At 28.2% G+C, this 57671-nt stretch carries 70 protein-coding genes and 1 tRNA gene (2 of these 71 cut by a window edge); 6 read left to right on the top strand and 65 right to left on the bottom strand.

Translation table 11 applies throughout. The features are described from left to right. The 36 genes from rpsD to ACYQ44_RS00480 form a co-directional block, all read right to left on the bottom strand. Window positions 1-239: the 5' end (the start) of a 30S ribosomal protein S4 gene (gene rpsD / locus ACYQ44_RS00655; RefSeq protein WP_459994547.1), read on the bottom strand. It extends 391 nt beyond the left edge of the window; the window shows 239 of its 630 coding nt (coding positions 1-239); its start codon is at window positions 237-239; its stop codon lies beyond the left edge, outside the window. Window positions 240-260: 21 nt separating this feature from the next. After that, window positions 261-644: a 30S ribosomal protein S11 gene (gene rpsK, locus ACYQ44_RS00650; protein ID WP_459994546.1), complete on the bottom strand. Its 384-nt coding sequence runs from the start codon at window positions 642-644 to the stop codon at window positions 261-263. A gap of 22 nt (window positions 645-666) precedes the next feature. Beyond that, complete coding sequence (rpsM, locus tag ACYQ44_RS00645) at window positions 667-1035, bottom strand: 30S ribosomal protein S13 (protein ID WP_459994545.1); 369 nt, start codon at window positions 1033-1035, stop codon at window positions 667-669. A gap of 21 nt (window positions 1036-1056) precedes the next feature. Beyond that, on the bottom strand, window positions 1057-1173 hold the full coding sequence (gene rpmJ / locus ACYQ44_RS00640; RefSeq protein ID WP_047265664.1) for a 50S ribosomal protein L36: 117 nt from the start codon (window positions 1171-1173) through the stop codon (window positions 1057-1059). Window positions 1174-1177: 4 nt separating this feature from the next. Continuing rightward, on the bottom strand, window positions 1178-1429 hold the full coding sequence (infA, locus tag ACYQ44_RS00635; protein ID WP_459994544.1) for a translation initiation factor IF-1: 252 nt from the start codon (window positions 1427-1429) through the stop codon (window positions 1178-1180). Window positions 1430-1446: 17 nt separating this feature from the next. Further along, window positions 1447-2199, bottom strand: a complete 753-nt coding sequence (gene map / locus ACYQ44_RS00630) for a type I methionyl aminopeptidase (RefSeq protein ID WP_459994543.1) — start codon at window positions 2197-2199, stop codon at window positions 1447-1449. Then, window positions 2196-2855 carry an adenylate kinase gene (locus ACYQ44_RS00625; protein ID WP_459994542.1) on the bottom strand — a complete coding sequence of 220 codons (660 nt, stop codon included), beginning with the start codon at window positions 2853-2855 and terminating at the stop codon, window positions 2196-2198. Before ACYQ44_RS00625 ends, map begins: the two co-directional genes overlap by 4 nt. A gap of 2 nt (window positions 2856-2857) precedes the next feature. Next, window positions 2858-4135, bottom strand: a complete 1278-nt coding sequence (gene secY, locus ACYQ44_RS00620; RefSeq protein WP_459994541.1) for a preprotein translocase subunit SecY — start codon at window positions 4133-4135, stop codon at window positions 2858-2860. Then, window positions 4135-4590, bottom strand: a complete 456-nt coding sequence (gene rplO / locus ACYQ44_RS00615; RefSeq protein ID WP_459994540.1) for a 50S ribosomal protein L15 — start codon at window positions 4588-4590, stop codon at window positions 4135-4137. The genes secY and rplO overlap by 1 nt, the downstream gene beginning before the upstream one ends. Window positions 4591-4603: 13 nt before the next feature. Next, complete coding sequence (rpmD, locus tag ACYQ44_RS00610; protein WP_459994539.1) at window positions 4604-4789, bottom strand: 50S ribosomal protein L30; 186 nt, start codon at window positions 4787-4789, stop codon at window positions 4604-4606. Window positions 4790-4791: 2 nt separating this feature from the next. Next, window positions 4792-5304: a 30S ribosomal protein S5 gene (rpsE, locus tag ACYQ44_RS00605; RefSeq protein WP_459994555.1), complete on the bottom strand. Its 513-nt coding sequence runs from the start codon at window positions 5302-5304 to the stop codon at window positions 4792-4794. 38 nt (window positions 5305-5342) lie between these two features. Continuing rightward, on the bottom strand, window positions 5343-5705 hold the full coding sequence (gene rplR / locus ACYQ44_RS00600; protein ID WP_459994538.1) for a 50S ribosomal protein L18: 363 nt from the start codon (window positions 5703-5705) through the stop codon (window positions 5343-5345). A gap of 14 nt (window positions 5706-5719) precedes the next feature. Continuing rightward, window positions 5720-6274, bottom strand: a complete 555-nt coding sequence (rplF, locus tag ACYQ44_RS00595) for a 50S ribosomal protein L6 (RefSeq protein ID WP_459994537.1) — start codon at window positions 6272-6274, stop codon at window positions 5720-5722. Window positions 6275-6288: 14 nt separating this feature from the next. Further along, on the bottom strand, window positions 6289-6693 hold the full coding sequence (gene rpsH / locus ACYQ44_RS00590; protein WP_459994536.1) for a 30S ribosomal protein S8: 405 nt from the start codon (window positions 6691-6693) through the stop codon (window positions 6289-6291). Window positions 6694-6706: 13 nt separating this feature from the next. Next, window positions 6707-6892 carry a type Z 30S ribosomal protein S14 gene (locus ACYQ44_RS00585; RefSeq protein ID WP_129409944.1) on the bottom strand — a complete coding sequence of 62 codons (186 nt, stop codon included), beginning with the start codon at window positions 6890-6892 and terminating at the stop codon, window positions 6707-6709. 14 nt (window positions 6893-6906) lie between these two features. Then, the gene (gene rplE, locus ACYQ44_RS00580) at window positions 6907-7461 is read right to left on the bottom strand and encodes a 50S ribosomal protein L5 (protein WP_459994535.1); all 555 of its coding nucleotides are present in this window, start codon (window positions 7459-7461) and stop codon (window positions 6907-6909) included. Window positions 7462-7478: 17 nt separating this feature from the next. After that, window positions 7479-7796 (bottom strand): 50S ribosomal protein L24, encoded by a 318-nt coding sequence (gene rplX / locus ACYQ44_RS00575; RefSeq protein WP_459994534.1) that lies wholly within the window; start codon window positions 7794-7796, stop codon window positions 7479-7481. Window positions 7797-7805: 9 nt separating this feature from the next. Beyond that, window positions 7806-8174: a 50S ribosomal protein L14 gene (gene rplN, locus ACYQ44_RS00570; protein ID WP_459994533.1), complete on the bottom strand. Its 369-nt coding sequence runs from the start codon at window positions 8172-8174 to the stop codon at window positions 7806-7808. Continuing rightward, entirely contained in the window at window positions 8174-8476 is a 303-nt protein-coding gene (gene rpsQ, locus ACYQ44_RS00565) for a 30S ribosomal protein S17 (RefSeq protein ID WP_459994532.1), read from the bottom strand. Before rpsQ ends, rplN begins: the two co-directional genes overlap by 1 nt. Before the next feature lie 6 nt (window positions 8477-8482). Then, window positions 8483-8689: a 50S ribosomal protein L29 gene (gene rpmC / locus ACYQ44_RS00560; RefSeq protein WP_459994531.1), complete on the bottom strand. Its 207-nt coding sequence runs from the start codon at window positions 8687-8689 to the stop codon at window positions 8483-8485. Beyond that, a complete protein-coding gene (gene rplP, locus ACYQ44_RS00555) occupies window positions 8686-9114 on the bottom strand; it encodes a 50S ribosomal protein L16 (RefSeq protein WP_459994530.1) in 429 nt (142 codons plus the stop codon). The genes rpmC and rplP overlap by 4 nt, the downstream gene beginning before the upstream one ends. A 23-nt stretch (window positions 9115-9137) precedes the next feature. Further along, on the bottom strand, window positions 9138-9770 hold the full coding sequence (gene rpsC / locus ACYQ44_RS00550; RefSeq protein WP_459994529.1) for a 30S ribosomal protein S3: 633 nt from the start codon (window positions 9768-9770) through the stop codon (window positions 9138-9140). A gap of 12 nt (window positions 9771-9782) precedes the next feature. After that, on the bottom strand, window positions 9783-10235 hold the full coding sequence (gene rplV, locus ACYQ44_RS00545; RefSeq protein ID WP_459994528.1) for a 50S ribosomal protein L22: 453 nt from the start codon (window positions 10233-10235) through the stop codon (window positions 9783-9785). Window positions 10236-10249: 14 nt separating this feature from the next. After that, window positions 10250-10534 (bottom strand): 30S ribosomal protein S19, encoded by a 285-nt coding sequence (gene rpsS, locus ACYQ44_RS00540; RefSeq protein WP_129409937.1) that lies wholly within the window; start codon window positions 10532-10534, stop codon window positions 10250-10252. A gap of 17 nt (window positions 10535-10551) precedes the next feature. Beyond that, complete coding sequence (rplB, locus tag ACYQ44_RS00535; RefSeq protein ID WP_459994527.1) at window positions 10552-11376, bottom strand: 50S ribosomal protein L2; 825 nt, start codon at window positions 11374-11376, stop codon at window positions 10552-10554. A 16-nt stretch (window positions 11377-11392) separates the two neighbouring features. Next, window positions 11393-11692, bottom strand: coding sequence for a 50S ribosomal protein L23 (gene rplW, locus ACYQ44_RS00530; RefSeq protein WP_459994526.1), 300 nt, complete (start codon window positions 11690-11692; stop codon window positions 11393-11395). Continuing rightward, a complete protein-coding gene (gene rplD / locus ACYQ44_RS00525; RefSeq protein WP_459994525.1) occupies window positions 11692-12369 on the bottom strand; it encodes a 50S ribosomal protein L4 in 678 nt (225 codons plus the stop codon). The genes rplW and rplD overlap by 1 nt, the downstream gene beginning before the upstream one ends. 34 nt (window positions 12370-12403) lie before the next feature. Next, window positions 12404-13027: a 50S ribosomal protein L3 gene (rplC, locus tag ACYQ44_RS00520; RefSeq protein ID WP_459994524.1), complete on the bottom strand. Its 624-nt coding sequence runs from the start codon at window positions 13025-13027 to the stop codon at window positions 12404-12406. A gap of 29 nt (window positions 13028-13056) precedes the next feature. Beyond that, window positions 13057-13365, bottom strand: a complete 309-nt coding sequence (gene rpsJ, locus ACYQ44_RS00515; protein ID WP_459994523.1) for a 30S ribosomal protein S10 — start codon at window positions 13363-13365, stop codon at window positions 13057-13059. Window positions 13366-13453: 88 nt separating this feature from the next. Continuing rightward, the gene (gene tuf / locus ACYQ44_RS00510; protein WP_459994522.1) at window positions 13454-14653 is read right to left on the bottom strand and encodes an elongation factor Tu; all 1200 of its coding nucleotides are present in this window, start codon (window positions 14651-14653) and stop codon (window positions 13454-13456) included. 29 nt (window positions 14654-14682) lie between these two features. After that, on the bottom strand, window positions 14683-16761 hold the full coding sequence (fusA, locus tag ACYQ44_RS00505; protein ID WP_459994521.1) for an elongation factor G: 2079 nt from the start codon (window positions 16759-16761) through the stop codon (window positions 14683-14685). A 19-nt stretch (window positions 16762-16780) separates the two neighbouring features. Beyond that, the gene (gene rpsG, locus ACYQ44_RS00500) at window positions 16781-17248 is read right to left on the bottom strand and encodes a 30S ribosomal protein S7 (RefSeq protein ID WP_459994520.1); all 468 of its coding nucleotides are present in this window, start codon (window positions 17246-17248) and stop codon (window positions 16781-16783) included. A 12-nt stretch (window positions 17249-17260) separates the two neighbouring features. After that, window positions 17261-17635: a 30S ribosomal protein S12 gene (gene rpsL / locus ACYQ44_RS00495; RefSeq protein WP_072864158.1), complete on the bottom strand. Its 375-nt coding sequence runs from the start codon at window positions 17633-17635 to the stop codon at window positions 17261-17263. A 303-nt stretch (window positions 17636-17938) separates the two neighbouring features. Beyond that, window positions 17939-19117 carry a vWA domain-containing protein gene (locus tag ACYQ44_RS00490; RefSeq protein ID WP_459994519.1) on the bottom strand — a complete coding sequence of 393 codons (1179 nt, stop codon included), beginning with the start codon at window positions 19115-19117 and terminating at the stop codon, window positions 17939-17941. Next, entirely contained in the window at window positions 19105-19677 is a 573-nt protein-coding gene (locus ACYQ44_RS00485; RefSeq protein WP_459994518.1) for a hypothetical protein, read from the bottom strand. The genes ACYQ44_RS00490 and ACYQ44_RS00485 overlap by 13 nt, the downstream gene beginning before the upstream one ends. Then, the gene (locus ACYQ44_RS00480) at window positions 19661-21010 is read right to left on the bottom strand and encodes an MFS transporter (protein WP_459994517.1); all 1350 of its coding nucleotides are present in this window, start codon (window positions 21008-21010) and stop codon (window positions 19661-19663) included. The genes ACYQ44_RS00485 and ACYQ44_RS00480 overlap by 17 nt, the downstream gene beginning before the upstream one ends. A gap of 316 nt (window positions 21011-21326) precedes the next feature. Between ACYQ44_RS00480 and pulA the strand changes: the two genes are divergently transcribed. Next, window positions 21327-23918 (top strand): type I pullulanase, encoded by a 2592-nt coding sequence (pulA, locus tag ACYQ44_RS00475; protein ID WP_459994516.1) that lies wholly within the window; start codon window positions 21327-21329, stop codon window positions 23916-23918. A 144-nt stretch (window positions 23919-24062) separates the two neighbouring features. On the opposite strand, the gene ACYQ44_RS00470 is transcribed toward pulA, so the two are convergent. Continuing rightward, window positions 24063-24137 (bottom strand) — tRNA-Gln (locus ACYQ44_RS00470). Between the two features lie 105 nt (window positions 24138-24242). Between ACYQ44_RS00470 and ACYQ44_RS00465 the strand changes: the two genes are divergently transcribed. From ACYQ44_RS00465 to ACYQ44_RS00445, 5 genes are all read left to right on the top strand, one after another. Beyond that, complete coding sequence (locus ACYQ44_RS00465) at window positions 24243-25898, top strand: uridine kinase family protein (protein ID WP_459994515.1); 1656 nt, start codon at window positions 24243-24245, stop codon at window positions 25896-25898. Between the two features lie 62 nt (window positions 25899-25960). Beyond that, window positions 25961-27181, top strand: a complete 1221-nt coding sequence (locus tag ACYQ44_RS00460) for a S41 family peptidase (RefSeq protein WP_459994514.1) — start codon at window positions 25961-25963, stop codon at window positions 27179-27181. Beyond that, window positions 27182-27877: a hypothetical protein gene (locus ACYQ44_RS00455; protein ID WP_459994513.1), complete on the top strand. Its 696-nt coding sequence runs from the start codon at window positions 27182-27184 to the stop codon at window positions 27875-27877. 429 nt (window positions 27878-28306) lie between these two features. Further along, window positions 28307-30679 carry an efflux RND transporter permease subunit gene (locus ACYQ44_RS00450; protein WP_459994512.1) on the top strand — a complete coding sequence of 791 codons (2373 nt, stop codon included), beginning with the start codon at window positions 28307-28309 and terminating at the stop codon, window positions 30677-30679. Window positions 30680-30891: 212 nt separating this feature from the next. Then, window positions 30892-32607 carry a ligand-binding sensor domain-containing protein gene (locus tag ACYQ44_RS00445; RefSeq protein ID WP_459994511.1) on the top strand — a complete coding sequence of 572 codons (1716 nt, stop codon included), beginning with the start codon at window positions 30892-30894 and terminating at the stop codon, window positions 32605-32607. 13 nt (window positions 32608-32620) lie between these two features. Here ACYQ44_RS00445 and ACYQ44_RS00440 read toward each other — a convergent pair whose 3' ends face one another. The 28 genes from ACYQ44_RS00440 to ftsH all read right to left on the bottom strand — a co-directional run. Further along, entirely contained in the window at window positions 32621-32968 is a 348-nt protein-coding gene (locus ACYQ44_RS00440) for a (Fe-S)-binding protein (RefSeq protein WP_459994510.1), read from the bottom strand. Window positions 32969-32981: 13 nt separating this feature from the next. Continuing rightward, the gene (gene rsxA / locus ACYQ44_RS00435; protein WP_459994509.1) at window positions 32982-33557 is read right to left on the bottom strand and encodes an electron transport complex subunit RsxA; all 576 of its coding nucleotides are present in this window, start codon (window positions 33555-33557) and stop codon (window positions 32982-32984) included. Further along, window positions 33554-34171, bottom strand: coding sequence for an electron transport complex subunit RsxE (gene rsxE / locus ACYQ44_RS00430; RefSeq protein ID WP_459994508.1), 618 nt, complete (start codon window positions 34169-34171; stop codon window positions 33554-33556). Before rsxE ends, rsxA begins: the two co-directional genes overlap by 4 nt. After that, window positions 34171-34875, bottom strand: coding sequence for an RnfABCDGE type electron transport complex subunit G (locus tag ACYQ44_RS00425; RefSeq protein WP_459994507.1), 705 nt, complete (start codon window positions 34873-34875; stop codon window positions 34171-34173). The genes rsxE and ACYQ44_RS00425 overlap by 1 nt, the downstream gene beginning before the upstream one ends. Beyond that, a complete protein-coding gene (locus ACYQ44_RS00420) occupies window positions 34872-35855 on the bottom strand; it encodes an RnfABCDGE type electron transport complex subunit D (protein ID WP_459994506.1) in 984 nt (327 codons plus the stop codon). The genes ACYQ44_RS00425 and ACYQ44_RS00420 overlap by 4 nt, the downstream gene beginning before the upstream one ends. Further along, a complete protein-coding gene (gene rsxC / locus ACYQ44_RS00415) occupies window positions 35852-37180 on the bottom strand; it encodes an electron transport complex subunit RsxC (RefSeq protein ID WP_459994505.1) in 1329 nt (442 codons plus the stop codon). The genes ACYQ44_RS00420 and rsxC overlap by 4 nt, the downstream gene beginning before the upstream one ends. 13 nt (window positions 37181-37193) lie before the next feature. After that, window positions 37194-38078: a LipS2 family lipoyl synthase gene (lipS2, locus tag ACYQ44_RS00410; RefSeq protein WP_459994504.1), complete on the bottom strand. Its 885-nt coding sequence runs from the start codon at window positions 38076-38078 to the stop codon at window positions 37194-37196. Window position 38079: 1 nt separating this feature from the next. Further along, entirely contained in the window at window positions 38080-38343 is a 264-nt protein-coding gene (locus ACYQ44_RS00405; RefSeq protein WP_459994503.1) for a hypothetical protein, read from the bottom strand. Then, window positions 38343-39371: a DUF4899 domain-containing protein gene (locus tag ACYQ44_RS00400; RefSeq protein ID WP_459994502.1), complete on the bottom strand. Its 1029-nt coding sequence runs from the start codon at window positions 39369-39371 to the stop codon at window positions 38343-38345. Before ACYQ44_RS00400 ends, ACYQ44_RS00405 begins: the two co-directional genes overlap by 1 nt. A gap of 16 nt (window positions 39372-39387) precedes the next feature. After that, window positions 39388-40632, bottom strand: coding sequence for a glucose-1-phosphate adenylyltransferase (locus ACYQ44_RS00395; RefSeq protein ID WP_459994501.1), 1245 nt, complete (start codon window positions 40630-40632; stop codon window positions 39388-39390). A gap of 11 nt (window positions 40633-40643) precedes the next feature. Next, a complete protein-coding gene (gene glgD / locus ACYQ44_RS00390) occupies window positions 40644-41756 on the bottom strand; it encodes a glucose-1-phosphate adenylyltransferase subunit GlgD (RefSeq protein ID WP_459994500.1) in 1113 nt (370 codons plus the stop codon). A 5-nt stretch (window positions 41757-41761) separates the two neighbouring features. After that, window positions 41762-42412: a hypothetical protein gene (locus tag ACYQ44_RS00385; protein WP_459994499.1), complete on the bottom strand. Its 651-nt coding sequence runs from the start codon at window positions 42410-42412 to the stop codon at window positions 41762-41764. Window positions 42413-42416: 4 nt separating this feature from the next. After that, window positions 42417-43583: a class I SAM-dependent rRNA methyltransferase gene (locus tag ACYQ44_RS00380; protein WP_459994498.1), complete on the bottom strand. Its 1167-nt coding sequence runs from the start codon at window positions 43581-43583 to the stop codon at window positions 42417-42419. Continuing rightward, window positions 43580-44023: a nucleoside-diphosphate kinase gene (gene ndk / locus ACYQ44_RS00375; protein WP_459994497.1), complete on the bottom strand. Its 444-nt coding sequence runs from the start codon at window positions 44021-44023 to the stop codon at window positions 43580-43582. The genes ACYQ44_RS00380 and ndk overlap by 4 nt, the downstream gene beginning before the upstream one ends. Beyond that, window positions 44023-44649: an ABC transporter ATP-binding protein gene (locus ACYQ44_RS00370; protein WP_459994496.1), complete on the bottom strand. Its 627-nt coding sequence runs from the start codon at window positions 44647-44649 to the stop codon at window positions 44023-44025. Before ACYQ44_RS00370 ends, ndk begins: the two co-directional genes overlap by 1 nt. Continuing rightward, the gene (locus ACYQ44_RS00365; protein ID WP_459994495.1) at window positions 44642-45715 is read right to left on the bottom strand and encodes an ABC transporter permease; all 1074 of its coding nucleotides are present in this window, start codon (window positions 45713-45715) and stop codon (window positions 44642-44644) included. The genes ACYQ44_RS00370 and ACYQ44_RS00365 overlap by 8 nt, the downstream gene beginning before the upstream one ends. Next, on the bottom strand, window positions 45712-46896 hold the full coding sequence (locus ACYQ44_RS00360; protein WP_459994494.1) for an LCP family protein: 1185 nt from the start codon (window positions 46894-46896) through the stop codon (window positions 45712-45714). The genes ACYQ44_RS00365 and ACYQ44_RS00360 overlap by 4 nt, the downstream gene beginning before the upstream one ends. 4 nt (window positions 46897-46900) lie before the next feature. Continuing rightward, window positions 46901-47623, bottom strand: a complete 723-nt coding sequence (locus ACYQ44_RS00355) for a hypothetical protein (protein ID WP_459994493.1) — start codon at window positions 47621-47623, stop codon at window positions 46901-46903. Between the two features lies 1 nt (window position 47624). Then, complete coding sequence (gene yqeK, locus ACYQ44_RS00350; protein ID WP_459994492.1) at window positions 47625-48206, bottom strand: bis(5'-nucleosyl)-tetraphosphatase (symmetrical) YqeK; 582 nt, start codon at window positions 48204-48206, stop codon at window positions 47625-47627. Between the two features lie 11 nt (window positions 48207-48217). Next, entirely contained in the window at window positions 48218-48499 is a 282-nt protein-coding gene (locus tag ACYQ44_RS00345) for a DUF503 family protein (RefSeq protein ID WP_459994491.1), read from the bottom strand. A 4-nt stretch (window positions 48500-48503) separates the two neighbouring features. After that, a complete protein-coding gene (locus ACYQ44_RS00340) occupies window positions 48504-49031 on the bottom strand; it encodes a cob(I)yrinic acid a,c-diamide adenosyltransferase (protein ID WP_459994490.1) in 528 nt (175 codons plus the stop codon). 96 nt (window positions 49032-49127) lie between these two features. Beyond that, entirely contained in the window at window positions 49128-51212 is a 2085-nt protein-coding gene (fusA, locus tag ACYQ44_RS00335; protein WP_459994489.1) for an elongation factor G, read from the bottom strand. A gap of 26 nt (window positions 51213-51238) precedes the next feature. Continuing rightward, window positions 51239-53074: a phosphodiester glycosidase family protein gene (locus ACYQ44_RS00330; RefSeq protein WP_459994488.1), complete on the bottom strand. Its 1836-nt coding sequence runs from the start codon at window positions 53072-53074 to the stop codon at window positions 51239-51241. Next, window positions 53067-54392 carry a thymidine phosphorylase gene (locus ACYQ44_RS00325; protein ID WP_459994554.1) on the bottom strand — a complete coding sequence of 442 codons (1326 nt, stop codon included), beginning with the start codon at window positions 54390-54392 and terminating at the stop codon, window positions 53067-53069. Before ACYQ44_RS00325 ends, ACYQ44_RS00330 begins: the two co-directional genes overlap by 8 nt. Further along, window positions 54367-55653, bottom strand: a complete 1287-nt coding sequence (locus tag ACYQ44_RS00320) for a sensor histidine kinase (RefSeq protein ID WP_459994487.1) — start codon at window positions 55651-55653, stop codon at window positions 54367-54369. Before ACYQ44_RS00320 ends, ACYQ44_RS00325 begins: the two co-directional genes overlap by 26 nt. 60 nt (window positions 55654-55713) lie before the next feature. Further along, the gene (locus ACYQ44_RS00315; protein WP_459994486.1) at window positions 55714-56445 is read right to left on the bottom strand and encodes a winged helix-turn-helix domain-containing protein; all 732 of its coding nucleotides are present in this window, start codon (window positions 56443-56445) and stop codon (window positions 55714-55716) included. 29 nt (window positions 56446-56474) lie between these two features. Continuing rightward, on the bottom strand, window positions 56475-56900 hold the full coding sequence (locus ACYQ44_RS00310; RefSeq protein WP_459994485.1) for a thioesterase family protein: 426 nt from the start codon (window positions 56898-56900) through the stop codon (window positions 56475-56477). After that, window positions 56872-57671, bottom strand: partial view of an ATP-dependent zinc metalloprotease FtsH gene (ftsH, locus tag ACYQ44_RS00305; RefSeq protein WP_459994484.1) — the end only. 1087 nt of this gene lie beyond the right edge of the window; only the last 800 of its 1887 coding nucleotides appear in the window; the start codon falls outside the window, past its right edge; the stop codon is at window positions 56872-56874. Before ftsH ends, ACYQ44_RS00310 begins: the two co-directional genes overlap by 29 nt.

Here is a 57671-nt window from a genome sequence, read left to right as displayed (position 1 = left end):
TCTTCAAAGTATCTTCTAAATTGTCTTTCTAATACACCATAGATTCTTTTTAATGCTTGCTTTGCCCTTAATTGTAAACCATATTGTGTTGGTTTTTTTGATTGTTGTCCATGTTGTCCTGGAGCATATGGTCTTCTTGCTAAAGCACATTTATCTGTATAACATCTTTCACCTTTTAAGTATAATTTAAATCCTTCTCTTCTACAAAGTTTACAAAGAGATCCTATATATCTTGCCATTACATTCCCTCCTCTTAGGCCTTACATTCCTTTTCTTTTCTTTGGTCTACAACCATTATGAGGTATTGGAGTTTTATCTTTTATATTTTCAATAACCAAACCTGCAGCTTGTAATGTTCTTATAGCTGATTCTCTACCAGCACCCGGTCCTTTTACATAAACATCTAATTTTTTTACACCATACTTTAAAGCTTCCTTAGCCACTTTATCAGCTGCTAACTGAGAAGCATATGGAGTACCTTTTTTTGTTCCTGAAAAACCAGCTGTTCCTCCACTTGCCCAAAATAATGCATTTCCTGATGGATCTGTTAATGTAATAATTGTATTGTTGAATGTTGATTGAATGTGTACAACTGCTTTTTCAAGAGATATTTTCTTCTTTTTTTGACTTGTTCTTCTAGCCATCGCTAAACCTCCTTATTATTACTTACTTTTTCTTACCGATTTTTGATGGTCTTGGACCTTTTCTTGTTCTTGCATTTGAATGGGTTTTTTGACCTCTAACTGGTAATCCGTTTTTATGTCTATAACCTCTGTACGAACCAATTTCAATTAATCTTGCAATACTTTTTTGAACTTCTTGTCTTAATTCACCTTCAACTAAGTAATGCTCATTAATGTAATGAGTTATCTTACTTATTTCATCATCTGATAATTCTTTTGCCCTTTTATCAGGGTCAATACCTGTGGCATTTAATATTTCCATTGCTCTATGTTTCCCTATACCGTAAATGTATGTAAGAGCAATGAATAACTTCTTGTTATTTGGTACTTCAACACCCAAAATACGTGGCATTCAAAATTCCCTCCTTTAAAATTATCCTTGTCTTTGGTTGTGCTTAGGATTTTTAGAACAAACTACCCATACTCTACCTTTTCTTCTAATAACTCTACAATGTTCACATCTCTTTTTTACTGAGGCTCTTACTTTCATTTGCTCATTCCTCCTCGTTACTTGGATTTCTTTTAATTCTTTCTCTACGTACTATTCTGCCTCTATTTAAATCATAGATTGAAACTTCTACTATTACTCTATCTCCAGGAACTAATCTTATAAAATTTTTTCTCATTTTACCTGAAATATGAGCTAATACCATATGTCCATTATCTAATTCTACTCTAAAAGTAGCATTAGGTAATGATTCTACGATATGACCTTCCATTACAATAACATCATCTTTCTTTGCCACGATAATCACCTCTCGGGCTAATCTAATATTGTTAATACTTCTGGACCATTTTCAGTAATTACTAAAGTATTTTCGTAATGAGCAGTAATCGATTTGTCTGCAGAAATTGCGGTCCAACCATCTTCTAAAACTTTAACCTTCCAATCACCCATAGAAACCATAGGTTCAATTGCAAATGTCATACCTTTTCTTATAATGGGACCTTTACCTTTTGGTCCATAATTTGGTATTTGTGGATCTTCATGCAATTTTCTTCCAACGCCATGTCCAACATATTCTTTTATTATTGAAAAACCAAAAGATTCTACATATGTTTGTATTGCATTACTAATATCACCTATTCTATTTCCAGGAACTGCCTGTTCAATACCTATCCAAAAAGATTTTTCAGTAACTTCAACTAATTTTTTTACCTTTTCATCAACTTTTCCAATCATAAATGTTCTAGCGGCATCAGCTATATATCCATCCAAAGTTAATCCCATATCTATAGATACAATATCTCCATTTTTAAATATTTTTTCTTTTAATGGAAATCCATGAACAATCTCTTCATTAACAGAAATACATGTTGCATAAGGAAATCCCGCATACCCTTTAAATGTGGGAATAAAACCTTTTTCTTTCATATAGGTATTTACAAATTTTTCAACTTCATATGCATTTGAACCTTCAACAACCAAATCCTTAATTTTCTCAAAGAGCATAGCGAGCTGCTTCCCAGCTCGCCTCATCTTATCAACTTCGGATTGCGTTTTTACTAAAATCATACTATCCCTTCCAATATATTAAACACTTCTTTTGTAACTATTTCTACCGTTCCACTACCGTCTACTGTAAAGAAATGATTATATTTTTTATAAAATTCTATTACAGGATATGTTTTTTCCATATATACTTTATATCTATCTCTTACTACTTCCTCTTTATCATCATCACGTTGAATTAAATCCACATCACAAATATCACATTTATTTTCTACTTTAGGTTTTAATGTAATTATATTATATATTTTTCCACATTTTGGACATATTCTTCGTGAAGTAATCCTTTTTACAACGGTTTCTTCATCTACTTCAAGGTAAATTATTCCAGTAATAAGGTTATTCATTTCTTCTAATATTTTTTCTAATGCTTCAGCTTGAGGAAGTGTTCTAGGGTACCCATCTAATATAAAGCCTTTTGCTACATCATTTTTACTTAATCGTTCTTTTATAACATCTAACATGATTTCATCTGAAACTAATTGACCATTATCCAAAATAGATTTAACTTTTTTACCTAATTCGCTACCGGAAGCTACTGCTTCTCTTAACATATCTCCAGTTGATATATGAGGTATATCATATTTTTTTGATACCTCTTTTGCTATTGTACCTTTACCTGCTCCTGGAGGTCCAAAAAATAATAAATTAAGTTTTGACATAATTATCTCCTCCCGCGGAGTTTCCCTTTCTTCATGAAACCCTCATACTGTCTCGTAATCATATGAGCTTCTATTTGTTGCATTATATCCAATGAAACACCAACTGCTATAAGTGCTGATGTACCGCCAATCCAAATATTTACCCCTGATGCACTTCTAATAATATAAGGCAACAATGAAATTATTACTAAGAATAGTGCACCAATAAAGGTAACTCTCATCATCGTTTTTGTTATATAATCTGATGTTGGTTTACCAGGTCTTATACCAGGAATAAATCCACCATATTTTTTAATGTTTTCTGATATATCATTTGGATCTATAACTACTGAATTATAAAAATATGCAAAGAAGAATATTAATAATGCATAAATTATTAAGTAAAGAGGTGTACCATAACCAAACCATCTACTTACCCATTGTGCTCCTGTTGCTGTAGCTAACATTGAAGGTAATGTCATTATAGCTGATGCGAAAATTATTGGTAAAACACCTCCACCATTTACCTTTATTGGAATATATGTGGAAGATCCACCATAAATTTTGTTTCCTATAACTCTTTTTGCATATTGTACATTAATTCTTCTTTCTGATGTTTGCAAATAAACTGTACCAACTACTACTGCTATAGCAATTACAATTAATATTATCCATTCGAAAACGCTTAATCTACCTACTAAACCACTTGCTATATATTGTGGGAATCTTGAAACTATACCTGCAAAAATCAATACAGAAATACCGTTTCCAATACCCTTTTCTGTAATCATTTCACCTAACCATAATAAGAACATTGTACCAGCAACTATGGAAGATGTTGATATTAATACAAAAATAAAATAATTTAAATTAGGAGATCTGTAATTTGCAACTCCTAATGATAAGAAAAATCCTTGAAGTAGAGCTAGACCTAATGTAACCTGTCTTGTCAATCTACCAAATTTTTTTCTACCCTCTTCCCCTTCTCTTAACATTTCTTTCAAACTTGGTATTACTGATGATAATAATTGTAAAATGATTGATGCATTAATATAAGGTGTAACACTTAGAACAAATATAGAAAATTGTTTTAATGATCCACCTGTAAAAACATCAAAAAAACTAATTAAACCTTGAGAGGTACCACCTAAACCGGCTATAAAACCTTCCCATCTTGCTAAATCTATTCCTGGAATTGGAATATATATGCCTACTCTAAAAGCGATTAAAGCTAATAATGTAAATATAATACGATCCCGGAGTTCCGGGATCTTCCACATATTTTTAAATGCTTCTCTCATTATTGAATCACCTCGACACTTCCGCCGGCTGATTCGATTTTTTCTTGTGCTTTTTTACTGAATGCATGTGCTTTTACTTTTAATGGTTTTGTTAATTCGCCATTACCTAATATCTTTACACCGTCTTTTACTTTTTTAATAATTCTTTTTTCTAATAATTTTTCCGGTGTAATTTCTTCATTTGCTTCAAATTTGTTTTCTAATACAGATATATTTACTTCTGCATAATCTTTTTTAAATGGAGCATTTGTGAATCCATATTTTGGAATTCTTCTGAATAATGGTGTTTGACCACCTTCAAAACTTGGTCTTACTTTACCTTTACCTCTAGATTTTTGACCTTTATGACCTTTTCCACCTGTCTTTCCTAACCCTGAGCTCCAACCTCTTCCGGTTCTTTTGGCAACTTTTCTTGATCCTTCGGCGGGTTTTAAGTCTGATATTTTAAGAGACATATTTGCTACCCCCTCATTCTTCAATTTCTTCAACTTTTACAAGGTGTTGTACCTTTGTAATCATACCTCTTATTTCAGGTCTATCTTCTTTTATAACTTCTTGATTTGGCTTTCTTAACCCTAAGGCATCTAAGGTGGCGAGTTGTCTGTAATTTTTTCCCGCTCTTCCTCTTACAAGTTTTATTCTTAATTTAGCCATTATTATCCCTCCTTATGGGCACCTTGGAATACCTTTGAAACACTCAAGTCTCTGAGTTCTGCATATTCTTTTGGTGACTTTAATTCTTTTAATCCATTCAAAGTTGCTTTAGCTAAATTGATTGCAGTTGTTGAACCTAAAGCTTTTGAAAGGATATTACGTACTCCTGCTAATTCAACCACAGCACGAACTGAAGCAGAAGCAATAATACCAGTACCTGGTCCTGCTGGTTTTAAAAGAACTTTTGAAGCATCTTGTCTTCCTAATACTTCATGAGGAATAGTTCCATTTTTTACAGGAACTTCTATCATATTTTTCTTTGCATTTTGAATAGCTTTTCTAATTGCTTGAGGAACTTCTCTAGCATTTCCACTTCCTACTCCAACTTTTCCGTTTCTATTTCCTACAACAGCTACAACTCTAAAGGATATATTTTTTCCACCTGTTGTAACTTTTGTAACTCTTCTAATTTCTATTATTCTTTCTTCAAATTCTTCAGCAGCTGCTGAAGCCATTAAATTTTTATCTAAGGCCATTTTACGTCTACACCTCCTTAAAAGTCAAGACCTGCTTCACGGGCAGCATCAGCTAAAGCTTTAATTTTTCCATGATATTTGAAGCCGCCTCTATCAAATGATACTTTTGAAATTCCTTTTTCTAATGCTCTTTTTGCAATTAACCTTCCTACTTCTTTAGCAGCTTCAATATTCCATGTTTTTTCTAATTTTAATTCTTTATCAACTGTGGAAGCAGCTGCCAATGTATGACCTTTTGTATCATCTATAATTTGAACGTATATGTGTTTATTACTCTTGAAAACAGCCATTCTTGGTCTTTCAGGAGTTCCGAAAACTTTTCTTCTAACCCTTAAATGTCTTTTTCTTCTTAATTTTTTCTTTTGAATGGGTTTAATCATCTGGTCAGCCTCCCTTAAACTTTCTTACCTTGTTTTCTGATAATTACCTCACCAACATATTTAATACCTTTTCCTGAGTATACATTTGGTTTTCTAAATCTTTTGATTTTTGCAGCAACTTCACCAACTAAATATTTATCAATTCCTTTTACTATTACCTTATTTGGTGCTGGTACTTCTATTGTTATTCCTTCAGGTGGAAGGTATTCAATTGGGTGAGAATAACCTAATTGTAATACTAACTTTGAACCTTGCATTGCTGCTCTATAACCAATACCTAATATTTCTAATTCTTTTGAAAATCCCTCTGTTACACCTTTAATCATATTTTTTACTAATGAAGCATAAGTTCCTTGAAACATATTTATTCTTTTTGCATCACTTTTTCTTTTCATTGCATCTTCGTTACCTTCTACTTTTATTTTATTATCTTCAATTACAAATTTTACATAAGGTAAATATTCTTGGGTTAATTCACCCTTAGGACCTTTAACTTTAATTGTATTATCGTTAATTGTCACTTCTACTCCATTTGGTATATCTATTGGATTTTTTGATATACGTGACATTTATTCAGCACCTCCTACCAAACGTAACAAATTAATTCTCCACCGACTCCTAGTTCCCTAGCTTCTTTGTCGGTAAGAACACCTTTTGAAGTTGAAATTATTGATATACCCATTCCACCTTTAACTACTGGAATTTTATCTTTTGATACATATACTCTTCTTCCAGGTTTTGAAACTCTTATTATACTATGTATAACATGTTGTCTATTTTTTCTATCACCTTTGTATTTTAATTGAATTTTTAATATTCCTTGCTTCCCATCTTCAATAAATTTATAATCAGCAATATAACCTTCTCTTTTTAATATTTCAGCTATATTTCTTTTTAAATTTGATGCAGGTATTTCTACACTTTCTTTCATAACAAGATTCGCATTTCTTATTCTTGTAAGCATATCTGCTACGGGATCACTCCACATTAAGATTCCCTCCTTACCAACTTGCCTTTTTAACGCCTGGTAATTTTCCTTCCAAGGCTAATTTCCTGAAACAAACTCTACATAAACCGAATTCTCTATATACAGCTCTTGGTCTTCCACAAACTATACATCTTGAATATTCTCTTGTTTTATATTTTTTTGGTTTTCTCCACCTAGCAACCATTGATTTTTTTGCCATTATTTACCTCCTCCTTAATCTCTCTTGAAAGGGAAGCCCATTAATTGAAGGAGTTTTCTTGCTTCCTCATCAGTTTTTGCAGTGGTTACAATAGTAATATCCATACCTTGCACTCTTTTTACTTGATCAGGTTTTAATTCTGGAAATACTAATTGTTCTGTTAAACCGAATGTATAATTTCCTCTTCCATCAAAACTATTAGGATTCATACCTCTAAAGTCTCTTAATTTTGGAAAGATTATGTTTATTAATTTAAACAAGAAATTATACATTTTAACATTTCTTAATGTTACCTTTGCGCCAATAGGCATTCCTTCTCTTAATTTGAAGTTAGCAACACTTTTTTTTGCTCTTGTAACTACAGCCTTTTGACCTGTAATTAATGATAATTCTTGAGCATGTTTTTCAACAGTGTCGGCATTCCTTGAGCCCTCGCCAATTCCCATGTTAACTACTATTTTAACTATTTTTGGAACTTCATGAACATTTTTATATCCAAATTCTTTCATGAGGGCTGGAACTACTTCTTTTTCATATTCTTCTTTTAACGGAATGTATTCATATCTCATAATCTATTCCTCCCTCATTAAACTTTATCTATGATTTCATTACATTTTCTACAAACTCTTACTTTTTTACCTTCTTCTAAGAATCTGTATCCAACCCTTGTTGGTTTGCCACAACTTGGACAAATTACCATAACTTTACTTACATGAATAGGTGAAGGTTGATCTATAATCCCACCTTCTCTTAATTGTTGTGTTGGTCTTTGATGTTTTTTTACTACATTAACATTTTCAACAATAATTTTATTTAATTTAGGAATTACCTTTAAAATTTTTCCTTCTTTACCTTTATCTTTTCCAGATATTACTCTTACTAAATCACCTTTTTTTATTTTCATGCTCTCACCTCACCATACTTCTTGTGCAAGAGATGCTATTTTTGTATAACCTGCTTCTCTTACTTCTCTAGCAATTGGACCAAATACACGAGTACCAACAGGCATATTATTTTTATCAATTAAAACAGCTGCATTTTCATCAAATCTAATGTGAGAACCATCTTTCCTTCTTATTTCTTTTTTTGTTCTAACAACAACAGCTTTTACAACTTGTCCTTTTTTAATATCTGTATGAGGTATTGCTTCTCTTACTGAACATACAACTACGTCTCCAATAGTACCTACTGATTTGTGAAAACCACCTAAAACCCTTATTACTCTTAAAACTTTTGCTCCAGAATTATCTGCTGCTCTTAAATAACTTTCGGCTTGGATCATTATGCGTCACCCCCAACTTCTTCCACTGTTTCGGGTGTTTCATTATTTTTTTCCGCAAAAATATTCTTTTCAACTATTCTAGTAACTCTCCATGTTTTTGTTTTTGAATATGGTCTTGTTTCCTCTATTTCAACTATATCACCAATTCCACATTCATTTTTTTCATCGTGTGCATGAAATTTCTTTGATTTTTTAACGAATTTTTTATATATTGGATGCTTTATTTTTCTTTCTACTTTAACAACAATTGTTTTGTCCATTTTGTCGCTAACAACTTCGCCTATTAATGTTTTTTTAGGCATTACTCATTACCTCCTTATACCCAATTCCCTTTGTCTGAGAATTGTTTTTATTCTTGCTATGTCTCTTCTAACCATCTTTATGGAAGCAGTATTTTTTATTTGTCCTAATTCATGTTGAAATCTCATTTCAAATAATTTCTTTTTAGATTCTTCTAATTTTGTTTTTAATTCTTCGTCTGTTAAGTTGATTAATTCTGCTACTTGTTTCTTCATTTTGCTTCCCCCCTTATGTGGTACCTGGGTACTATTTTTGTTTTAATAGGTAATTTAGTTGCTGCGTATAGTAATGCTTCTTTTGCTAATTCATCAGTTGTTCCAGCAATTTCAAACAAAACCTTTCCTGGTTTTACAACTGCTGTCCAACCTTCAACATCACCTTTACCTTTACCCATTCTTGTTCCGATTCCTTTTGAAGTTATTGGTTTATCTGGGAATATTTTTATCCATATTTTTCCATTTCTTTTTAATGTTCTAACCATAGCTAATCTACATGCTTCAATTTGTTGTGAAGTGATTAAAGCTGGTTCAAGGGCTTTCAATCCCCATTCGCCAAAGTCAACCAATGTTCCTCCTTTGGCATTACCTTTCATTTTACCTCTTTGTATTTTTCTATATTTATATCTTTTTGGCATTAACATTTTACATCACGCCCTCCTTTAGTTCATAACTGAGTGTCGCCTTTATAAACCCATACTTTTATTCCGATTGTTCCTGACAATGTTTGTGCTTCTGCTGTCCCATAATCGATATCTGATCTTAAGGTTTGTAAAGGTAATCTTCCTTCCATATACCATTCAGTTCTTGCAATTTCAGCACCGTTAAGTCTTCCTGAAACCATGATTTTTATTCCTTTTGCACCTTTCTTTAAAGCAGCTGATATAGCTCTTTTCATAGCTCTTTTATAAGAAGCTCTTTTTAAAATTTGTGCTGAAATATTTTCAGCAATTAACAAAGCATTTACTTGAGGGTTTCTAATTTCTTCTATATTAATTCTTACATTTCTATCATTAACCATTTTTTCTATTTCTTTTTTTAAACCTTGAATTTCAACACCTTTTCTTCCTATTATAATACCTACTCTTACAGCTTTTATTGTGATATTTATTTGTGTTGAGGATGGTCTTTCAATTAATATATCACCAACACCTGCTTCATAATATTTATTTTTAATATAATCTCTTATTTTTAAATCCTCTTTTAAGAATTCTGCATAATTTTCTTCACTAAACCAATTAGCTTTCCATGGTTTTGATATTCCTAACCTAAATCCATATGGATGTACTTTTTGACCCACGGACATTCCACCTCACTTCTGAGATTTTAACTCTTTTTCTTTTTCTCTGTCTCTAACTACAACAGTAATATGTGCCATTCTTTTTTGTAAAATATCTGCTCTACCTCTTCCTCTTGGCCATAATCTTTTCATTCTTGGACCATCATTAACATAAACTTCTGCAACATATAAATTATCTGCAGCTAATCCAAAATTATTTTCAGCATTTGAAATCGCAGATACTAATACTTTATATGTCAATCTTGCAGCTTTTTTAGGGCTAAACATTAATATTTGTAATGCTTCATCTACATTTTTCCCTCTAATAGCATTTATAACTGATCTTGCTTTTTTAGGGGAAATTCTTAAGTATTTTGCTGTAGCTTTTGCTTCTATTTTTGGCTGTGCTGCTTCAGCTTCTTTTCTTATTTTATGAAAAACAGATCTTTTCAATCTTTTACCATCTTGAACTCTTGATACAGCCATGGTTACGTCCCTCCTCATTTCACCTTGCCTTTTTTAGCCTTTTTGTCAGCATGACCGCCAAATCTTCTTGTTGGCGCAAACTCACCTAATCTATGTCCAATCATATGCTCTGTTATATAAACAGGTATATGTTTCATACCATTATGTACAGCAATTGTATGTCCAATCATTTCAGGCAAAATCATTGATGCTCTGCTCCATGTTTTGATTACTTTCTTTTCGCCTTTTTCATTTAACTCTCTTACCTTTTTCAACAGACTTGGGTGTACATAAGGCCCTTTTTTCAATGATCTACTCACTAACAGCACCCCCTAGGTTACTTTTTTCTTCTTCTTACTATAAATTTATCGGATTTTCTTTTACCACGTCTTGTTTTATATCCTTTAGCAGGTGTTCCCCAAGGACTTCTAGGAATATGACCTTTACTTGCTCCTTCACCACCACCCATTGGATGATCAACTGGGTTCATGGCCATACCTCTAACATGAGGTTTCTTTCCTAACCATCTTGTTCTACCTGCTTTACCGAATACTTCATTTATATGATCTTCATTTCCAACCATACCTATTGTAGCCATACATCTTACATGAACTCTTCTTAATTCACTTGATGGCATTCTTAATAATGCATAATTTCCTTCTTTTGCCATTAATTGTGCATATGTACCTGCTGATCTAGCAATTTTAGCACCTTTTCCCGGTTCAAATTCTATGTTATGAACAATTGTACCTACAGGAATATTTTCTAAAGGCAAAGCATTACCTGGTTTAATTTCTGCATTTGGTCCTGATACTAATTCTTCTCCAACTTTGATACCTTTTGGTGCTAATATATATCTTTTTTCACCATCTGCATATACTAATAAGGCAATTCTAGCGCTTCTATTTGGATCATATTCAATAGATACAACTTTTGCAGGAATTCCATATTTTTCTCTTTTAAAATCTATAACTCTGTATCTTCTTTTATGTCCACCACCTCTATGTCTCATAGTAACTCTACCATATGAGTTTCTACCACCTGTTTTTTTGAGAGGTTGTATTAAAGATTTTTCTGGGGCGGACTTTGTAATTTCTGAAAAATCAGTGATTATCATAAATCTCCTTGAAGGAGTTGTTGGTTTAAATTTTTTGAGACCCATTCTTACTCACCTCTCCTTATAAATTACCTTGAAGCTCTTTTATAACGTATCCTTCAGCTAATTTTACAATAGCTTTTTTCCAAGCTCTTGTTTTTCCTTCAAATCTTCCTAATCTCTTTGGTTTTGGTTTTACATTCATTACATAAACTTTTTCTACTTTTACATTAAATATATCCTCAACAGCTTTCTTTATTTCTGGTTTTGTTGCATCCTTTGCTACTTCAAAAGTATATTTGTTTTCACCCATCAACATATATGTTTTTTCTGTGAGGATCGGCCTTATAACTATATCGTAATTAAATTCTTTTTTATTCATTAGCCGAGCACCTCCTCAATTTTAGCTACTGTGTCTTTTGTAAGTACAACTTTTTCATTATTTATCAAATCAAAAACATTTAAACCATCAATATTTACTTTCTTGTTATCTTTACCTTGATTTGGGTTATCAGCAATAATTACTTTTACACCAGGAATATTTTTAGCTGATAATTTTACATTTATGTATTCATCTTTTTTCCAAGGTAAAACTATTAAAGTTTTTGTATTTTCAAATCCAAAATTCTTTAATATTTCTTTCATTGATTTTGTTCTTGGTTTTTCAAATGTTAAATCATCAACAACAATTAAATTGTTCTCTTTTACTCTTACACTTAATGCTGATTTTAATGCTAACCTTTTCATTTTCTTTGTTAATTTTTTTGACCAATCTCTTGGTTTTGGCCCAAATGTAACTCCACCATGTCTCCATAATGGTGATCTAGTTGAACCTGCTCTTGCTCTACCTGTGTGTTTTTGTGCCCATGGTTTTCTTCCTCCACCTCTTACTTCTGCTCTTGTTTTTGTAGAGGCAGTTCCTCTTCTTCTGTTTGTTAATTGCATGTCAACGTATCTGTATAAAACATCCATATTTGGTTCAATAGAAAAAATAGAATCTTTTACTTCTATCGTTCCAACTTTTTCACCTTTAACTGAGTAAAGGTCTAATTGAGCCATCTTCTTTTACCTCCTCATTCTTCATTTTCGGGGCTTACTTTTTGATTGCTTCTCTAATAATTAACAATCCACCCCTCGCACCTGGAACTCCACCTTTAATTGCTAATAGGTTATTTTCTTTGTCTATTTTTATGACTTCTGAGTTTAATACTGTAACTTTTTCATTACCGTAGTGACCAAACATTTTTTTACCTTTAAAAACTTTTGCTGGTTCTGTATGATTACCTGTTGAACCTAATGCTCTATGGAATTTTGAACCATGAGTTTTTCTTCCACCACCAAAATTCCATCTTTTCATAGCACCTGTGTAACCTCTACCTTTAGACCAACCTGTTACATCTACTTTTTCTCCTTCTTCAAAAAGCGTTACATCAATAACTTGACCAATTTCATAAGAATCCACATCTTCAACTTTAAATTCTTTTAAGATTCTCATTGGTTTAACTCCAGCTTTTTTAAATATTCCAAGTTTTGGTTTATTTACTTTATTTTCTTTTAATTCTTCAAAACCAACTTGAATAGCTGTATAACCATCTTTTTCCTCTGTTTTCTTTTGTACTACAACACATGGTCCAGCTTTAACAACTGTGACCGGGATGGCTTTACCATCTTTATAAATTCTTGTCATACCTACTTTTCTTCCTAAAATACCTTTCATGCTAATTCACCTCCAGAGCCCGATCAAAATTAAGCTTTCATATCTACTGATACACCTGATGGTAATTGTATCTTTAATAATTGTGTTACTGTTTCTTGAGTTGCATCATAAATATAAATAACTCTTTTGTGTACTCTTTTTTCAAATTGTTCTCTTGAATAATTGTATTTATGTGGAGATCTAATTACTGTATATATTGTTTTTTCTGTTGGTAATGGAATAGGTCCTGAAACCTTTGCATTACTTTGCTTTACAGCTTCAATTATTTTTTGAGCAGATTCATCTAATAATCTATGATCATAAGATTTTAATCTTATCTTGATCAATTTTTTTGCCATATAAACCCTCCTTTAAGCATTTAGCAAAGGGAGCGTGGAAGCTCCCCGATTTTATATTTTATAGCAATTAGTTTGCAAAAAGATTTTATTATTCTATTATTTCTGTAACAACACCAGCACCAACTGTTCTTCCGCCTTCACGAACAGCAAATCTCATATTCTTTTCTAAAGCAACTGGGTAAATTAATTCTACTGTTGCAGTGATATGGTCACCTGGCATTACCATTTCTGCTCCACCTTCAAATTCTATTAATGTACCTGTAACATCAGCAACTTTGATATAGAATTGAGGTCTGTAACCTTTTTTGAATGGAGTATGTCTTCCTCCTTCTTCTTTCTTTAATACATAGATTTGTGCTTTGAATTTTTTATGTGGTGTAATTGTTCCTGGTTTTGCTAAAACTTGACCTCTCCATACTTCATCTTTTCCAATACCTCTTAATAGACATCCTACATTATCACCAGCAATACCTTCATCTAATAATTTTCTGAACATTTCAACACCTGTAACAACTGTTTTTCTAACTTCATCTGTCATACCAACAATTTCTACTTCATCACCTGGGTGAATAGCTCCTCTTTCGATTCTTCCTGTAACAACTGTACCTCTACCTGTGATTGAGAATACATCTTCAATTGGCATTAAGAATGGTTGATCTACTGGTCTTTGTGGTTCTGGGAAGTAGCTATCTACAGCATCCATTAATTCATAAATTTTTTGTACCCATGGATCATCTTGAGAATCTGCCTCTAATGCTTTTAATGCAGAACCTTTAATTACTGGAACTTCATCTCCAGGGAATTCGTATTGATTTAATAATTCTCTTACTTCCATTTCAACTAATTCAATAATTTCTTCATCGTCAACCATATCTGTTTTGTTAATGAATACAACTATAGCAGGAACATTAACTTGTCTTGATAATAATACATGCTCTCTTGTTTGTGGCATAACACCGTCTGTAGCTGCAACAACTAAGATTGCACCATCCATTTGAGCAGCACCTGTAATCATGTTTTTAATATAATCAGCGTGACCTGGACAGTCAATATGTGCATAGTGTCTGTTATCTGTTTCGTATTCAACGTGTGATACGTTAATTGTAATACCTCTAGCTTTTTCTTCTGGAGCTTTATCAATTTGATCAAATGGTGTAAAATCTGCATATCCTTTCATAGCTAATGATTTTGTAATAGCAGCTGTTAATGTTGTTTTACCGTGGTCAATATGTCCGATAGTACCAATGTTCATATGTGGTTTACTTCTGACGAACTTTTCTTTTGCCATTTTGTTCCCTCCTCTATCTTTTGTGATAATTATTTATTCATTATTTTCTCTGCAACTGAAGAAGGTACTTCTTCATAGTGTGAGAATTGAATTGATTGTGTAGCTCTACCTTGAGATAATGATCTCAATACAGTAGCGTAACCAAACAATTCTGATAATGGAACTAAAGAATGAATTAATCTTGTATTTGTGTTTCCTACATTTTCAAATCCTTCAATTCTTCCTCTTCTAGAATTTAAATCTGCTATAATATCACCCATGTATTCTTCTGGAGTTGTTATATCAACTTTCATTATAGGTTCTAATAAAACTGGATTTGCTTTTTTAGCTGCATCTTTTAATGCCATAGAACCAGCAATTTTAAAGGCCATTTCAGAAGAGTCAACTTCGTGATATGAACCATCATATAATGTTGCTTTTATACCAACCATTGGATATCCTGCTAAAATTCCTGATTGCATTGCTTCTCTAATACCAGCTTCTACTGCAGGGATATATTCTTTAGGAATTATACCTCCAACAATTTTATCTTCAAATTCTAATACTTTTGTATTTTCAATAGGTTCAATTTTAACTTTAACATGACCGTATTGACCTCTACCACCAGATTGCCTAATGTATTTTGTTTCTACATCAGCAGTTCCTTTTATTGTTTCTCTATAAGCAACTTGTGGTTGTCCAACCTTTACCCCGACTTTAAACTCTCTCTTTAACCTATCTACAATAATTTCTAAATGCAATTCTCCCATACCAGAAAGAATTGTTTCTCCTGTTTCATGATCAAGTTTTACATTTAAACTTGGATCTTCTTCAATTAATGCTTGTAATGCTTTTGATAACTTAGCTTCATCATTTTTAGTTTCAGGTTCAATTGATAAAGAAATAACTGGTTCTGGAAATTCTAATTTTTCTAATACTATTTCTTCATTTTCATCTGTTAATGTATCTCCTGTTGTTGTATTTTTTAAACCAACAATAGCAACTATATCCCCTGCTCTGATATAATCTACTTCTTCTCTTTGATCAGAGTGCATGAATAACAACCTTGAAACTCTTTCCTTTTTGCCTTTTGAACTATTCTTTACATAACTTCCTTTTTGTAATTTACCAGAATAAACTCTAGCAAATGTTAATTTACCTACAAATGGATCTACCATAATTTTGAAAGCCAATGCTACGAATGGTCCATTTTCATCAGGATGTAATTCTTTTACGAATTCTCCACTTCTTTCATCATATGCTTTAACTGGTGGCAAATCTAATGGTGAAGGTAAATAATCAACAATTGCATCTAATACTGGTTGAACACCTTTGTTTTTAAAAGATGTTCCACATACAACTGGAATAAATGCACCTTCAATTGTACCTTTTCTAATTGCTGCTTTTATTTTATCTTCAGGTATTTCTTCACCTTCAAAAAATAATTCCATTATTTCCTCGTCATATTCAGAAATAGCTGTAATTAAATCTTCTCTATATTGATCTGCTTTTTCTACTAAATCTTCTGGTATATCTCTATATTCATATTTTGCTCCATCTTCGCTAACCCAATAAATTGCTTTCATTTTAACTAAATCTACAACACCTTCAAAATCAGCTTCAGCTCCTATTGGAATTTGCAAAGGTAATGGATTAGTTCCTAATTTATCTACCATTGTTTGAACAGCATTATAAAAATCTGCTCCAAGTTTATCCATTTTGTTCATATAAGCAATTCTTGGAACATTATATCTATCAGCTTGTCGCCAAACTGTTTCTGATTGTGGTTCAACACCAACTTGAGCATCAAATACAGCTACTGCTCCATCTAATACCCTTAAAGCCCTCTCAACTTCTACAGTGAAATCCACGTGTCCGGGTGTATCAATGATGTTAATCCTGTGATCTTTCCAGAAACATGTTGTTGCCGCAGAAGTTATTGTAATACCTCTTTCTTTTTCTTGTTCCATCCAGTCCATTGTTGCCGTTCCATCATCAACGGAACCCAACTTATGTTTTTTACCTGTATAAAACAAGATTCTTTCAGTTGTTGTTGTTTTTCCTGCATCTATATGTGCAATTATTCCTATATTTCTTGTTTTATTTAAGGCATATAACCGCTCTTTCAAAATAATCCCTCCTCAAATATTACCAGCGATAATGTGCAAAGGCTTTATTAGCTTCAGCCATTTTATGAACATCATCTCTCTTCTTAACTGCTGTACCTACTCCATTATATGCATCAATCAATTCTTGAGCTAATTTTTCTCTCATTGGTCTTCCTGATTTATCTCTAGCAGCCTTAACAATCCATCTTAAAGCTAATGAAATTGCTCTATCTTCAGGAACTTCAAATGGAACTTGATAAGTAGCTCCTCCAACCCTTCTTGGTCTTACTTCGATTAATGGTCTTACATTTTCCACTGCTTGATGATAAACTTCTAAAGGATCTTTTTCTAATTTTTCTTTTATTATATCAAATGCACCGTATACTATTGATTGTGCAACAGTTTTTTTACCATCTTTCATAATTCTAACTACCAATTTAGAAACTAAAACATCATTATATATTGGATCAGGAGTAACTGGTCTTTTTGGCGCTCTTCTTCTTCTCATTTACTTACCTCCTTACTTCTTAGGTCTTTTTGTTCCGTATTTACTTCTGCTTTGTTTTCTTCCTTCAACACCAGCTGTATCTAATGTTCCTCTAATTATTTTATATCTAACACCTGGTAAGTCTTTTACCCTTCCACCTCTTATCATTACATTTGAGTGTTCTTGCAAGTTATGTCCTTCACCTGGAATATATGCTGTAACTTCAATTCCATTTGAAAGTCTAACCCTTGCAATTTTTCTCAAAGCTGAATTAGGCTTTTTAGGAGTCATTGTAGAAACCCTCACACAAACTCCTCTTTTTTGAGGATTACTTTGTAACGCTGGTGATTTTGATTTTTTCTTGATTTGTTTTCTTCCATATCTTACAAGCTGATTTATAGTTGGCATAGTATTTTCTATTCCTCCTTTCAATATTTTAAAAAATACCAAGTGTATTTTACCGCAGGTCTTTTTAATTTTCAATTAAAATGTTGTGATGATTTTGTGAAGTTACGAAAATGTTAAAAGATTTTTTTTTCATTCCTTTAATTATATTTTTTTAATTATTTTCAATAATCTTTTTTATTAGCTATTTACAGAATTATATCCTTCTTAATTATATACCTTTTATAAGGATTTTACTCTTTTAATACAAAAATAGCTTTATTATTTTGTTACGATATAATACACTGTTTTGGGCGTTTATTAAAATTATAAAATAATGATTGCTTTATTTCCATATATCTCTTCTACATTTTTCTTGAATTCTTTATTATAATTTTTACTTAGAACAAATAATGCTCTTCTTTTTATAATAGGAACATCTACAAAACCATCAGTAAAAATTATTATTCCTTCTGGTCTTATATTTTCTTCTAGATACTCTATAGCTGGCTCTAAATCTGTATCCCCTTTTCCTTTTATTTCAATGTTTTTCCAATCACCTTTTCCATATCTCAAGATATTCTGAATACTGTTATCAATCTGTACAATATATATTCTCGAATCATATATTTTTGCTATTTTTTCTATTTCTGAAAAAAAAGCTGAATATTCATCTTCAATAATAGAGCCACTTGTGTCAATGATTATTGCAATTTCTGGTCCAAATAAACTTCTCCATCCAGGTTGATTTTCATATCTCCTATTGGGTCTTAATGGTGTTCTATATTTTTCAATAACTATAGAATTACCAAAAAAACGCCTAATCAAATCTTTCCAATTCTTCTTTGATTTATTTATTGTTAAAGAAATCGGAACTTCCAATCCAGAGGGGATATCTCCTCTGGATTTTTCATATGCTTCGCTAATAACCTCACTAACAAGATCTGTTACTATTTCTTCTATTATTTCAAAATTTCCAAAATCTTCATGTGAATCAATTCTATTTTCTTCAATTAGCTCAAGATCTGCTTTATTTGATTTTTCATAATATTCAATAATCCATTTGTAATATTCTTCTACTGTTCTATTTATATAGTTCATAGGTGGCCCTACAGAAAAATTCTCATTATCTGTTCCACATCCCTCATCAAGTAATATATCAAGCGGTACAGAAAAAGCATCTAGTTCTTTTATTTGTTGATTTACTGCTGCATCCATTGCTAAATTCCAAATTTGTCTATCTGTTTTATTTTTAGCTTTGATAAAAATATGTCCATGTATTATATGAAATATTTCATGCTTTAATATTGACTTGGCAAATATTATTCCTTTAGCTTTTAATCTTCTAGGATTATATAGTAATTTAAATCTCCCAGACTTAGATATGGATAATTTAATTGCTCTTGTATTTTCTGAAGGAATATTATCAAAATACATTTTTAAATAGTTATAGAATATACTCTCTTTGCCCAATTCTATCCAAGCTTTTTCAATTATATCCTCCACTTTAACACCTCAATTAACTCTTTTAAATTTTTATAATTTTCTAGTTTATTCGCTATATTGTTATTATAATATCTATAATCTTCGGTAACATCTTTTAATATTTTTATTTTTTCTTTTTCCAATATTTCATCAAAATTTTCTTTATAATATTTTTTTATCTCTTTCATTTCTATTTCTAATAAGTATTTTTCAGGAATGTTGTATTTTAAACCAAATATTTCAATAAATTCATCTAAAACTATTTCAGGATTATTTTTTATTATATATCTTATTTTTATCACTACTTTTTTTTCATATAATTCATTTATATTATTCGGTATATATTCCTTTTCTTTTTCTATTTTTTCATGGGGGATATCTGTATTGGCCTTATATGCATAATTCCATTTTTTTATTATTTCATTATTTTTTTTCATTAACTGCAATCTTACTCTTTCAATCTCATTTTCAGATGACTTTAAATACCATTGTATTATACCTATTTTTTTTATACTTTTATTTTTTAATTTTTCTGCTTCAACTTCATCCAGAGTGTATTTTCTTTCAATCTCTATTCCCATTCCTAGCCTCCAATTTTCGCCTTTTCGGTTTTAAAATTTTCAAATACATCGGTAATTGTACTTCTCTTCTTTTGAACAATGAAGGATTTGATAATAACCAACTTTTATATCTGATAGGTTTCTCATATGCTTCCACACTAGTTAAATGTAATAATGCATATATCCTAAATAAAAAACCAGATAATATCAATAATTGAATTCCATGATATTTATCCCCTAATATATATATCGTCTTGTCTTTTAAGAAATTACCTAAAAATCCACCTATATTTGAAGCTATAATTGCAGTAATTCCAGAAATAAATGCATATGCTCCTATATAACTTTCCGCAGGTTCCGAAATTGTTTCCAACAATAAATTAAAAAAGGTTAAATTTATTGCTGCCCAAGCAAAGGCAGAAAATATTCCATCAAACAAAATTAAACTTTTATAATTATAATCTGTTATTACAAAATATAACAGAGGAGCTATTGTAGCTAACGAAATCCCTATCATCAATATATTTTTATTACCATATTTATCACTTAATTTCCCATAAAATGGATAAAGAATAAGCGTAATTATCCCTGAAACAACACTTATATTACCTAAAAATTTTGTATTTACGCCCAAGATTGCTAATTGCAAATACGAAAAATATGGCCTTGTCAATTCTATTGCAAATGTCCAAATAACCACAAAAATTAAAAATGTTTGAAATTTCTTATCTCGAAATGGTTTCCTAAAATCTATCTTTGGTACTTTATCATTAATTTCTGGGATTTTATGAAAAAAGAATAAAATAATTGTTATTGTCGAAAAAAATGCAACCAATATTGTTACCAATAAAATACCTGTTTTTTGATCCGCATAGTCCAAAAATTGCGCATATAAATAAGTTGCTAAAATGCCTACAGCAGATGCAAAAACATTTCTTATTCCAAAATATTTCCCTCTTTTTTCAAATGGAACTAATTCCCTCATCGCAGTAGTCCAAATATTACTTATAAATGTTCCAAATAATGAGTAAATAATCATTATAGAAACAAATATCCATGATTTTTTTAAATCCAAAAAAACCACAATTGGCAATAAAATCAAAGAACCTCTCCCAATTATAGAAACAAACATCAAACTTTTTTTCCTATCTCCAAAAAATTTATACCAAAGCGGAGTAAAAACTTGAAACATTTGAGCAAAAACTGGGAATGAAGAAATTATAGAGATTTGAAAAGGAGTTGCATTAAAATACAATGCAATTGATATTATTATAAAAGTTTGTGTCGCTACAAAAAAAGCATTAAAAAACATAGCCTCAATTATGGATAATTTTAATGTTTTTGTTAATTTCAAATTTATTCCTCCATTCAAAATAATTATACCATAACCTTAAGATAATATATTAAAAGTTGAATTCATTTAGATAAATTTATAAAAACTTTTTTGAGCTATTATACCAAATTATTTCTATTGTATATTAATGATTTTTTTAAATAATTGTATTTTATTAAACATATTTATTAAAATTAAACTATGATAACTATTTTTTACAATTATTTTTATTTATTGAATTGGTATAATGAAAATATATAAAGTGATTTCAGCCAAACTTATTACTACATATATTATATTTCAAAATTTATAAAAACTTTTAAATGGAGGGGTTATTATGAATAAAAAAAAGATATTACTTTTTTTAATTTTGACGATTTACACATTTATTTTGGCAGCTTTTCCTAATTACAGTACAGGAAAAACTGCAAAGGATTTTGGCGGAAAAACTGTTTTAATTATACATTATCATCGTTTTGATGGAAATTATACTGGATGGAATTTATGGGTTTGGCCTCACAAACCTCAATCTTTAGAAGGACATGCCTATCAATTTACAGGAAAAGATAATTTTGGAGTATACAGCATAATCTCTTTTGATGAAAAATATACAGAATTAGGATATATTGTAAGACTAAATGAATGGCAAGCAAAGGATGTAGCAAAAGATAGATTTGTTAAAATCCCTGAGAATGGTGTTGCCGAAATATGGATCATTTCTAGTGTAGAAGAACATTATGTTAACCCTAATAATATAGATATTAGCCCTAGAATTTTAAGTGCTATTATGGATTCTCCTACAGAACTGAAAATAAATTTAACTACTCCTTTCGATATAAAAGATTGGAAGGGAAAGGTACATGTTTTTGCTGATAACAAAGAGTTAATTGTAAAAAATGTGGAAAAATTGGATCCTACCGATATTTCAAAAACATCAAAAATCAAAGTTATTCTTAACTCTCCTTTTAAAGACGTATATAAAACAGTAAAAGTAAGTATTTTAGGTTATGTTGAAAATACTGTTATTATGAGAAATATATTAAATAATTTTTATTATGATGGAAATGATCTAGGAATAACTTATTCAAAAAAATATACTATTTTTAAAGTATGGTCCCCAGTGGCAAAAAGTGCTGAACTTTTATTGTATTATGATTATAAGAATAAAAAACCAAATAAAATTTATAAAATGAACAAGGAATCAAATGGTGTATGGAGCGTTAAAGTAGATGGAGATTTAAAAGGTATTTTTTATAAATATAGATTTTTTTCATATGGTAAATATAGAGAAACAGTTGATCCATATTCAATAGCTGTTTCTGTAAATTCAGAAAAATCAGCTGTTGTAGATTTAAAAGATACCAATCCCAAAAGTTGGAACGAGGATATAAAACCTCCATTTATAAATCCTGAGGATGCGATTATTTATGAAATTCATGTAAAGGATTTTACAATAAATAAAAATTCTGGCGTTGATGAAAAATATAGAGGAAAATATTTGGGATTAGTTCAAGAAAACACTTCAACTCCTAATGGAATAAAAACAGGTTTATCTCATTTAAAGGAATTAGGAATTACGCATGTCCATATTATGCCTATACAAGATATTTATTTTATTGATGAAACAAAATTTAAAGATCAATACGGATGGGGATATGATCCAAAATTATATAATGTTCCCGATGGATTTTATTCCATTAATCCTTTTGATCCAAATTCAAGAATAACGGAAGTTAAACAAATGGTTAAAAAATTCCACGAAAATGGAATTAGAGTAATTCTTGATGTTGTGTATAATCACACTGCTGTTGTAGGAGAAGGTTCAGCTTTTGATCAAACAGTACCTTACTATTATTACAGAACAGATGATACGGGACATTATACAAATGGTTCAGGTGTGGGTAATGAAATTGCTACAGAAAGACCTATGGTAAGAAAATTTATTCTTGATTCTGTGAAGTATTGGGTAAATGAGTATCATATTGATGGTTTCAGATTCGATCTTATGGGATTAATAGATAAAAAAACTATGGAATTAATTAGCAAAGAACTTCATAGTATAGACCCATCAATATTATTATACGGCGAGCCATGGACTGGAGGAGGAAATTTATTATTTGGTAAAGGTGATCAAAAAAACATGCATATAGCAATGTTTAACGATGATTTTAGAAATGCAATTAGAGGAAGTGTTTTTAATGCAAAAATAAAAGGTTTTGGTTTGGGTTCTTTAGGAAAAGAATTAAAAATAAAAAGAGGTGTTGTTGGTTCTATCGACTATGATTCGAAAATACGATTATGGGCAAATGATCCAGAAGAAACAATAAATTATGTTTCTAATCATGATAATCATACTTTATGGGATAAAAATGCATTGGCTTTAGGTTATACCCCTGATAATATTCCTAAAAACATAGAAATTAAATTAAAAAAGGCTCAAAAATTTTCAAACGCTATTATTTTAACCTCACAAGGAATATCTTTTTTACATGGCGGCGTTGATTTCGCAAGAACAAAAATGGGAAATGACAATCCATATAATATAGAATTACCAAATATTTTTGATTGGTCAAGAAAAGAACAATACTACGATATTTTTGAATACTATAAAGGCTTAATTACTTTAAGAAAAGAACATCCAGCTTTTAGAATGACAGACTCTTATACAATTAAAAAACATCTGGAGTTTTTGAAAACACCTAAAAAAAGAATGGTTGCATTTATGATTAAAAATAACGCAAACAACGATACGTGGAAAAATATTATTGTAATTTATAACGCAAATTCTTCAAAAGTTAATTTTAATTTACCCGAAGGAAAATGGAATGTAGTAGTTAATGATAAATCAGCCGGAATAAAAACAATTGAAACAGTAGAAAATGAAATCACTTTAGAGTCTTTATCTGCTTATGTATTATATCAGAAATAATTCTAATGCCCTCATAATAATATGAGGGCGTTATTAGTTAACGAGTGTAAATATAAATAAAAGTATTTCAAAAATATAATTTTATGATATAATTACATTAGCTAATTTCCACTAAATAACAAAAAAGCCGGCTTCCACCGGCTTTGGCTGGGGCGGATGGATTCGAACCACCGAATAACGGAGCCAAAATCCGCCGCCTTACCGCTTGGCCACGCCCCAATCACAGTAACTATTATATCATAAATTCAACATTTGTCAATACCCTTTTGTTTCTGAAATCGAATAAGATTATTACAAAAATTTAAATAATTGGGAGGTATTACTTTGAGATATGAGATAAAATTTAATGATAAAAGGTTTCACGTGGAAAAAGGCAAAAGATATATTGATATTGTAATAGATATTCAAAAAGATCATCCATTACCTATTTTAGCTATAAAACATAATAATAACATTAGGGAATTAAACAAATATATCGAAGATTCTGGTAGAATAGAACTTATTGATACCTCTACATTAGATGGTTTTAGAATTTATCAAAGAGGTGTATTATTTTTACTATATATGGCTTTAAAAGATTTATATCCTAAAGATAAATTATATGTACATCACACAATTGGTAATGGTTTATATTGTGAATTAAGAGATGGAAAACCTTCACAAAAAAAGCTTGAAAATTTAAAGAAAAAAATGTTAGAATATGTTGAAAAAGATATACCTTTTGATAAAAAAACTATTAATAAATTTAGAGCTATGACTATATTTAATAACGTTGATCTTAAAGATAAATCATCCTTATTTAAATATAGAAAAAAAGACAAAGTAAATATATATATATGTGATAAATATTTTAATTATTTTTATGGATATATGCCGCCATCAACTAAATATATAAATAAATTTGAACTAATAGATATCGATGACGGTTTTGTCATTTTACACCCTACACCTTCATCGCCCGACAAAGTACCCGAATATAAACATTATCCAAAATTATCTTATGCTTTTAATGAATATAAAGAGTGGTTAAAAATTCTTGAAGTTAGTACTGTTGGAGAATTAAATGAATTAATAACAAAAGGGCCACATGAAGTTGTTGAGTTAATTAGAGTATCAGAAGCATTACATGAAAAAAAATACGCTCAAATTGCTGATGAAATAATAAAAAGAAAAAATACAAAAATTGTTTTAATTGCTGGCCCATCATCTTCTGGAAAAACTACTTCTGCAAAAAGATTGGCTTTGCAATTAAAAGTTAATGGGTTAAAGCCTATTCCTATTTCTTTAGATGACTATTTTGTTGATAGGGAAAGAACCCCTAAAGATGAGAATGGAAATTATGATTTTGAATCAATATATGCCTTGGATCTCGATCTTTTCAATACTCATTTAACAAAATTATTAAATGGAGAAGAAATCGAATTACCTAAATTTGATTTTGTTCATGGAAAAAGTTTAAAAAGCGGTAAAAAAATAAAGCTTGAAAAAGATAATATTTTGATAATAGAAGGAATTCATGGTTTAAATGAAACTTTAACAGAAAGTATTTCCAAGGAATATAAATATAAAATTTATGTTAGCGCTCTTACTCAAATGAATTTAGATTCTATGAACAGAATAAATACAACTGATACTAGACTAATTAGAAGAATTGTTAGAGATTTTAAGTTTAGAGGTTACTCAGCGTTAAACACTTTAAAAATGTGGCCAAATGTGCGAAAAGGTGAAGAAAGGAATATTTTTCCTTATCAAGAAGAAGCGGATGTTATGTTTAATTCAAATTTAATTTATGAATTATCGGTATTAAAAATATTCGCTGAACCTTTACTTCTTTCAGTAGACAATTCGAATGAAGAATATTCTGAAGCAAAAAGATTATTAAAATTCCTTGATTATTTTTTACCTATTACAGAGTTAGAAGAAATTCCAAAAAAGTCTATTATAAGAGAATTTATAGGTAGAAGCACTTTTAAATACTAAAAAAATAATTTAATATAGGAAGGGAGAGATTGTTTTTGAATAAAAGAATTAAAAGCTTTATTGTGATTTTACTTATTATTTTATCTTTTGTTTTATTATGGGCAAATACAAATAATACCAAAGATGTAGAAAAACTTTATCTTGAAAAATTCCAAAACCCTATATACACCTTATTGTACTATATTAACAATATATATTATGAAAAAGATAATGTTGATTATGATAAAGTATTAGATTCTACATTAAAAGGATTGGTAGAAGGATTAAATGATCCATTTGCATGGTATTTAGATTCTCAGCAAGTTACAGAAAGTAAAATTGAAGAATCTGGAGAATATGGAGGGTTAGGAATCTTAGTAAGTTATGATTCAAAACTTGAAGCAATTAGAATAATTAGTCCTATGATTGGTACCCCTGCATATGAAGCGGGATTGCAAGCAGATGATTTAATAATAAGCGTTGATGGTTCTCCCGTTTCCGAAATTGGATATATTGGTGCAGTAAATAAAATGCGTGGAAAACCTGGTACTACTGTACAAATTGAAGTTTTTAGAGAAGGTTGGGAAGATACAAAAAAAATTACTCTTGTAAGAGCTAAAATTGAAACAGTTACTGCAAAATATAAAGTATTTAGCAGTGAAGATTATAAAATAGGCTATATAAAACTTACTAATTTTGCAGAAAAAAGCGCTTCTGAGATGCAAAAAGCACTAAAAGCTATTGAAAAAGAAAATGTAAAAGGGATTATTCTTGATTTAAGAAACAATCCAGGCGGTTTCTTAAACGTAGCTATAGATATAGCAAGTATGTTTATTAAGGATAAAAAAATTGTTACAGTAAGATACTTTGATGGTTCTGAAGAAGTTATTAATCCAAAAACATATGAACATTTTGATTTTTTAGATAAATTACCTATTGTATTATTGGTAAACAAATCTTCTGCTTCTGCATCAGAAATTTTAACTGGTGCTTTAAAAGATAATAATATTGCTACTGTTGTAGGAACAACTACATATGGAAAGGCAGCTGTCCAAAGACCTATTCCATTAGAAAATGGTGGAGAAGTCTGGTTGCCCATTGGACATTACTTTACTCCTAATGGAAATGATATTCATTTAAAAGGTATTGATCCTGATATTGTTGTTGAAAACCCTAAAAAAGAAATTAAAAATGTTGAGCAATTGCAAGCAAAAAACACAACAACTTTTGAAGCTGTTGTTGATTTGGAAAATGATTTACAATTATTAAAAGCTATTGAGGTTTTGAAGATGGGAGGAAAATAAATGAGAATATATGGAATGGTAATAGTCTTCTCTATTACCATTCTTTTATTAAGTGTAATAACATATTTTTTATTTGGAAATATCGAAACGCAAATCGTTGAAAGAGAACCAATGCCAACATATTCTACCCAAAATTACCATGAACAAATTAAAAATAATTTAATTTCTATACTTAATGAATCCAAAAATCTTTCTAGAATTTTTTTTGTTATTAAAGATTTAGGTGTTTTTGTTGGAAAAATAAATATAGACTATTCTACAAATCATGTATCCCTAGCTGTTATCAATACAGAAATTTTTCAAGAATTGAAAACTAATCTAAAATCTTTTGATTCCTCTTTAAAGGAATATCATGAAGAAATAAATTTTTATGGTCTTAAATTAAACAAATATATATCTTATTCAAAAAATTTTACTTTGGTAAATTATCCTACAATCGCTATAATTGACCTATCCAAACTATCTTTAGAAGAATTGAGTTTTTTAAAATTAAAGTATTTTGTTATGGATAACAATAACTATAAATCTTATTCTTTTAAAACTAAAATCTTAGAGAAATTAAAAAAAGAAAATGGAATTATATTGGACTATAATATTTTGAGTAAAGCAGGCGTTAAACCTTTATTGAATGTTTTTATGGAGCTTGGGATAAATGTAACTTATGATATGAAAATTTATACTGGAGGAATTCATTGATGTTTAATAATATTTTTAAGATCTTATTCACTCCTCATAAAATTAAAAATATCAAATATGATACTATCTTCATTGGTGTTATAATTTTATTTTATTTTTGGTTTTCACCTTTATTTAAATACATTTCTTTGCATACTTTTTTTATAAAAAGTATTATATTAATTTTTTTTATTTTTACTAATAATGTTTTAAGAGCTTTTTTTTATCCTATTAGAGATTTTAGAGTCATTTATCCTTATTATATGCTTTCTTTGTCTCCTATTCTTTTAATAGGATTTTTTTCTTTCTTTAAATATTATTTTTTTATACCTATAATTTGGATTGAATTATTAAAAGGATATAAGGACTTTAATAATAAAAACTTCCAATCTTTGATTTTTGGAACAATTATAGATTTTACTACGTATATTTTGTTATGGAGATGAAAGCATGAAAAAAAAATATTTATTAATTGCAGAATTTCTTACAAAAAATTACAAATTGCTATTAATAATTTTCTTTATACTTTCAATTGGAATAATTTATAATTTAAGAAATTTAAAAATAAATTCTGATCTTTTAGAATTGCTTCCTAAAGATGACCCTACTGTCATTTCTTTTAAAAATGAATCCAAACAACAATCTGAATCTGAAGTTATGATTGTAGCTTTTTATATAAATGAAAATACTGATTATAGAAAGCTTGCTCTTGATTTTTCTAATAGAATGAAAAATTTGTCTGAATTTAAAGATCTAGCAAAAACCGATGTATCTTTATTATTATCTTATGGATTTTTAAATGTATCAAATTCCAGCTTAATTGATGAATTAATGAGTAATTTAAAAAATACATTTAATGCATTTTCAAATATTAATCCTTATGATTTTAAATCTTTTGAATATATAAATACAACTTTATCTTTATTGAATAAACTTAATGATAGTTTTGAAAACTCAAAAGAATCTGATCCATTATTAGGATATTATACATTATCGCCAGATAAAAAAATTATGGTCATGGGAGTTACTTTTAAAGAACCAACCACAAATCTAATCTTTGTAAATTCAATCATTCCTAAAGTAAAAGAAGTACTTTCATCTATAAATAATGATTATAAAATCCGTACGGGTTTAACTGGAGCTTATATTTATTCATATGAAGCAAATAAAACTGTTTCTTTTGATTTCTCCATTACAACATATTTATCTATTTTATTGATAATAATTATCTTTTACTTAACTTTCGGAAATTTAACTACTACAATACTAGTTTTTTTAAATTTAATAATATCCGTCGGAATAACTTTAGGTTTATCAGCAATTGTTTTCAAACAACTTAATATACTAACTTCTTTTGTTGCTGCTATAACCTTGGGTTTAGGAATAGATTACGGTATTCATATCACTAGTCGTTTAATTACTGAATTTAAAGAAAGAAAAAATTATATAGAAGCGTTAGCTATTACATATGATTCTGTTCTAATCCCAATTATTTTTGGAGTATTAACTACAATATTTGTTTTTATTTCTTTAATTTTTATGAAACTTCCTGCTTTTACTGAAATGGCACTAATCAGTAGTATGGGGCTATTTGTCTTTGCATTAATCATGATTTTTTTAGCTCCTATTACTTTTTATCCCTTTAGAAGTATTATACTTAAAACCTATAAAGAAAATAAAATAAATTTATTCTTTCAAAAATTAGGATTTTGGATCCCTAAAAAAAGAAAAATTATCTTATCTTTTATAATATTATTTACAGCTTATTTTTCAATTTTTGGTTTAATTAATTTTTCAAACTTTTCATATACTCCACCTGGATTAGCACCTACAAATGCTGAAAGTTCTAAAGTATTTAATGATATTGCAAACCATTTTGGCACATCTGTATTTAATGAAATGCAATTTATTATTGGGATAAATGAAGACTCAACTAAAATTATAGAAGAATTAAAAAAATCTCCTTATGTATCCAAGGTTGAAAGTTATTTGGATATCTTGAAAAAACAATTAGGTGATTTTGAAAAATTAAAAATTAAAACTCAGGAAATTTCTGAGTTAGTTAATGACCCTTTTGCGGTTGCTGTTCTTAAAAAATATGGAATATATTCCGAAACATTAAAAATAATTGATTTAGCTACTAAATCAAGAAATGAAAAGGAATTTATATTAGGTATTACTGAATTAATTCCAGAAAATATGAGAAAAAATATTTTAATTAATAAAGAAAATAAAGAGTATTTTATAGTTTATGTAACTCCATCAATTGATTTGAACAAAAATAATGGAATGAAATATTTTTTTGATTCCCTATACAAATATATAAATAGATTTTTAGGTAATAAAAAAGCTCTATATAAATTGATGTATCTTATAGAAAGTAGATTTTATAATGTAATTTTATTTTCAATATTCATGATTGGGATTTTAACTTATTTATCTAGAAAATCTTTTAAAGAAACTTTTATTTCTATCATCGGGTTGCTTTTTGCTAATCTCATTACATTTGGTATTATTTACTTTTTTGATATTCATGCAACATTTTTAACAGTAATTTCACTTCCCTTAATATTTGGTATAGGTGTTGATGGATATATTCATATTTTTCACGCAATCGATGAAGATAAGGTTCATTATTGGCATACTTTAAAAGCCACTTCCTTATCTTTTTTGACTACAATATCATCTTTTATTACCTTTCAGCTATCAAGAGGTGAATTGCTTAAACAATTCAGTTTAACCATGGTTTTAGGGATTTTTATTGTATGGGTTATGACTGTTTTATTAATACCTGCACTTAAAAAAGGAATTTTACATAAATAGCTTTTTTGTTACGTTTGAAAATTCACAATTAATATTGACGTATTGAAAAGTAACATATATTTTTGTATACTATATTTGTAAAAAGAAAATCCCCCTATCCCCCCCTGAAATAGATGGATAGACATTTAGCGGATCCTTTGGATCCGTTTTTTTTATTGTGTGATATAATAAAAATAATGAATGTATTAAATATTCATTAGGGAGTGTTTTTTATGAATAAAATTTATAAACAACTTATAATATTATTCCTGACTATATCATTTTCTTTTTTCTTTTTTTCTTCATTAATAAGATATAGTGCAATATATTATAATAAAAAAAATGATTTATCAAGAATTAAAAATTACATAATTAATCTTGACAAAAATTTAAATGAAAATGTTTTTCATTATATCTTATATAATCATTTTATTTTTAAACCTTTTAAAATGTCTATTATTGATAAAAATAACAATATTATTTATTCTGATTTTGAAAATACAAATTTTTCTGACGATTTTTATTTTAAAATTATTAATATAAATAATGAAAATTATATATATATCTTTAATTTAAATGATTATATTAATTACATTAATAGTACTTTCTATTTAAGAGGAGCTATAAAATATAAAAATAAATTTTATCCAAATGTTGCTTTTGATATTTTCCAAGATAAATATGAATTTAAACATAATGACTTATTATTTTATTTTTTCCCAAGCATAGAATTCAAAAATTCTTTTTTAAATAATGTTTTTTTATTTATTATTTTTAATTCTATTTTATTTTTTCTACTCTTTTTATTGATGAAAAAACATTATAATTATATTATAAATGATATAAAAATATTGACTTCTTATTCACAAAAATCAGAACCTTTTGATACTAATTTGAATATAAAAGAAAGTTTATTACTGAAAGAAAATATTGATAATTTACATAAAACGATTGAAAGAAAAAATAACAAAATTTCTGAACAAAAAAAAATAATTGATAATCTGAAAATAAAAAACAAAGAATTAATTAATAATTTTATTTTTTCTATTAAAAACTCTCTTCAAAATTTAGTTGATATATTAACTGTTAATTTATCTAAAGAATTAGAAAAGAATACTATAATAAAAAATATTTCTGAATTAAATACTATAATAAACAAATTTGAAAATATTGAAATTATTGATAAAACTTTTTATGAAAAAGAGACCTTTGAATTTTTTGATATTTATTACTTTCATAAAGAAGTATTATACTTTTTATCATACTATTTAAATGAAAAAAATATTCGAATAATTGAAAATATACCTATTAACAATTCTTTTATCTTTTCTAATAAGGAAAAATTACATAAAATTTTATATGAATTACTACTCCTATTATTAAAAAATAAGGATAAAGGGAATATTGAAATTTCTTATAAAAAATCCATTATTTCAGAAAAAGATTTCCTGGAAATAAAAATAATTGATAAAAATAACACTTTCAATGATTATATTTTACTTTTAGATAAATCATTTGCTTTGGACTATAGCAATATTGAATCTTTCAATATTTTCTTAATTCAGAAATATTTAAAAGACTTAAATGGTAATATTTATTTAAATCAAATTGGTTCTGATGTTATAATAAAATTAGATATTCCTATAGATTATAATGATTTAATAAAAAATTATGATTTTAATAATCTAAAGAATTCTTATTTAACTAAACTTATTGAAGAAAAATATACTTTAAATCAAGCTAATGCTTATTTAAAGGAAATAATAGATATGTATATACAAATTTTAGATAATCCAGATGATAATAATGCAGAAAAATTACATAAACATTTATTAAAAAATAATTTTTATCTATTAAGAAATTGGATAGAGTATATTTTAAAAAATCCTAAAGATAAAAAAATTATTACTTTTAGAAAGATTTTAATAAAAAAACTAGGGAGCATTTAACTCCCTAGTTTTTTTAAAATTTTTCTTTTATTTTATCAGGATTTTCTTCTAGTTCTTCCCAAATTTTATTTAATTCATCATCTGACATCTTGGATAATTTTGTTAACTTTTCAGGAACTCCTTGCCTTTTTCCTGGCAAACAACCATCTGGCTTAACATCACCATTAACAAAGCCTTTTGCAAATCCAGAACACCCTGGATATCCACAAGCTCCACAATTTATACCAGGTAGTAAGTTTTCAGCAAAAACTACTCTAAGGTCTTCCTTAACTTCAAATTTTTTTTCCGCAAAGGCTAAAAACGAACCTGCAGAAAAACCTAGTATTGCAAGTAATATTACTGCATTGATAATTATTGACATTAGTATTCCTCCCTTATATTTTTATGAGACCTGAGAATCCCATAAAAGCCATTGATAATAAACCAGCAGTAATTAAAGCTATTGCAGTTCCTTTAAATGGTTCAGGAATATCATAATAGTCCATTCTTTCCCTAATTGCAGAGAAAATTATTAATGCCATAGCAAAACCAAATCCTGCACCCAATGCATTTATGATTGTTTCGACTAATGTAAAATTATTCATTACATTAATTAAAGCTAATCCTAAAATAGCACAATTCGTAGTAATCAATGGTAAGTAAATACCTAATGCTTCATATAAATTTGGTGAAACTTTTTTTATATAAAATTCTATAAATTGAACTAATGTTGCTATAACTAAGATAAATACTATTGTCGTTAAAAACTCCAATCCCATTTTTATTAACAATAAATTTAAAAACCATGTGATAACGCTGGATATAACCATAACAAAAATAACAGCCATTGACATACCTGAAGCAGAACTTATTTTTTTTGAAACACCTAAAAAAGGACATATCCCTAAAAATTTTGATAAAACAAAATTATTTACTAAAATTGCTGAAAGAAATATAAAAAATAGCTTCATTTCTTTTCACCAGCCTTTGCTTTATTTCTGTTATATATTCCAATGTAATTAAACATAGCCAACAACATTCCCAACACAAGAAAAGCTCCTGGTGGAAGAATCATAACATATAATTTCATTGCATCTCCCCAAATCGGCAATCCAAAAATCGTTCCATTTCCTAATAATTCTCTAACAGAACCTAATAATACTAAAGCGCCTGTAAATCCTAATCCCATACCTAGAGCATCATATATAGAATCTAATAATCCATTTTTAGAGGCAAAAGATTCAGCCCTTCCTAGAATAATACAATTAACAACTATCAATGGAATAAATAACCCTAGTGTTTTCCATAGTTCATACGTGTATCCGTGCATTAATAAATCTACCATTGTAACAAATGAAGCTATAACTACTATATAAATAGGAATCCTTATATTTTTAGGTACCCATTTTTTTATCAAAGATATAACAATATTAGACATAATTAAAACAGATAACGTAGCTAACCCCATACCTAAAGCATTTGTTGAATTTGTTGTTGTGGCGAGTGTCGGACACATACCTAATACTTGTATAAAAATTGGATTTTGTTGGAATAATCCTGCTTTTAAATTTTTTATATTAGCCATTATTGAATCACCCCTTTGGATTTGAGGTATTCAAACCCAGCGTTTATTGAATTTGCTACAGCTCTTGGAGTAATTGTTGCTCCCGTCATTACATCACTTGTTTGAATAATACCTTTTCCTTTTCCCTCTTTAATCTGTTCTGGAGTACTTAAAATAACTCCAGCATCTTTATTTACTTTAACACCATTAATTAATCCTTCATACGAAATAGGATAAAATCTTTCTTTTACTTTTTCTTCAGCTATATTTGCACCTAATCCTGGAGTTTCCTGAGAATATGAAATTACTTCCAAATTATTAAAATATATATTTTCATCTTTAACAAAAGAGACTACAGAAATAACTTCCCCACCAAATCCTATGCTTGATACCGTTAAAATGTATACATCTTTACCTTCTTTATTTGTATATTTATATACAGGAGAATAAACCTTTGAATTTGATGTAGAATAAAGAATTCCATTTTCACTCGAATCCCAGATAGCTTTTTCTAATTCCTTTGATGTTTTAGGTATCATATTTTCAGAAATCAATAACCCTTCTCCTCTTGAATTTTCCAAAACTTTTTTAATAGCCTTTAATTTTGCCTGTAACTCAGCATTATCAATTGCTGGTTTAGTTGATATATATACTAATGAGACTATAAAACCAGAAATCACTATAAATATCATTAATATTAATCCTGTTTTCATATATTCTTTCACTTTTTACCACCTCTTGTAGTTCCAAAAATACGTGGTTTAGCATAAATATCAATTAAAGGTACTAATGCATTCATAATTAATATTGAAAAAGATACCCCTTCTGGATATCCTCCAAAAAGTCTTATTGTCATTGTAATTAAGCCTAAACCCAACCCAAATATAACCTGTCCTTTTATTGTCATAGGACTAGTTACCATATCCGTTGCCATAAATAATGCACCTAACATTAAACCTCCTGCAAATATATGGAATAATGGAGACGCATATTTTGTTGGATCTGATAAGTAGAAAATAGAAGCAATTACAAATACTGTTGAAATATATGTTATAGGAATCCAAATTTTTATTCTTCCTCTAATAACTAAATATATAAATCCAATTATTAAAGCTAATGCACTAACTTCACCAATAGAACCAGGTATTGTTCCTATAAATAATGTTTTTAGATTTATTGTATAATCTGACCAATTTGATAATGCTGAAACACCTTTTTCTTTTAAAATAGCTAAAGGTGTAGCTGTTGTAATAACATCATACTTAAAATAAAATGGTTTATACCATGTTGTCATAGCTACAGGAAAGGATATTAACATAAATACTCTTCCCACTAAAGCTGGATTAAATACATTTTTACCTAATCCACCATATACATGTTTTCCCAATACTATTGCTGCAAATGTCCCAATGAGGATTTGCCACCAATTTACAGCTAAAGATAAATTCATAGCTAATAATAAACCTGTAACAGAAGCACTAAAATCTGGTTTGAAATCTTTTTGTTTTCTTAAAACCTTCATTATAAATAATTCCATAACTTCTGCCAATATCATTGTATATAACATTATCCATAACGCTTTTAATCCAAAAACCCATGTAGATACTATAACTGATGGAATGAGGGCGATTAACACATCAACCATAACTGATCTAACGCTATCTTTTGATCTTAAGTGAGGTGCTGCTGCAATATTCAACTTCATTTTTTTGCCCTCCCTTTTAAAGCTCTTGCAACTTTTTTACCAGTTTTAAATGTTTTTACAAGTTCTATACCTGCTGGACATGCAAATGAACATGAACCACATTCAATACAATCCATTAATCCGTATTCTAATGCTTTGTCATATTCTCTTTTTTCTACTTGCATTTTCAATAAATATGGCATTAAATTTATCGGACATACTTGAACACATTTAGAACACCTAATACATGGAAAAAGCTCTTTTTTAGGAGCTACTTCTTTTGTCATAACAGTTAAAGCATTATTTCCTTTAAATGTTGGTAATTCTATATTAGGTAATGGAATCCCCATCATAGGGCCACCATATAAGATCCTATCTATTTTTTCCTCTTCTACTAAACCAACGTGATTTAATAAGTCTTTAACTGATGTACCTATTCTATATATAAAATTACCAGGATTTTTCACTCCTTCTCCTGTTAGTGTTATACCTCTTTCTACCAAAGGTTTTCCTTTTTCAACGGCTTCAAAAATTGCATATGCTGTTGAAACATTAAAAACTACAGCTCCTACATCTAATGGTAACCCACCTGATGGAACCTCTTTCTTTGTTATTGCATAAATTAATTGTTTTTCAGCACCTTGTGGATATTTTGTTTTTAATACTTTAATTTCTATTGGTTCTCCATGAACTGCTTCTTTCATTTTTTCTATAGCCTCAGGTTTATTGCTTTCTATACCTATATAAGCTTTTTTAACACCTATTGCATTCATTATTATTTTTATACCCTTTACAATTTCTTTTGATCTTTCTAACATCATTCGATTATCAATTGTGATATATGGCTCACATTCTGCGGCATTGATAATTAAATGTTCTGCTTTTTTCCCTTCTGGAATAGACATTTTAACATGAGAAGGGAACATAGCTCCGCCCAACCCTACAATTCCAGCTTCTTTTACGATTTCTACAATTTCTTGTGAAGTTTTTTTAGAATAATCACCATGATTTGGAATTAAATCCCATTCATCTTCCCCTGTCCTCTGAATTACAATAACATCATTTTTAGTTCCTGTTGCTGCATTTGTCATTTTTACTATTTCTACTACTTCACCAGTAATAGATGAATGAATATTTGCTGATATAAAACCATTTGCTTCACCAATTTTTTGACCTGTTTTTACCTTTTGGCCAGGTTCTACAAGAATTTTTGCAGGTGCACCTATGTGATTTGTGGTGTAAATGTACACTTTCTCCGGTAATGGCAAAATCTTAATTTTTTTATGTTCTGCCAATTCCTTTTTTTCAGGTGGATGAACTCCTCCTTTAAACGTTAAAAGAGCCATTTCCTTCCTCCTTTCAGTTTTTCCTTTTGTGTGGTATATTATATAAAACTTTATTGGGTTTTTCATTATAATATGGTCTCGTACAATAACTACACCCACTTGTTTTTATTGCTTCTTCAACTGAAATTTCCATATCTGGTAATTTTACTAAGCTTCCATTTTTAAATGCAAAATCTGTTTTTTTTACATCATATTTTTCTATAATTTCTCTAGCAAATTGAATCTTTCTATATCTATCTATTGAAGGCGGTTCTCTATCTTCAAATTTCGTACCTTGAACTGGTGTAAATGCAAATAAAGATACTAAAATATTATATATTTTCATTTCAAGCATTAAATTTATCAAATCTTCATCACTTTCACCTAATCCTACAATAATATGAGTAGTTATTTTACCAGGATATTTTTTTGATGCCTCTATTAAAATGTTAAAGAGAGAGTTAAAACTCCCCCCTCTAATTTCAGAAAATAATTTTTTATTTGCTACATCTATTGAAATCCCCAAATTATCTATACCGTAATCAAATATTCTATCTATCTCATCTAAATTTTTAGGTCTTAAAGAAACTGCTTTTAATACATTAATTTCTTTGATAGATTCTAAAAATTTATTTAAATCTTCGAAATAATTTTTAGAATTCACAACCTGAATACATAATCTTTTAAAAGGGTTACTCTCATTAATCTTTTTAACAAAATCTTCTAATGAATACTCCGGCCATTTTATTCTAGATAAATAATCTATATTTGAATTAGCTTCTCTTGCTTGAGCACAAAAATTGCAATTATAAATACATTTTTCTCCTAACATTAAATAAGCTGTTGGCATTTCAAAATTTATTTTTCCTCTTTTTAATCCAAGTAATATAGCAGTAGCATAAGATAATTTTAATTTCATTTTATTCCTCCTGAATAATTACTCCTTCAATTGAATTATTAAAAATTACTTTTATTAATGTTGCTGTATTTGTTGAATATATTATATTTTTTGAATATTCTTTGTTTTTGTACATTCTTTCTGTCTCATTAATTAAATTTAGTTCATTTCTGAATGCAATGTTTCTATATATAAAATTTTTATATATGTAATTTACCATAAATAAGTTAAATACAATGCCTATAATTATTAAAGAAAATATTAAAATTAAAGAATATATTTTCATCAAAACACCCCAAACCACATTCCAAGTAAAATAGCACCTATTATTAATCCTATTGATAAACCAAAAATTATAAGAATATCGCTACTCCTTACCTTATTTTCTGGTAAATTTGCCTCTCTTTTTAATCCTGCTATAGAATCTTTTAATATATCTCCTATTATTTTATCTTCTGGCGGATTGGCGTATTCTTCTCTTTTTTTGTGCATTTCTTCTATTTTATTACTATCAACCATCATTTTTAAATTTTTTGAAATTACAGTTTTTCCAGTTATTCCACCACCTAAATCAACTTTAATAAAAAAATAATCGGTATCTGGTATTAACTCTTTAGCAATCAATTTTGACTCTATTGGTAATATATTTTTATTATTTTCATCAAATTTATCAGGGTATTGTTCTTTTAATTTATTTATATTTGATGGTTCAACAGGGTCTATTATTAATGTATAAATAGGATCTCCTACATCAAGATTGTTTACCGTCAATCCATTCAACGGATCTGTTAATGGTAATACTTCGGGAGATGATTGAACATCTATCCTGCTAAGATAAGACTTTTCTTTTTCACTAAAACTTCTATGTTGTGTCATCAACCAAACTAAATCTTGATAAGTTAATTTCTCAGCTACTATTCTTAAATTAATTTCTCCTTCCCATTCTTCAAATATTTCTGATAATATCGCTTTAATTACAGCAACATCTGATTCTCTAACTCCAAGAAACATTTTTGCATTTATTATTTCTGGACCGTATCTTTTTATAGTAGCTTGTACAAAAGCTAAAAATTGTTTATTTAAATCCAACACAGTTGAATCTTTTATTGCTTTATAATATAATTCTTCTAATTCTGATTTATATTCAATATAAGATAAATTTATATCTGGTAATTCAAATTTTGGAAGCTTTGACTTTGGAATTGATAAAACCTTATATTCTGGTTTTCCTTTTTGCTTTCCAAACATATAACCAACAATAACCTCAGCTGTTAAAGATGAGGTCGCAAAAAATTTTACTACATAAAAATCCATATATATTCCCCCCTATTTATATTACATAACCTCCAGAAGGAATATCTTCTGATATGTTTGTAATATAATTACCTACAATAACATTTTTCCCAATGTTTATATTAGCAGGTATTTTTACATTGAATCCTATTAAAGTAATATCCGCATTATATACTTTGTTATTATATTTATTTTCACTAAACTCTCCCACTCCAATTTTTACATTTTCACCTATTTCAGAATTCTCACATATTATTGCTTTTTCAATATATGCACCTTTTTTTATTATGGTATTATTCATTATTACAGAATCCTTAATAATAGCTCCCTCTTCAATTATTACACCTTGAAATATTACTGAATTTTTTACATCACCATATACTTCGCATCCTTCACTCACTAAGGATCCTATTAATTTTGAATTTTCTGATATAAAAGCAGGAGGTAACTCTTCTGATTGTGTAAAAATTTTCCAATTTTTATCATGTAAATTTAATAATGGCATAGGTCCCAGTAATTCGAGATTAGATTCCCAGTAAGATTGAAGTGTTCCAACGTCTCTCCAATATCCTTCATAATTAAAAGCATATAATTTTTCATTTTCTTCCAACATTTTAGGAATTATATTTTTACCAAAATCATGTTCAGAACTAATATCTTTAGAATCCTCTATTAATAATTTTTTTAAAGTAGACCATGTGAAAACATAAATTCCTAAGGAAGCTAAGTTCCCTCGAGGTTTTTTTGGTTTTTCTTGAAACTCTACCACTCTATTGAAAGAATCAGTAACCATTATTCCAAATCTGTGAGCTTCGTTAATAGGAACCTCCATGCATGCAATTGTAACATTTGCACCTTTTTCTATATGAAAATCTATCATTTCATTATAATCCATCTTATATATATGATCACCAGATAAAATAACAACAAAATCCGGATTATAAGAATCTACGTATTCTATATTTTGAAATATAGCATCTGCTGTACCCTGATACCATGACTGATCTTTATTACTTACATATGGAGGTAAAATTGTCAATCCACCAGATTTTATATCTAAATCCCACGGTTTCCCTATTCCTAAATGTTTATTTAAAACATGTGGTCTATATTGTGTTAATACTCCTACATTATATATGCCAGAATTAACACAATTACTTAAAGCAAAATCTATTATCCTATATTTTCCACCATATGGAACTGCAGGTTTTGCTAAATATTCTGTGATAGCTCCTAATCTTGTTCCTTGACCACCTGCTAATATTAAAGCTACAACGTTCATATTTATCCCCCCTATATAATCGTGCCTTTTTCTATTACTAAAATATTATTTTCACCTACTATTTTCTTACCTTCTCTTACTTCACAATCTTTATCAATAATAACATTTTTTATCACACTGCCTTCTGATATAATCGTATCTTGTAATACTATTGAGTTTTCGATTACTGCTCCTGCTTTTACTATAACCCCTCTAGAAATTATGGAATTTTTTACTGTTCCATTAACTATTGCCCCATCTGCAATAAAAGCATTACAGATATTAGCATTTATATTTATTTTTGGTGGAGCATAATCCTTTAATTTAGTATATATTTTTTTATTATAAAATAATTCTTTTCTAACATCATTTTTTAAAATATCCATATTAGTATCATAATATGTTTTTATAGATTTTTTTATATTTCTCCAATATCCTTTAAAATCATATGAATATACTCTTAACTTTTCAAGATTAGGTATAATAATATCATGAACAAGATCCTTTCCACCATTAGGAATAGAAGTATATAATAATTCTATTAATAATGACTTATTTATAAAATATACTCCTAATGATATTCTGTTTGATTTTTTTTCTTTAGGCTTTTCATGAAATTCTTGTATTTTACCTTCAGAATTTGTAATTACTTGTCCATAAGTATTTATTAGTTCATCATCCTCTACTTTCTTTGTTAGAATTGTAATATCTGCCGCATTAGATAGATGATAATGATATAATTTAGTAAAATCAAAATTATATATATGATCTCCAGAACCTATCAAAACAAAATCTTCATCGCCTCTTCTTAATAGAGTCATATTTTGGAATATAGCATCTGCTGTGCCTTTATAAACTGGGATTTCTTCTTTGCTTCTTGAATATGGCTGTAAAATAAATAATCCGCCCGTTTTTCTATCTAAATCCCATTCTTTTCCGCTTCCTAAATGGTCCATTAAACTTCTTGGGTAATATTGTGTCAATACTCCAACCTTTTTTATTTTTGAATTAACAAAATTACTTAAAGTAAAATCAATAGCTCTATATTTCCCAAAAACCGGTACAGCAGCACTTGCTCGTTTTTTTGTAAGGTCTTTTATACCACTTTTTGATGATCCTGCCAAAATTAATCCTAATACTTTCATTTTTTTCAATCCCCCTTAAGTGTTAACAAGAATATTTCTTGTAAATGACTTAACTTATCTATGTCTTTTTCTTCAATCTTTGGAAATAAATATGTATAATCTCTTCCTAATAATTTTAATATTTTAGATACTATTTTTTCTTTAAAATATGGAAACTCAAATAATAATTTTAAGTTTTTGATCATTTTTTTATAAGCATATTCGTAACTGATATCAAAAATTTTTAATTCTTTTTTTAGAATAGTATTAAATTCTTTTGATATTATTTTTATATTTTCATTTTTTAAAATTTTCCACCATTTATTTTCTATAAAATGAATTCCAAAAAATTTTATAGAAAGAATTTCATCAAAATTATATTCAAATTTTGTATGAAGAATTGGATCTAAATAATAAGAATTAATTATATGATGTAGCTTTTCATCTAACTCCATATGAGAAATGAATCCATAATAAAAACTTTCTGGAAAGTTTTTCATTAATTCTTTATAATCATTAATACTTAGTTTATGCAATTCATCACCAATTTTCTTGTATTTTTCTTCATTAGCATAAAAAAATACATCTGGTCCCTGCGCACCTAAATACAATTCAGGACCCCAATATTCTTGAGTGTATTTCATAGAATAAATTATATGGGCTAATATACTGGGCATATGCTCACCTCAAAATTCTTATCCACAAACATTTTAAATATAAACTTTCTGGAATTTGTAATATCCACGGATGATCGTTTGATTGGGTTATAATATCTAGATTTTGCAACATTATCCCCTCATTTTCAACACTTCTTCTTAATGATTCTATTAATAATGTAATATCAGCTTGATACGCACAACTACATAAACTTAATATTCCAAAGTTTCTTAATTTCTTAATTCCTAATTCTGATATTTTCTTAAATATTTGAACTCCTTTAAATCGCTCCGATTTCTTCTTTATTAATGATGGTGGATCTAGCATCATTAAACTATACTTAACATCTATTTCGTTTAAAAATTTTTCAACATCTCCATAAATAATTTCTATTTTTTCAGAAACTCCATTTAATTTTGCATTTTCTTTTAATAATTCCAGTGCATATTCATCTTTATCAACAGCAGTTACTTTTTTAGCACCATATTTTGCCATATTTAACGCAAAACCACCTGTATAGGAATATGCATCTAAACCTATAGCTTCTTTAGAAAATTGCCTGATATAAATTCTATTTTTTCTTTGATCAAAGAAAAAACCTGTTTTTTGCCCATTTTTTATATCAACAATATATTTAATCCCTTCTTCTTCAATTATGAAATTATCAGGAGGTTCTATTCCATATAATAAACCTGTATTTCTTTCTAAATTTTCTTTTGATGAAGTTTCAAAATCACTTCTTTCATATATGCCTTTTATGTCTTTTTCAAATGTATTTAATAAAGCTTCTATTATTTCTGATTTTTTATTTTCTATTCCTTTATTTCTAAATTGAATAACCAAAAATTTCTCGTATTTATCGATTATTAATCCAGGAATTCCATCAGCCTCTGCATGAAAAAAACGATATGAATTGCCAAAATTTTTTCTTAAATTCAAAGCTCTTATAAATTTTTTATAAAAAAATTCTTTATCTATATCTTCATCCTCTGTAGAAAGAATCTTTACCGATATATTTGATGATTTTGAAAATATACCTTTACCTATAAATTCATAATTATATGAGAACACATTACAAAGATTTCCATCTATCTGTTCTCCTGTAACTTCTAATATTTCATCTTTAAATATCCATAAATAGCCATTTTTTATTTTTTTCTCTTTTCCTTTTTTTAATTTAACTATAATCATAAATCGTCTTGCACATCCAATCTATATTCAATTATTTCATCTTCAGAAAAAAAGATTTTCATTTCTCTTAATGCATTTTCATAAGAATCAGATGCATGAACTATATTTTTTGTAACGCTCATACCAAACTCCCCTCTTATACTTCCAGGTGAGGCTTTTAAAGGATCTGTATTTCCAATAATATGCCTTACCATTTCAACAACTCTTGGGCCTTCTAAAACCATTACTACAACAGGACCAGATAATACAAAATTAATTAAATCATTATAAAAAGATTTCCCTTCATGTTCTTTATATAATTCTTTGGCCTGTTCTTTTGTTGGACATATCATCTTCATTGCTACTATCTTTATACCTCTTCTTTCCAATCTGCTTATTACTTCTCCCACCAAACCTCTTCTAACTGTGTTCGGCTTCAAAAATAAAAATTCTCTTTCCATTAGAATTCCCCCTTTATTTCTCCATCATTTAATAAAATGGCTTTATCACAAAAATCTAATAATTCTTTTTCATGTGAAACTACTACAATGGTTTTATTATATTGAATCAAATTTTTAAACAATTGAAAGACAATTAATTTATTTTCTGAATCCAAACTTCCTGTAGGTTCATCTGCCAAAATAATCTTCACTTCACCTACTACTGCTCTTAATATACTTGCTCTTTGTTTTTCACCACCTGAAATCTCTTCAGGATATTTATCTAAAATTTTAGTAATACCTAAAATCTCAGAATATTGCTTTATTTCTTTAATATTCTCTTGTTTTCTCCTTATAAATTGAGCTAATAATGCATTTTCTAAAACAGTCAATTCGTTTATTAAATTGAAAAATTGAAAAACAAATCCTATATTTTTTTTTACATCATTAAAGTTATATAATATTTTTCCTTTTGATGGGGTTAGAATATTTCCCATTAAAAATAATAATGTACTTTTTCCACTTCCAGAATGACCATAAATACCATAAAATTTATTTTTGTTTATTTCCATATTTATGTTTTTCAATATAGTTTCTTTTTTGTTATATGAAAAGGAAACATTTTGAATAGATATTAGATTATTCACTATGTAACACCTCTACAGGTTCAAAAGATAACATCTTTCTAGAAGACATCATAGAAAAAAGAAAAGATAACAAAATAATAAATAAGAAACTAAAAATAAAATCATTAACAGACAAGTAAAAAGGTATACTGTCTATATAAAAAACTCCAGATGGTATATTTATATCAATTTTTTTTAATATAAATATAGTAATTAATGCACTAAGGATTCCTATTAAATATCCACTTAAAGCTACTATTAAACTTTCCAAAATAAAAATAAGAGAAATTTTATTTCTTTTCATCCCCATAGAATATAATATCCCTATTTCTTTTTTTCTAACAAAAATAGAGTACATAACAGAATTAGATATACTAAAACCACTCATTAAAACTACAAAAAAGGTTATTATAATAGCAAAATATGAATCTATTTCAACTGCTTTAGCAAAATTTTCATTTTGTTCTTCCCATGTCGTTGATATATAATCATTTAGATATTTATTCTTTAGTTCTTTTGCTTTCTTGGGATTTTCCAAATAAATTCCTGTATAATTTAAATCTTCATTTTGTTCTTTTTTTACTATAAAAGATGAATCTATAATATATATTCCAGAATGAAAAACTCCAGTAATCAATATCTTTTTCAATTTTATCTTATTTTCATTAGATGTATAGAATATATTTATGTAATCACCAGGTTTTAGAGATAATGTTTCAGCCATTACATTCCCAATTATGCTTCCTGTAATATCTCCCTCAATAAGCAATTTTTTATAATAATCAAGATCACTTATTTCCCAATATGTTGCACCTATTCGTTTATTATCTTTATTAAAAAATGCTGTGTATGGTGAAAACTCTATTTTAAATATTTCTTCTTCAAACTTTTTTTCAAACTTATCATAAATTATAATATGTGGATAAAAAGAAGTTAATGAATCTATCAGAGTTTTATCGAATCCTTTAATAACTGATATAACAACAATCATACCCCAAACCCCTATAAATATAGAAAGAAAAGGAAATAAAAAATGTTTTCTGTTTTTTTTCAAAAAACCTTTTATTAAGAGAAAAATTTCTTTCATACATTACTCCCCACTAACATAATAATATCAGAATTTAATGTGTTATAATAATTATCACTTAAAAACTTTATTATAGCAAAATATAAATCCGGATTTTCTCTTGGATCAATTAATTCAAAGGCTAATTCAGAATATCTTTTTTTTATTTCACTTAATATTTCTCCTTCATATGTTTTATTTTTTATTATTAAATAAGATTTGTTTTTTTCAATACCATTAATATTAGGTATAATATCCACAATTTCTATTAAATATCCCAAGGAATTTTTCCATTTATTTCTACTAACGGTATAAAAGCTTAATTTAAAATTCGTCATATTATTAATTAAAGTTATCCATATTTTTTCTTTTTCTTTGGGTTCCTCGAAGTTAACAAGGTAATTGTTTATGTATTTTATTTTAGAATTATCTAATTTTACATAATTCCCAACTACCTCTATTGGTAAAGATAAAAAAGTTATTGAAGATTTCTTAGACTCTAAAAATAAAGAAAATAATTTTTTAAAATCAAAAGAATTTATAGTTCTATCTAATACTTTGGCTATAGAATTAAAAATTTTTGATATTCCTGAATTTTTAGCTGTATTCATTAGCGCAAACAATACATCTTTTTGGCGTTGTATTCTTCCTAGATCTCCAAGAGCATCATGTCTAAATCTTGCATAATACAATAATTCTTCCCCATTCAAATAATTATACCCTTGTCTAAAATTTATATGAAGATTTTGATGAAAATCTTCATAATACATATCCTTTGAAACATATATTTTTACAGGCGCATAAATATCTCCAATTTCTTTAAACAGACCATAATCAAAGATTAAATAATCTGAAACTTTTACCTTTAAGAGATTTTGTATTATTTCCTGAAGTTTTTCTATACCATACTTAACGTATACAGCATTTATTCTAATAGTCTCATTTTCTACTTTTACTAATAAGTCTCTTGGGATAGGTAATACAAGAATTTTACTCTTTTTTCCTGTTACCCCTACTAACAAAATAGAATCTGTTCTAGATACTTTTTCATTTACATTTGTGGTATCCATGCCTAAAACTAAAAAATAATATGGATCTGGTAATTTTTCCATCTTTATGTATGTATTAAAGAAGGGGAAAATCATAGACATTATTACTATTAAAGAAAAAATAATGCCTATTATATACATTAAAAATTTCATTTAATCACTCCAAAATTGTTTTTAATGTTTCTAATACTGTTTTATCTACATAATTTCTCTCCATTTTCTGTTTTAAATCAGGTAAAGTTATAACTACAGGCTTTGAAAGTAATGTTTTTATTTCTAATTTGTCATAACTTGTTATTGAATACGTTGAAAAAGCTTGTAATAAAGCAAAAGCTCCATTATAAGATAAATTTGTATTTCCATATTTTCTTACCTCGTTTATTAATTTATTTGCAGTTAAAATATCCATAATTCCAGATTTTCTAATTCTTAAGTATTCAAAAACATCATCAATTGTGGTTCCATTCCCCTTTATAATAGATAAAAACGAAGAAACCCCATCGCTTTTCAATATAAAGTGATATTTCATAGTAGAAGGATTAACATCAAACATTTGCTCAAAATTTGTCAAAGCTTCCTCAGGTTTTAAAGAATCAATGTATAAGCTTTTTTCTGAATAAAAAATATTATCAGGACTTTTTACAATAAAAACTTTCCTAGATTGATTTTTTACCCTAATAAAATATAGTTCTGTACCTTGTGGCATTTCATATGTAATTAAATAACTAACAGCCTCAGCTTTTAATTCGGTTGAATTTTTTAAATTATTATAAAAATAAAAAATTCCTCCTATAATAATTATAATTATAGTAAATAACAAAACCCATATCCATTTCCCAGATGTTCTTCTTGTATTACCAACTTGAATTCTTGTCGCCATTTTAATTCACCTCCAACTTTTTTCTAGATAAAATATAATTCCAGGATTCTACTGTTTCTAAAATCAAAAAATGATTTCTTTTTATTGCATATAAAATCTTATTCTTTAGTATCTCCTCATATGCTTTATTAATATCATATTCGGCTAATTTTCTAAAATAATCTATATTTTCATAAACTCTAGTTGGTTCAATAGAATCAGCTATAAATAGTATTTTTCCAAGGGTATCAAAATATTTATATCCACTCGTATGATAATATATAGCTTTATAAATATCATCAGGTATATCATACCTCATTTTTAAATATTCAGCAGCAATTTTTCCATGTAATAAAATTGGATGATTTTTTTCTATTTCAGAAATTTTTATTCCATAAAATCTAGCAATTTTTAAAAATTTATATGGTTTAACTTCTCTAAAAAGGTCGTGCCCCAATGCAGCCAATTCAGCTTTCCTTTCATCTATTTTATATTTATTAGCCAATATTTTAGTAGTATATGCTACTCCCATTATATGTTTTAATCTATGTTCTGATATCATTTTTTTTAGTATTTCTTTTATTTCAACTATAATTTTTTCCAAAATTTTCACCTCTATATTATCTCATAATTTGATGTTAAAATATGAAGTCCATACTTATATTCTATTTCTTCTTCAATTTCTTCAAAAAAACTCAATAAAAAATCAGTATTTTGAGACAATGTAACTAATGTTATTTCAAATATTTTTTTACTATCTTGAAAGCCGCTTTCTGAAATTGCTAAATTATATTTTCTTCTAAAATCATTTATAATTTTTTTTATAATACTTCTTTTTTCTTTTAAAGATTTTATATTAACCAATTCCACTTGGTAAAAAGCTATTAATATTCTCATTAAATCACCATTTTTTGTATTCTATTTTATCTAATAAATATTCTTCAAACCTAGCCATTATATATAGTAAATCAGACAGTCGATTAACATATTTCTTTAAATATTCATTTACACTTTCATGCTTTGACAATGAAGTTATTCTCCTCTCTGCTCTTCTAGCAATGGTTCTACAAATATCTAATTTTGCCGATTGTAATGTATTACCTGTTATTACAAACCCTTTTAATTGAATTATGTTTTCAAAAAAATTAACATATTTTGTTAGTCTATCAACATCATCTTTTTTAATTGGTTTAACAAAAACTTTTCCTTTAGATGCTAATTCACCTGCAACTCTAAATAAATCATTTTGTATTTCATCTATTATATTTTTTACTTTATATGATTTTACATAATGTTTTGCTTCGCCTAAAAAAGAAGACAATTCATCTATTGTTCCATAAGATTCAACTCTTATATCATCTTTATCTATTCTTTCTCCTGACCATAAGCTTGTTTTGCCTTTATCTCCTCCACCAGTACTTATTGACATAAATAATCCTCCTTTTCTCTGTTTATTTTATTATACCATTTTTTAGTGACTTTTTACGAAATTTTTATAAAAAGAGCAGTTGCAAAATGCAACTGCTTACTCTTGTTCTTCTTTTTCTCTTTGTCTTTCTTGTATAATCTTTTGCTGAATATCTGGCGTAACTTCTTGATATGTAGAGAATTTCATTGTGAAATAACCTTTTCCACTTGTTATTGAACTTAGTCTTGGAGAAAAGTCTAACATTTCTGCAAGAGGTATTTCAGCATCTATTTTATCCATTCCTCTTCCTAATGATTCCATTCCCATTGGCCTTCCTCTTTTGGAAGATATTTCTCCCATAACATCTCCTGTGTATTCAGTTGGTGTATAGACTTCTACTTTCATTACAGGTTCTAATATCACTGGATTTGCGTTTTTCATTCCATCTTTAAAAGCTTGTCTTGCTGCAATTTGGAAAGCAATATCAGATGAATCAACATCATGATACGAACCATCAAATAAAGTAACCTTAATATCTACAACTGGATATTCTGCAACTACACCTTTTTTCATTGCTTCTTTTATTCCTTTATCTACTGAAGGAATAAAATTCTTTGGTATTACACCACCAACAATTTTGTCAACAAATTCATAACCTTCCCCTCTTGGTAATGGTTCAATTTCTATTTTTACATGTCCATATTGTCCATGACCACCTGTTTGTTTTTTATGTTTATATTCTGCCACTACTTTTCTTCGAATTGTTTCTCTATAAGCTATTTTTGGTTTACCTACTTCAACATTAACCTTAAATGTTTTCTTTAATCTTTCAATCATTATTTCTAAATGGGTTGTCCCTAAACCTGAAACTATAGTTTCTCCCGTTTCAGCATCAAATTCCCAAGAGAAAGTTGGATCAGATTCTTGTAATTTTGAAAGTGCGTTATTAACTTTATCTATTTCGTTTTTCGATGCAGTTTTTACAGATTTTGATATCATAGGTTCTGGGAATTCTGGAACTTCAATTTTAATTAATCTTGAAGAATGTGCAACGGTATCATTTATTTTACTCTTCTTTAACTTTGGAACAACAATAACATCTCCTGCAGAAGCTTCTGATATTTCCTCATTTTTATCAAATCTAGGTATATATATATGTGAAACTTTTTCATTTGAATCTTCTTGGACTTCTACAAAAGTGTCCCCTGGTTTTAATGTACCTGCTAAGATTCTTATATATGTTAATTTACCAACAAATGGATCTACTGCATTTTTAACTACTAATCCTACAAATGGTTCCTCTTCTTTTCCTTCTACCTCAAACTCTTTATCTTCTATATTTCCTTTGAAAATTCTTTCTGTAGGATACATTCCAACTAATCTAATCATCTCCATGAATCTATCTAAACCTATATTTTTTTCAGCTGACCCTACTAATATAGGAACTACTTCATCACTTTCAAAGGCTTGATGTAATGCTTTAAATACATTATCTGGATTTAATGCTTCTTCTCCTTCTTCCAAATATTTTTCCATCATTTCTTCATTTGTTTCTACTACATCTTCAATTAATTCTTGGTGATATGCTCCATAATATTCTTTGGCATTTTCAGGAATTTTTTCAATTTTTGTATCTTTACCACTTTGATCCATTTCATATTCAAAAGCTTCATGCGTAATTAAATTTATAATTCCTTTAAAATCAGGACCTTCACCAATTGGAACTTGTAACGGAACAACTTTTACTCCATCTTCAAAATTTTCTTTTAAAGAATTAACTAAATTTCTAAAATTTACTCCTTCTTTATCCATTTGATTTATAAATATAAATACTGGTTTTTTATTTTCACGTGCAATTTTCCATATTCTTTCAGTAGTTACTTCTATACCAGAACTAGCATTTACAACTAATACAACATTATCTACTGCATTAACAGCTACATCTATATCTCCTAAAAAATCTGCCATTCCCGGTGTATCAAAAAAATAAAATCTTGAATCTTTGTAATCTACAGCTGTAATATGATTCGAAAATGTGGATCCTTTTTCTTTTTCTATATCTTCAGAATCCAAATATCTCTGACCTATTCTATCTGCTCCACAATAGTTTTTTAAAACTGCATCCATCAATGTGGTCTTCCCACATCCATGATGCCCAAAGAGCCCCACTATCCTTTTTTTATCTGGTTTAATATTAGCCATAATAATACACCCCCACTGTTAAATATCTATTTTTTCTTAAATACCCCCAAAAAGGCAGGAATTTTATTTCTCCAATTTTCAGATCTGTAATTTAATACTTTTCCATTATAATAAAATATTGATGAACTTCCTCCATCAAGCATCATAGCTTGTTTTATATTTCCGATTTTTTCTAATAAAATTTGTGCCTCATCATAATTTATACCTGGATTTGATTCCATATAACCATCTACTACTATAAATAATACCATATTATCTTCACTAATTGCAACTATCGTCCTCGGCGTTTTTCGATTAATAAGGCTTGATGAATAAGAAAATTTCTCTTCTTTTAACGCTTCTTGCATCAAATCATCTGTAAGTAGTAATGGGCCGCCTTCAACCATCTCTTTAATTGATATTTTTTGATTTATATCTATATTAAAAATAACTTCATCGCCCTCATTAACATTTGGTATATATTTTAAATACTTTCTATCTATTAATAATAATTTTTGATTTTTAATTGGACGTTCTTTTCCTATATGTACTATGTAATCATTTTCTATTAATAAAAATATATAATCTTCTTCGCTTTCCTTAATTATCCCCTCATATTCACTGGTATATAATTTAACATCACCTTTCCAAGCAGTATTTATTGCTTTTATCCAAAATGGAACATCTTTTACATATATTTTGTATTCCATTACAACATCTTTAATTGTAGGCCTATTATAATTATCTATTATAAAACTAGGTCTTATATAAGGAGATATATGTTGAATTTTCCCATTAGATATTATTTTACCAATAGGTTCTAATGTTGATACATCAAAATATCCAGCATTTATTGCTAATAAAGGCTTTGTTTCATTTAAAAATTCTTCTGCATCTTCAGGTTTTCCAAGATGATTAAATAATACTTTAATTTCAAATTCTTCCGGATCTATTTTTGCAATATGAACAGGAATAATCCTGCCATTTAAATCAATCATTTTATTTTCTACTTTCAATAATTCTGTATAAAAAACTTCTTTATTTTCAACAGAAATATTTTTTTCTGTATTTTTATCCATTGTTGAAGCAGAGCTTTGCTGTTTTATCTCATTTAATTTCTTCTCAAGAGGTGATGCTTGTTTTGTTATACTTTCTTTTTTTTCAGATATTGTTGATTCATTCGTAGATGTAGCCTCTTGAGAGGATGTATTTTCTTCTGAATTTTGAACATCCGATTCATTTAAATCTAATATTATATTCCTTTTAGAAATTGTTACTTTATAACTTTCAAAATTATTAATTTTATATTTTATAACATAATCAGAAACAATTTTAAAATCAATATCTTTAGGGACTGGATATTCATTAATAGCAGGGAAAATAACAAATCCATCTTTATCAAATCTCAACATTTTTTCATTTATTATATGACTTAAAGAAAATATTATTTTACTAAACGAATATTCTATTTTTATAACTCTTGGCATACTTTTGTATATAAATACATTACCATTTAAATTAAATGATTCAAGATTTAAAAAATCTTTTAGTGCATCTATCCATACATACAATTTTTCTTCTTTTTCCAAAACAGCTGACGAAAAAGATCTATTAATATTAAAATTAACCCTCGCAGTACCTTTCATTAAATCCAACTCTAAAATATCGTTATTTTCAGGGTTTGATAAATATATTATATTTTTAGATGGAAATTGTTGCAGCTTAAAAAAAGCTGCAACTTCTTCCACATCTATAAATGTTTTATCTGTAAATTCTATACTTGATAATTCCTTTGACTCTTTAGTTATACCTATATAATATGCTTTAGGAAAAGCAATAAATGAAAATAAAACAATGAATATAAGAATAATTTTCTTATACATATTTACCTCCTGAAATTTTTTCATAAATTAACTTCATTTTTTCTTGGCTTGGAGGGTTATCTTTTATTTCATATGATTCATTTAATAATTTTAAAGCTTCTTCTGTATTGCTTACATCCGAAATATAAAGATGTGCTATTACATCACCTTTATTAACCTTTGCTCCTAATTTTTTAAAGATTTTAATTCCAACTGAAAAATCAATTTTATCTTCTTTCTTCTTTCTGCCCGCACCTAAAACCATTGAAGCTATACCTACTTTTTCAGCATCTATATGTGAAATATATCCATTTTTCTCTGCTCTAAATTCTACGATATTTTTAGAAATTGGCAATATTTCTTCTGGCTTATCCACTACTCTTTCATCACCGCCTTGAGCTTTAATCCAATTTCTCATAACTTCTAATGCTTTACCATTCTCAATATTTTCTCTCAATACTTTTTTAGCTTTCTCATAATCATATAATCCTGATAAATCTAACATATTTGCACCGAGTTCTATACACAACTCAGTAAAATCTTTAGGTCCATTGCCTTTTAGAGTTTCAATAGCTTCAAGTACTTCTAATGAATTTCCAACATTATCTCCTAATGGTTGATCCATATTAGTAACTAATGCTACAATTTTTCTATTATTTAACTCTGCAATTTCAACCATGGATTTTGCTAATTTTATTGCTTCAGATACATTTTTCATAAATGCTCCACTACCTGCTTTCACATCTAAAACTATCCCATCTGAATTAACTGCCAATTTTTTACTCATGATACTTGCTGAAATCAACGAAATTTCATCAACTGTATCAGTTACATCTCTCAAAGCATAAATTTTCTTGTCAGCTGGAGCAATATTACCTGTTTGTCCAGCAACAACCATTCCAACTTCATTTGCAATTCTAAAAAATTCATCTTTTGATATAGCTGTTTTAAATCCAGGAATTGACTCCAGTTTATCGATTGTACCGCCAGTATGTCCCAAACCTCTACCTGATAATTTAGAAACTTTTAACCCTGCAGATGCAACTAATGGGCCAACTGCTAAAGTTGTTTTATCTCCAACTCCTCCAGTTGAGTGTTTATCTATTTTTACACCATCTATTTTTGATAAATCTATTATATCTCCACTATCTCTCATAACCATTGTTAAATGATATCTTTCTTCTTTTGTCATGCCTCTAAAATATATAGCCATTAACCATGCAGAAATTTGATAATCTGGAATTTCTCCATTTACATATCCATTAATCATTAATTCTATTTCTTCTTTTGTATTTATTTCTCCATTCCTTTTTTTATGAATTATGTCTACCGGCCTCATTTTCATTAATCCTCCTTTTAAAGATTATTTTTACCAATGTTCCCTGATTTTCTTCACTATCAACTTCAATATACGCTCTATGTTTTTCTAATATTTGTTTTACTATATATAAACCTAATCCAGTTCCTGGGATTTGACGTGTTCTAGATTTGTCTACTCTATAAAACAAATTAAATATTTTATTTCTTTCCCTTTCAGGAATACCTATACCAGTATCTTCAACTTCAAGAATTACTTCATTTTCCTCACTATATAAACGCATATAAATTTTCTTTTCATCACTCTCTTTAATATTTGTAAATTTAACAGCATTATCTAAAATATTATATACAACTTGTATTAATCTATCTTCATCACCAATTACTTTCAAATTTTCTTCAATATCTAAATAAATTTTTATATCCATTTCTTTTATTAAAGAATCAAACATTAGATTCATCTTTTTTATTAAATTTGATAGATTAACTTCTTTAAAATTATATTCATAATCTTTTCTCTCTAATCTGCTAATATCTAACAAATCATTAATAAGACGAGTTAGTCGCGAAGATTCATCTTCTATAATATTTAAAAATCTTAATGCTTGAGGTGACAATTTTTCATCACTCATTAATAGTGTTTCAGAATAACCATGAATTACAGTTAAAGGCGTTTTTAATTCATGTGACATTATAGTCAAGAATTCTCTTCGCATTAATTCTATTTCTTTCTCTTTTGTAATATCTCTTAAAACTACTATCCTATAATTTTGATCTTTTTCAGATTCTAAAAATATTTTTTTTATTTCACAATGAAAGAATGATTTTTTTGGACTATACACAATTATCTCATCACTTATATTTTGATCTAATTTGTAACTTCTCATAATAATATCAATCAAATTATGATCTTCTAAAATTTCAGATAATGTCTTACCAAGAAAATCTGAAGTTATAAAAAGATTTTGTGCATTTTTGTTTGCGTAATCTAAAATGAGAGTATTAGAAGTATTTGAAAAATTCACTAACATAATTGCTTCAGATATATTATTTAAAATTGAATATATATTCTTTCTTTTTATATTTTCAAAAGTCAGTTTTTTGTTTAAATTATTTATTTTTTCTTCCAATGAGTGAATCAAGTATTCTGTAGCAGGGTCATTTGCACTAATGGATAACACTTTAGCTATAGAATATTTTAATCTACTATTTTCTTTTTTTATTTCTAAATAATTTGAAAATACAAAATATAAGATAATAAGAAATAACAATAATATTACCATATAAAACATTCTATCACCTATTTCAAAAAAGCGACAGAAGTATCTGTCGCTTTTTGTTTTTTAATAGTCCAATTTTTCTTTACCAGGATCTCTAAATTTATATCCTTTTCCTCTTACTGTAATAATGTATTTTGGATTTGATGGATCTTCTTCAATTTTAGTTCTTAATCTTCTTATATGAACATCAACTGTTCTTGTATCTCCAAAATAATCATAACCCCATAATTTATCTAATAAAACATCTCTACTAAATACTTTTCCTTCATTTTTAGCCAAAAATGTCAATAATTCAAATTCTAATGGAGTTAATTCAACAGGGTTACCTCTAATTAAAACTTCATATCTTTCCGTATCAATTTCTAAATCTTTAGCAATAATTTTTTTAGGTCCTTCTTCTTTAATTTGCATTGCTTGTTGTTGTCTTCTAAAAATTGATTTTATTCTAGCAATTAATTCTCTTACATTAAATGGTTTTGTTACATAATCATCACTACCTAATTCTAAACCTGCAACTTTATCTGCAGGATCATCTTTAGCACTTAAAATTAAAACAGGAGCGTTTTTAAATTTCTCATTGCTTTTTACAGTTCTGATGAAATCGAATCCGTCCATTGAACCTGGTAACATAATATCGACAATGAAGAAATCCACCTCTTTTTCTTCGATTAATTTAACTGCTTCATCGGCATCTGAAGCCAAGACTACATCATAACCTTCTTTTGTAAGATTGAAATTTAACATTTCAGAAATAGCTGGATCGTCTTCGATAATCATAATAACTTTTTTACCCATTTTTCTTCCTCCCTTCAAATATACACAATTTAAATTAATTTTGTTGATTTTTCATTTGCTCTTCTTTTCAAAGATTTTTTGTTAACAATAACTTTCTTAAATTCAGTCTCTGCAATTTTTTCCATTTCATCATAAATTTCGGCAAAAAACTTTATTTTATTTCCTTTTACATAAACTATTTTAAGTTTAATGTAAACTTTAAATCCGTAAGGTGTTGGAGCTATATGATTTATTTTTGCGGATGACACTACAGCAACATGATCTGGAATGTATGGTTCTAATAACTCCGTAGAAGCTCTAAAAATTTCCTCCAATAACCCTGTAGTGGATAATAAATGGAAATCTTTATATTCTTCTCTTTCTGACCACAAAAAGCTTTCATCATTCACACTAAATGAAAAATTATATTCTTTTCCCACTAATTGACTAATTTCTTTCCAAATCACCTCCATCATCTTGCACCTCCTCTGTTGAGGAATCACTTTTTGCTATACCCAACAATTCATTCAATTCCTCTCCACTCAATGTTTCTTTTTCGAGTAAAACATCTGCTATTTCATGTAATTTATCTATGTTTTCTTTTAAAATGCTTTTTGCCTTATCATAAGACTCTATTATAATTCTTTTTATTTCATTATCAATTTCGTTTGCAGTTTCTTCACTATAATTCTTCATTTTTGCTAATTCTTTTCCAAGAAAAACTTCTTCTTCTTCCGCGCTCCATGCAATAGGTCCTAACCTTTCACTCATACCAAATTTTAATATCATTATCCTTGCATACTCTGTAGCTTTTTGCAAATCGTTAGCTGCTCCGCTGGTAATTTGCTCAAATACTAACTCCTCAGCTGCTCTACCACCTAATATTCCTGTTATTCTATCTAATATTTCTTCTTTAGTCATCAAATATTTATCTTCTAAGGGCAGTTGCAAAGTAAAACCTAAGGCTTGATGCCCACGTGGAACAATTGTAACCTTATGAACGGGATCTGCATTTGGCAATAACGCCCCAACAATTGCATGACCTAATTCATGATAAGCTATAATTTTTCTAGTTTTTTCAGAAACTATTCTACTTTTTCTAGCAGGACCAGCTATTACTCTATCAATTGCTTCTTCTAATTCATTCATCTCAATAATTTTTTTACCTTTTCTTGCAGAAAGCAACGCAGCTTCATTAATCAAATTTTCTAAATCCGCACCAGAAAAACCCGGTGTTCTTCTTGCTA

The sequence above is a fragment of the Marinitoga arctica genome, assembly GCF_054657315.1.
This window is presented reverse-complemented; position numbering and strand designations above follow the sequence as displayed.

Excerpts from the sequence above, each read along its gene's own strand:
- ACYQ44_RS00325 (WP_459994554.1), bottom strand. The coding sequence starts at position 54,392 with ATGAGGCCGGTAGACATAATTCATAAAAAAAGGAATGGAGAAATAAAT.
- rplC (WP_459994524.1), bottom strand. The coding sequence starts at position 13,027 with ATGAAAGGTATTTTAGGAAGAAAAGTAGGTATGACAAGAATTTATAAA.
- ACYQ44_RS00400 (WP_459994502.1), bottom strand. The coding sequence starts at position 39,371 with ATGGATTTTTATGTAGTAAAATTTTTTGCGACCTCATCTTTAACAGCT.
- rplO (WP_459994540.1), bottom strand. The coding sequence starts at position 4,590 with ATGTCTCTTAAAATATCAGACTTAAAACCCGCCGAAGGATCAAGAAAA.
- ACYQ44_RS00365 (WP_459994495.1), bottom strand. The coding sequence starts at position 45,715 with ATGAAAGAAATTTTTCTCTTAATAAAAGGTTTTTTGAAAAAAAACAGA.
- rpmD (WP_459994539.1), bottom strand. The coding sequence starts at position 4,789 with ATGGCTAAATTAAGAATAAAACTTGTAAGAGGAAGAGCGGGAAAAAAT.
- ACYQ44_RS00340 (WP_459994490.1), bottom strand. The coding sequence starts at position 49,031 with ATGTCAATAAGTACTGGTGGAGGAGATAAAGGCAAAACAAGCTTATGG.
- ACYQ44_RS00395 (WP_459994501.1), bottom strand. The coding sequence starts at position 40,632 with ATGAACGTTGTAGCTTTAATATTAGCAGGTGGTCAAGGAACAAGATTA.
- ACYQ44_RS00625 (WP_459994542.1), bottom strand. The coding sequence starts at position 2,855 with ATGTCAAAACTTAATTTATTATTTTTTGGACCTCCAGGAGCAGGTAAA.
- ACYQ44_RS00330 (WP_459994488.1), bottom strand. The coding sequence starts at position 53,074 with ATGTATAAGAAAATTATTCTTATATTCATTGTTTTATTTTCATTTATT.
- pulA (WP_459994516.1), top strand. The coding sequence starts at position 21,327 with ATGAATAAAAAAAAGATATTACTTTTTTTAATTTTGACGATTTACACA.
- rplR (WP_459994538.1), bottom strand. The coding sequence starts at position 5,705 with ATGATTAAACCCATTCAAAAGAAAAAATTAAGAAGAAAAAGACATTTA.
- rpsM (WP_459994545.1), bottom strand. The coding sequence starts at position 1,035 with ATGCCACGTATTTTGGGTGTTGAAGTACCAAATAACAAGAAGTTATTC.
- ACYQ44_RS00360 (WP_459994494.1), bottom strand. The coding sequence starts at position 46,896 with ATGAAATTTTTAATGTATATAATAGGCATTATTTTTTCTTTAATAGTA.
- rplB (WP_459994527.1), bottom strand. The coding sequence starts at position 11,376 with ATGGGTCTCAAAAAATTTAAACCAACAACTCCTTCAAGGAGATTTATG.
- rplV (WP_459994528.1), bottom strand. The coding sequence starts at position 10,235 with ATGGCTGTATCAAGAGTTCAAGATGGTAAAAGATTGAAAAGATCTGTT.
- ACYQ44_RS00405 (WP_459994503.1), bottom strand. The coding sequence starts at position 38,343 with ATGAAAATATATTCTTTAATTTTAATATTTTCTTTAATAATTATAGGC.
- rpmJ (WP_047265664.1), bottom strand. The coding sequence starts at position 1,173 with ATGAAAGTAAGAGCCTCAGTAAAAAAGAGATGTGAACATTGTAGAGTT.
- ACYQ44_RS00585 (WP_129409944.1), bottom strand. The coding sequence starts at position 6,892 with ATGGCAAAAAAATCAATGGTTGCTAGGTGGAGAAAACCAAAAAAATAT.
- rpsJ (WP_459994523.1), bottom strand. The coding sequence starts at position 13,365 with ATGGCAAAAAAATTGATCAAGATAAGATTAAAATCTTATGATCATAGA.
- ACYQ44_RS00440 (WP_459994510.1), bottom strand. The coding sequence starts at position 32,968 with ATGTCAATAATTATCAATGCAGTAATATTACTTGCAATACTAGGTTTT.
- tuf (WP_459994522.1), bottom strand. The coding sequence starts at position 14,653 with ATGGCAAAAGAAAAGTTCGTCAGAAGTAAACCACATATGAACATTGGT.
- rpsL (WP_072864158.1), bottom strand. The coding sequence starts at position 17,635 with ATGCCAACTATAAATCAGCTTGTAAGATATGGAAGAAAACAAATCAAG.
- rsxA (WP_459994509.1), bottom strand. The coding sequence starts at position 33,557 with ATGAAGCTATTTTTTATATTTCTTTCAGCAATTTTAGTAAATAATTTT.
- rsxE (WP_459994508.1), bottom strand. The coding sequence starts at position 34,171 with ATGGCTAATATAAAAAATTTAAAAGCAGGATTATTCCAACAAAATCCA.
- rsxC (WP_459994505.1), bottom strand. The coding sequence starts at position 37,180 with ATGGCTCTTTTAACGTTTAAAGGAGGAGTTCATCCACCTGAAAAAAAG.
- map (WP_459994543.1), bottom strand. The coding sequence starts at position 2,199 with ATGATTTTAGTAAAAACGCAATCCGAAGTTGATAAGATGAGGCGAGCT.
- glgD (WP_459994500.1), bottom strand. The coding sequence starts at position 41,756 with ATGAAAGTATTAGGATTAATTTTGGCAGGATCATCAAAAAGTGGTATA.
- ACYQ44_RS00345 (WP_459994491.1), bottom strand. The coding sequence starts at position 48,499 with ATGAGAATATTAATAGCTTTTTACCAAGTGGAATTGGTTAATATAAAA.
- ndk (WP_459994497.1), bottom strand. The coding sequence starts at position 44,023 with ATGGAAAGAGAATTTTTATTTTTGAAGCCGAACACAGTTAGAAGAGGT.
- ACYQ44_RS00320 (WP_459994487.1), bottom strand. The coding sequence starts at position 55,653 with ATGGTAATATTATTGTTATTTCTTATTATCTTATATTTTGTATTTTCA.
- ACYQ44_RS00450 (WP_459994512.1), top strand. The coding sequence starts at position 28,307 with ATGAAAAAAAAATATTTATTAATTGCAGAATTTCTTACAAAAAATTAC.
- ACYQ44_RS00310 (WP_459994485.1), bottom strand. The coding sequence starts at position 56,900 with ATGATGGAGGTGATTTGGAAAGAAATTAGTCAATTAGTGGGAAAAGAA.
- rplW (WP_459994526.1), bottom strand. The coding sequence starts at position 11,692 with ATGAATAAAAAAGAATTTAATTACGATATAGTTATAAGGCCGATCCTC.
- rplN (WP_459994533.1), bottom strand. The coding sequence starts at position 8,174 with ATGATCCAAGCCGAAAGTTATTTAAGAGCAGCAGATAATTCTGGAGCA.
- ACYQ44_RS00385 (WP_459994499.1), bottom strand. The coding sequence starts at position 42,412 with ATGCCCAGTATATTAGCCCATATAATTTATTCTATGAAATACACTCAA.
- fusA (WP_459994489.1), bottom strand. The coding sequence starts at position 51,212 with ATGGCTAATATTAAACCAGATAAAAAAAGGATAGTGGGGCTCTTTGGG.
- ACYQ44_RS00355 (WP_459994493.1), bottom strand. The coding sequence starts at position 47,623 with ATGGCGACAAGAATTCAAGTTGGTAATACAAGAAGAACATCTGGGAAA.
- rplX (WP_459994534.1), bottom strand. The coding sequence starts at position 7,796 with ATGAAAATAAAAAAAGGTGATTTAGTAAGAGTAATATCTGGAAAAGAT.
- rplP (WP_459994530.1), bottom strand. The coding sequence starts at position 9,114 with ATGTTAATGCCAAAAAGATATAAATATAGAAAAATACAAAGAGGTAAA.
- rpsE (WP_459994555.1), bottom strand. The coding sequence starts at position 5,304 with ATGGCTTCAGCAGCTGCTGAAGAATTTGAAGAAAGAATAATAGAAATT.
- rpsH (WP_459994536.1), bottom strand. The coding sequence starts at position 6,693 with ATGTGGAGTGATCCCGTAGCAGATATGCTTACAAGAATAAGAAATGCG.
- ACYQ44_RS00315 (WP_459994486.1), bottom strand. The coding sequence starts at position 56,445 with ATGGGTAAAAAAGTTATTATGATTATCGAAGACGATCCAGCTATTTCT.
- rpsK (WP_459994546.1), bottom strand. The coding sequence starts at position 644 with ATGGCTAGAAGAACAAGTCAAAAAAAGAAGAAAATATCTCTTGAAAAA.
- lipS2 (WP_459994504.1), bottom strand. The coding sequence starts at position 38,078 with ATGAAATTAAAATTATCTTATGCTACTGCTATATTACTTGGATTAAAA.
- ACYQ44_RS00445 (WP_459994511.1), top strand. The coding sequence starts at position 30,892 with ATGAATAAAATTTATAAACAACTTATAATATTATTCCTGACTATATCA.
- ACYQ44_RS00485 (WP_459994518.1), bottom strand. The coding sequence starts at position 19,677 with ATGGGAATAGAGATTGAAAGAAAATACACTCTGGATGAAGTTGAAGCA.
- rpsQ (WP_459994532.1), bottom strand. The coding sequence starts at position 8,476 with ATGCCTAAAAAAACATTAATAGGCGAAGTTGTTAGCGACAAAATGGAC.
- ACYQ44_RS00420 (WP_459994506.1), bottom strand. The coding sequence starts at position 35,855 with ATGAAGTTGAATATTGCAGCAGCACCTCACTTAAGATCAAAAGATAGC.
- rpmC (WP_459994531.1), bottom strand. The coding sequence starts at position 8,689 with ATGAAGAAACAAGTAGCAGAATTAATCAACTTAACAGACGAAGAATTA.
- rplD (WP_459994525.1), bottom strand. The coding sequence starts at position 12,369 with ATGGCTCAATTAGACCTTTACTCAGTTAAAGGTGAAAAAGTTGGAACG.
- ACYQ44_RS00380 (WP_459994498.1), bottom strand. The coding sequence starts at position 43,583 with ATGATTATAGTTAAATTAAAAAAAGGAAAAGAGAAAAAAATAAAAAAT.
- secY (WP_459994541.1), bottom strand. The coding sequence starts at position 4,135 with ATGAGAGAAGCATTTAAAAATATGTGGAAGATCCCGGAACTCCGGGAT.
- rplF (WP_459994537.1), bottom strand. The coding sequence starts at position 6,274 with ATGTCACGTATATCAAAAAATCCAATAGATATACCAAATGGAGTAGAA.
- ACYQ44_RS00455 (WP_459994513.1), top strand. The coding sequence starts at position 27,182 with ATGAGAATATATGGAATGGTAATAGTCTTCTCTATTACCATTCTTTTA.
- rplE (WP_459994535.1), bottom strand. The coding sequence starts at position 7,461 with ATGAGATATGAATACATTCCGTTAAAAGAAGAATATGAAAAAGAAGTA.
- rpsG (WP_459994520.1), bottom strand. The coding sequence starts at position 17,248 with ATGAGAAGAAGAAGAGCGCCAAAAAGACCAGTTACTCCTGATCCAATA.